The 57100-nt window shown below is 54.9% G+C and carries 55 protein-coding genes, 2 tRNA genes and 1 other RNA gene (2 of these 58 cut by a window edge); 34 read left to right on the forward strand and 24 right to left on the reverse strand.

Annotation, left to right across the window (positions count from 1 at the left end):
* Positions 1–1081: the 3' portion of a hypothetical protein gene (locus tag AC3WS9_RS09655; RefSeq protein WP_492488021.1), read on the forward strand. The gene continues 95 nt to the left of window position 1, outside the view; 1081 of the gene's 1176 nt are visible here — the last part of the coding sequence; the start codon falls outside the window, past its left edge; its stop codon occupies positions 1079–1081.
* 53 nt (positions 1082–1134) lie between these two features.
* Here the strand turns inward: AC3WS9_RS09655 and AC3WS9_RS09660 are convergent, their stop codons facing one another.
* Positions 1135–1965 (reverse strand): EAL domain-containing protein, encoded by an 831-nt coding sequence (locus tag AC3WS9_RS09660; protein WP_492488023.1) that lies wholly within the window; start codon positions 1963–1965, stop codon positions 1135–1137.
* A gap of 321 nt (positions 1966–2286) precedes the next feature.
* Here AC3WS9_RS09660 and AC3WS9_RS09665 point away from each other — a divergent pair, with 321 nt between their 5' ends.
* Positions 2287–2649 carry a helix-turn-helix domain-containing protein gene (locus tag AC3WS9_RS09665; RefSeq protein WP_492488025.1) on the forward strand — a complete coding sequence of 121 codons (363 nt, stop codon included), beginning with the start codon at positions 2287–2289 and terminating at the stop codon, positions 2647–2649.
* An 83-nt stretch (positions 2650–2732) separates the two neighbouring features.
* Here AC3WS9_RS09665 and ychF read toward each other — a convergent pair whose 3' ends face one another.
* Both ychF and pth read right to left on the reverse strand, forming a co-directional pair.
* Entirely contained in the window at positions 2733–3824 is a 1092-nt protein-coding gene (gene ychF, locus AC3WS9_RS09670) for a redox-regulated ATPase YchF (RefSeq protein WP_100779904.1), read from the reverse strand.
* Positions 3825–3950: 126 nt separating this feature from the next.
* Positions 3951–4535: an aminoacyl-tRNA hydrolase gene (pth, locus tag AC3WS9_RS09675; RefSeq protein WP_100779905.1), complete on the reverse strand. Its 585-nt coding sequence runs from the start codon at positions 4533–4535 to the stop codon at positions 3951–3953.
* A gap of 271 nt (positions 4536–4806) precedes the next feature.
* On the opposite strand from pth, the gene ychH reads away from it, so the two are divergent.
* Positions 4807–5082 (forward strand): stress-induced protein YchH, encoded by a 276-nt coding sequence (gene ychH, locus AC3WS9_RS09680; RefSeq protein WP_095282282.1) that lies wholly within the window; start codon positions 4807–4809, stop codon positions 5080–5082.
* A 96-nt stretch (positions 5083–5178) separates the two neighbouring features.
* On the opposite strand, the gene dauA is transcribed toward ychH, so the two are convergent.
* The 4 genes from dauA to lolB form a co-directional block, all read right to left on the reverse strand.
* Complete coding sequence (gene dauA / locus AC3WS9_RS09685) at positions 5179–6858, reverse strand: C4-dicarboxylic acid transporter DauA (RefSeq protein WP_492488028.1); 1680 nt, start codon at positions 6856–6858, stop codon at positions 5179–5181.
* Between the two features lie 123 nt (positions 6859–6981).
* On the reverse strand, positions 6982–7929 hold the full coding sequence (prs, locus tag AC3WS9_RS09690) for a ribose-phosphate diphosphokinase (protein WP_003856663.1): 948 nt from the start codon (positions 7927–7929) through the stop codon (positions 6982–6984).
* Positions 7930–8054: 125 nt separating this feature from the next.
* On the reverse strand, positions 8055–8924 hold the full coding sequence (gene ispE / locus AC3WS9_RS09695) for a 4-(cytidine 5'-diphospho)-2-C-methyl-D-erythritol kinase (protein WP_492488032.1): 870 nt from the start codon (positions 8922–8924) through the stop codon (positions 8055–8057).
* Complete coding sequence (gene lolB, locus AC3WS9_RS09700) at positions 8921–9532, reverse strand: lipoprotein insertase outer membrane protein LolB (RefSeq protein ID WP_285146321.1); 612 nt, start codon at positions 9530–9532, stop codon at positions 8921–8923. Before lolB ends, ispE begins: the two co-directional genes overlap by 4 nt.
* Positions 9533–9742: 210 nt before the next feature.
* Between lolB and hemA the strand changes: the two genes are divergently transcribed.
* Genes hemA through kdsA form a run of 6 tightly spaced genes read left to right on the forward strand, consistent with a single transcriptional unit; the run spans position 9743 to position 15045 of the window.
* Positions 9743–10999, forward strand: a complete 1257-nt coding sequence (gene hemA / locus AC3WS9_RS09705) for a glutamyl-tRNA reductase (protein ID WP_107703423.1) — start codon at positions 9743–9745, stop codon at positions 10997–10999.
* Between the two features lie 41 nt (positions 11000–11040).
* Positions 11041–12123, forward strand: a complete 1083-nt coding sequence (gene prfA, locus AC3WS9_RS09710) for a peptide chain release factor 1 (RefSeq protein ID WP_282494523.1) — start codon at positions 11041–11043, stop codon at positions 12121–12123.
* On the forward strand, positions 12123–12953 hold the full coding sequence (gene prmC, locus AC3WS9_RS09715) for a peptide chain release factor N(5)-glutamine methyltransferase (RefSeq protein ID WP_492488034.1): 831 nt from the start codon (positions 12123–12125) through the stop codon (positions 12951–12953). Before prfA ends, prmC begins: the two co-directional genes overlap by 1 nt.
* Positions 12950–13342 (forward strand): invasion regulator SirB2, encoded by a 393-nt coding sequence (gene sirB2, locus AC3WS9_RS09720; protein ID WP_285148950.1) that lies wholly within the window; start codon positions 12950–12952, stop codon positions 13340–13342. Before prmC ends, sirB2 begins: the two co-directional genes overlap by 4 nt.
* A gap of 2 nt (positions 13343–13344) precedes the next feature.
* Positions 13345–14154 (forward strand): invasion regulator SirB1, encoded by an 810-nt coding sequence (sirB1, locus tag AC3WS9_RS09725; RefSeq protein ID WP_282494520.1) that lies wholly within the window; start codon positions 13345–13347, stop codon positions 14152–14154.
* 36 nt (positions 14155–14190) lie between these two features.
* On the forward strand, positions 14191–15045 hold the full coding sequence (gene kdsA, locus AC3WS9_RS09730; RefSeq protein ID WP_492488036.1) for a 3-deoxy-8-phosphooctulonate synthase: 855 nt from the start codon (positions 14191–14193) through the stop codon (positions 15043–15045).
* Between the two features lie 107 nt (positions 15046–15152).
* Here the strand turns inward: kdsA and chaA are convergent, their stop codons facing one another.
* Positions 15153–16253: a sodium-potassium/proton antiporter ChaA gene (gene chaA, locus AC3WS9_RS09735; protein WP_282494519.1), complete on the reverse strand. Its 1101-nt coding sequence runs from the start codon at positions 16251–16253 to the stop codon at positions 15153–15155.
* 270 nt (positions 16254–16523) lie between these two features.
* Between chaA and chaB the strand changes: the two genes are divergently transcribed.
* Complete coding sequence (chaB, locus tag AC3WS9_RS09740; RefSeq protein WP_282494518.1) at positions 16524–16754, forward strand: putative cation transport regulator ChaB; 231 nt, start codon at positions 16524–16526, stop codon at positions 16752–16754.
* Between the two features lie 178 nt (positions 16755–16932).
* Entirely contained in the window at positions 16933–17628 is a 696-nt protein-coding gene (locus AC3WS9_RS09745) for a gamma-glutamylcyclotransferase (protein WP_492490317.1), read from the forward strand.
* Positions 17629–17679: 51 nt separating this feature from the next.
* Here the strand turns inward: AC3WS9_RS09745 and AC3WS9_RS09750 are convergent, their stop codons facing one another.
* The 3 genes from AC3WS9_RS09750 to AC3WS9_RS09760 all read right to left on the reverse strand — a co-directional run bounded on the left by AC3WS9_RS09750 (position 17680) and on the right by AC3WS9_RS09760 (position 20379).
* Positions 17680–17922 (reverse strand): DUF1883 domain-containing protein, encoded by a 243-nt coding sequence (locus tag AC3WS9_RS09750; RefSeq protein ID WP_100779919.1) that lies wholly within the window; start codon positions 17920–17922, stop codon positions 17680–17682.
* A gap of 211 nt (positions 17923–18133) precedes the next feature.
* Entirely contained in the window at positions 18134–19918 is a 1785-nt protein-coding gene (locus tag AC3WS9_RS09755) for a methyl-accepting chemotaxis protein (protein WP_492488039.1), read from the reverse strand.
* A gap of 107 nt (positions 19919–20025) precedes the next feature.
* Positions 20026–20379, reverse strand: a complete 354-nt coding sequence (locus AC3WS9_RS09760; protein ID WP_282494516.1) for a DsrE/DsrF/TusD sulfur relay family protein — start codon at positions 20377–20379, stop codon at positions 20026–20028.
* A gap of 183 nt (positions 20380–20562) precedes the next feature.
* Between AC3WS9_RS09760 and AC3WS9_RS09765 the strand changes: the two genes are divergently transcribed.
* Entirely contained in the window at positions 20563–21969 is a 1407-nt protein-coding gene (locus AC3WS9_RS09765) for a YchO/YchP family invasin (protein WP_492488042.1), read from the forward strand.
* A gap of 2 nt (positions 21970–21971) precedes the next feature.
* Here the strand turns inward: AC3WS9_RS09765 and narL are convergent, their stop codons facing one another.
* The gene (gene narL, locus AC3WS9_RS09770) at positions 21972–22622 is read right to left on the reverse strand and encodes a two-component system response regulator NarL (RefSeq protein ID WP_282494514.1); all 651 of its coding nucleotides are present in this window, start codon (positions 22620–22622) and stop codon (positions 21972–21974) included.
* A complete protein-coding gene (gene narX / locus AC3WS9_RS09775; protein ID WP_285154155.1) occupies positions 22615–24411 on the reverse strand; it encodes a nitrate/nitrite two-component system sensor histidine kinase NarX in 1797 nt (598 codons plus the stop codon). The genes narL and narX overlap by 8 nt, the downstream gene beginning before the upstream one ends.
* 322 nt (positions 24412–24733) lie before the next feature.
* On the opposite strand from narX, the gene AC3WS9_RS09780 reads away from it, so the two are divergent.
* From AC3WS9_RS09780 to narI, 5 genes are all read left to right on the forward strand, one after another.
* On the forward strand, positions 24734–26131 hold the full coding sequence (locus AC3WS9_RS09780; RefSeq protein WP_285146331.1) for a NarK family nitrate/nitrite MFS transporter: 1398 nt from the start codon (positions 24734–24736) through the stop codon (positions 26129–26131).
* A gap of 382 nt (positions 26132–26513) precedes the next feature.
* A complete protein-coding gene (locus tag AC3WS9_RS09785) occupies positions 26514–30257 on the forward strand; it encodes a nitrate reductase subunit alpha (RefSeq protein ID WP_492488045.1) in 3744 nt (1247 codons plus the stop codon).
* A complete protein-coding gene (narH, locus tag AC3WS9_RS09790) occupies positions 30254–31789 on the forward strand; it encodes a nitrate reductase subunit beta (RefSeq protein ID WP_282494510.1) in 1536 nt (511 codons plus the stop codon). Before AC3WS9_RS09785 ends, narH begins: the two co-directional genes overlap by 4 nt.
* Positions 31786–32496: a nitrate reductase molybdenum cofactor assembly chaperone gene (narJ, locus tag AC3WS9_RS09795; protein WP_492488048.1), complete on the forward strand. Its 711-nt coding sequence runs from the start codon at positions 31786–31788 to the stop codon at positions 32494–32496. The genes narH and narJ overlap by 4 nt, the downstream gene beginning before the upstream one ends.
* Positions 32496–33173: a respiratory nitrate reductase subunit gamma gene (gene narI, locus AC3WS9_RS09800; protein ID WP_282494508.1), complete on the forward strand. Its 678-nt coding sequence runs from the start codon at positions 32496–32498 to the stop codon at positions 33171–33173. Before narJ ends, narI begins: the two co-directional genes overlap by 1 nt.
* 274 nt (positions 33174–33447) lie before the next feature.
* On the opposite strand, the gene AC3WS9_RS09805 is transcribed toward narI, so the two are convergent.
* From AC3WS9_RS09805 to AC3WS9_RS09825, 5 genes are all read right to left on the reverse strand, one after another.
* A non-coding RNA gene (locus AC3WS9_RS09805) (RtT sRNA) lies at positions 33448–33578 on the reverse strand.
* Between the two features lie 40 nt (positions 33579–33618).
* A tRNA-Tyr gene (locus AC3WS9_RS09810) sits at positions 33619–33703 on the reverse strand.
* Between the two features lie 27 nt (positions 33704–33730).
* A tRNA-Tyr gene (locus AC3WS9_RS09815) sits at positions 33731–33815 on the reverse strand.
* Positions 33816–33971: 156 nt separating this feature from the next.
* Positions 33972–34814, reverse strand: a complete 843-nt coding sequence (purU, locus tag AC3WS9_RS09820) for a formyltetrahydrofolate deformylase (RefSeq protein WP_282495368.1) — start codon at positions 34812–34814, stop codon at positions 33972–33974.
* A gap of 47 nt (positions 34815–34861) precedes the next feature.
* A complete protein-coding gene (locus AC3WS9_RS09825; RefSeq protein WP_324724399.1) occupies positions 34862–35320 on the reverse strand; it encodes a YchJ family protein in 459 nt (152 codons plus the stop codon).
* 114 nt (positions 35321–35434) lie between these two features.
* On the opposite strand from AC3WS9_RS09825, the gene rssA reads away from it, so the two are divergent.
* The 3 genes from rssA (at position 35435) to galU (ending at position 38548) form a co-directional block, all read left to right on the forward strand.
* Positions 35435–36337, forward strand: a complete 903-nt coding sequence (gene rssA / locus AC3WS9_RS09830; RefSeq protein ID WP_492488050.1) for a patatin-like phospholipase RssA — start codon at positions 35435–35437, stop codon at positions 36335–36337.
* A gap of 90 nt (positions 36338–36427) precedes the next feature.
* Positions 36428–37441 (forward strand): two-component system response regulator RssB, encoded by a 1014-nt coding sequence (gene rssB, locus AC3WS9_RS09835; protein ID WP_282495366.1) that lies wholly within the window; start codon positions 36428–36430, stop codon positions 37439–37441.
* 198 nt (positions 37442–37639) lie between these two features.
* The gene (galU, locus tag AC3WS9_RS09840; RefSeq protein ID WP_285146336.1) at positions 37640–38548 is read left to right on the forward strand and encodes a UTP--glucose-1-phosphate uridylyltransferase GalU; all 909 of its coding nucleotides are present in this window, start codon (positions 37640–37642) and stop codon (positions 38546–38548) included.
* Between the two features lie 198 nt (positions 38549–38746).
* Here the strand turns inward: galU and hns are convergent, their stop codons facing one another.
* Positions 38747–39160 carry a histone-like nucleoid-structuring protein H-NS gene (hns, locus tag AC3WS9_RS09845; protein WP_008502781.1) on the reverse strand — a complete coding sequence of 138 codons (414 nt, stop codon included), beginning with the start codon at positions 39158–39160 and terminating at the stop codon, positions 38747–38749.
* 550 nt (positions 39161–39710) lie between these two features.
* On the opposite strand from hns, the gene tdk reads away from it, so the two are divergent.
* Entirely contained in the window at positions 39711–40325 is a 615-nt protein-coding gene (tdk, locus tag AC3WS9_RS09850) for a thymidine kinase (RefSeq protein ID WP_282495364.1), read from the forward strand.
* Positions 40326–40390: 65 nt separating this feature from the next.
* Here tdk and adhE read toward each other — a convergent pair whose 3' ends face one another.
* Entirely contained in the window at positions 40391–43069 is a 2679-nt protein-coding gene (gene adhE / locus AC3WS9_RS09855) for a bifunctional acetaldehyde-CoA/alcohol dehydrogenase (RefSeq protein ID WP_285146337.1), read from the reverse strand.
* Positions 43070–43555: 486 nt separating this feature from the next.
* On the opposite strand from adhE, the gene AC3WS9_RS09860 reads away from it, so the two are divergent.
* From AC3WS9_RS09860 to AC3WS9_RS09890, 7 genes are all read left to right on the forward strand, one after another.
* A complete protein-coding gene (locus AC3WS9_RS09860; RefSeq protein ID WP_492488054.1) occupies positions 43556–44203 on the forward strand; it encodes a YchE family NAAT transporter in 648 nt (215 codons plus the stop codon).
* A 774-nt stretch (positions 44204–44977) separates the two neighbouring features.
* Complete coding sequence (gene oppA, locus AC3WS9_RS09865; RefSeq protein WP_282495361.1) at positions 44978–46612, forward strand: oligopeptide ABC transporter substrate-binding protein OppA; 1635 nt, start codon at positions 44978–44980, stop codon at positions 46610–46612.
* Between the two features lie 125 nt (positions 46613–46737).
* Complete coding sequence (gene oppB, locus AC3WS9_RS09870; RefSeq protein WP_282495360.1) at positions 46738–47658, forward strand: oligopeptide ABC transporter permease OppB; 921 nt, start codon at positions 46738–46740, stop codon at positions 47656–47658.
* Positions 47659–47672: 14 nt separating this feature from the next.
* On the forward strand, positions 47673–48581 hold the full coding sequence (gene oppC, locus AC3WS9_RS09875) for an oligopeptide ABC transporter permease OppC (protein ID WP_282495359.1): 909 nt from the start codon (positions 47673–47675) through the stop codon (positions 48579–48581).
* Between the two features lie 11 nt (positions 48582–48592).
* On the forward strand, positions 48593–49606 hold the full coding sequence (locus tag AC3WS9_RS09880) for an ABC transporter ATP-binding protein (RefSeq protein ID WP_285146340.1): 1014 nt from the start codon (positions 48593–48595) through the stop codon (positions 49604–49606).
* Positions 49603–50607, forward strand: coding sequence for a murein tripeptide/oligopeptide ABC transporter ATP binding protein OppF (oppF, locus tag AC3WS9_RS09885; RefSeq protein ID WP_282495357.1), 1005 nt, complete (start codon positions 49603–49605; stop codon positions 50605–50607). Before AC3WS9_RS09880 ends, oppF begins: the two co-directional genes overlap by 4 nt.
* Before the next feature lie 49 nt (positions 50608–50656).
* Positions 50657–51493 carry an ion transporter gene (locus tag AC3WS9_RS09890; protein ID WP_282495356.1) on the forward strand — a complete coding sequence of 279 codons (837 nt, stop codon included), beginning with the start codon at positions 50657–50659 and terminating at the stop codon, positions 51491–51493.
* Positions 51494–51523: 30 nt separating this feature from the next.
* Here AC3WS9_RS09890 and AC3WS9_RS09895 read toward each other — a convergent pair whose 3' ends face one another.
* Together AC3WS9_RS09895 and cls are read right to left on the reverse strand one after the other, a co-directional pair.
* A complete protein-coding gene (locus tag AC3WS9_RS09895) occupies positions 51524–51853 on the reverse strand; it encodes an HI1450 family dsDNA-mimic protein (protein WP_100779945.1) in 330 nt (109 codons plus the stop codon).
* 34 nt (positions 51854–51887) lie between these two features.
* The gene (cls, locus tag AC3WS9_RS09900) at positions 51888–53348 is read right to left on the reverse strand and encodes a cardiolipin synthase (RefSeq protein WP_282495355.1); all 1461 of its coding nucleotides are present in this window, start codon (positions 53346–53348) and stop codon (positions 51888–51890) included.
* A gap of 143 nt (positions 53349–53491) precedes the next feature.
* Here cls and AC3WS9_RS09905 point away from each other — a divergent pair, with 143 nt between their 5' ends.
* The 5 genes from AC3WS9_RS09905 to AC3WS9_RS09925 all read left to right on the forward strand — a co-directional run bounded on the left by AC3WS9_RS09905 (position 53492) and on the right by AC3WS9_RS09925 (position 55495).
* Positions 53492–53665 (forward strand): YciY family protein, encoded by a 174-nt coding sequence (locus AC3WS9_RS09905; RefSeq protein ID WP_087892605.1) that lies wholly within the window; start codon positions 53492–53494, stop codon positions 53663–53665.
* A gap of 121 nt (positions 53666–53786) precedes the next feature.
* Positions 53787–53906 (forward strand): KPN_01571 family protein, encoded by a 120-nt coding sequence (locus tag AC3WS9_RS09910; protein WP_282495354.1) that lies wholly within the window; start codon positions 53787–53789, stop codon positions 53904–53906.
* A gap of 24 nt (positions 53907–53930) precedes the next feature.
* Entirely contained in the window at positions 53931–54341 is a 411-nt protein-coding gene (locus AC3WS9_RS09915; RefSeq protein WP_492488058.1) for an Exc2 family lipoprotein, read from the forward strand.
* A gap of 66 nt (positions 54342–54407) precedes the next feature.
* On the forward strand, positions 54408–55043 hold the full coding sequence (gene leuE, locus AC3WS9_RS09920) for a leucine efflux protein LeuE (RefSeq protein WP_285146343.1): 636 nt from the start codon (positions 54408–54410) through the stop codon (positions 55041–55043).
* Between the two features lie 62 nt (positions 55044–55105).
* Positions 55106–55495 (forward strand): cell envelope integrity TolA C-terminal domain-containing protein, encoded by a 390-nt coding sequence (locus AC3WS9_RS09925; RefSeq protein ID WP_492488061.1) that lies wholly within the window; start codon positions 55106–55108, stop codon positions 55493–55495.
* A 53-nt stretch (positions 55496–55548) separates the two neighbouring features.
* On the opposite strand, the gene AC3WS9_RS09930 is transcribed toward AC3WS9_RS09925, so the two are convergent.
* Positions 55549–55845 carry a YciI family protein gene (locus tag AC3WS9_RS09930; RefSeq protein WP_095282239.1) on the reverse strand — a complete coding sequence of 99 codons (297 nt, stop codon included), beginning with the start codon at positions 55843–55845 and terminating at the stop codon, positions 55549–55551.
* A 221-nt stretch (positions 55846–56066) separates the two neighbouring features.
* Here AC3WS9_RS09930 and tonB point away from each other — a divergent pair, with 221 nt between their 5' ends.
* The gene (gene tonB / locus AC3WS9_RS09935; protein WP_492490318.1) at positions 56067–56792 is read left to right on the forward strand and encodes a TonB system transport protein TonB; all 726 of its coding nucleotides are present in this window, start codon (positions 56067–56069) and stop codon (positions 56790–56792) included.
* A 30-nt stretch (positions 56793–56822) separates the two neighbouring features.
* Here the strand turns inward: tonB and yciA are convergent, their stop codons facing one another.
* Positions 56823–57100, reverse strand: the 3' portion of a protein-coding gene (yciA, locus tag AC3WS9_RS09940; protein ID WP_282495339.1) for an acyl-CoA thioester hydrolase YciA. The gene runs 121 nt beyond the window's last position; only the last 278 of its 399 coding nucleotides appear in the window; its start codon lies beyond the right edge, outside the window — the gene reads right to left on this strand; its stop codon occupies positions 56823–56825.

The raw sequence follows: 57100 nt of genomic DNA on the forward strand, positions 1-57100 counted from the left end.
GGAGCTTCGCTCCGGTTATCAGGTGATCAGTGACGTGATGAATACCACCCTGCAATGGACCACCGGGGGCATCGTGCCCGGCAACAAGCCCGGCTGGTATTATTCGACCAACCTGGTGCCGTTCCTGGGCTACGGGCAGGTCGGCACGATTCTGGTTTCTGCGGCACCGCTCTCCACCGGCGAGTGCATCAACATGTATCCGATGGCGACGTACGACGGCTACCGGGGATATGAAATTGCTGCCGGGATCCTGGTGATCCCGTTCGGCACGATGTCAGGCCCGATGGTGGTCACGCCGGGGTCGATGAATCCGAGCACCAACGGCGGGACCTTTACACCGAACAGTAACCCTGGCCTGAACACTACCTCCTCGGCGTCATGGGATAAATTTGGCACCGGGAGCGGAAACTTGAGCACCCGCACCGACTGTCTGGGCGTGGGCACCACCTATACGGTCTCAACCGGCGTCGTGGAAATGAACACCGGCGGCGGCACCCAGGCGGCGATTGGGTATGGGGTGTACGTAAAACCGGGCGCGGCGAAAATGTCGACCAAAACCGTCTACGCCCAGGCATCGCGCGGATACCGCTGGAACGCCACGACCTCAACCTTTGAGCAGCGCACCTTTTCACTGACCTGGACTGGCGTCAGCTGCAACGTGAGCACACCTTCTTCTATCTCCTTCGGGGACGTTACCCCGTCGGATGTCGGAAAACCAGGCGGCATTCCCGTGAGCTCGCAGTTAGATGTTTCCTGCGTCAACCCGACGGGAACCTCACTCCCGGTCTCGTGGTCTGTGACGCCAAAATCTCAGGCGGGAGACAAAACCAGCGTGCCTCTGATGTCGGCCAACGGCGCAATTAATGGCGATGTGCGCGGCTTCCGCGGCACCACGGCGACGGCGGATGCCGGTTGCACGGACAAGAGTTCATCGGTGGCGATGGACGGTTCGAAAACCCCTTTACGCACCATTACCACGGAGACGTCCTGGTCGGATCCGCTGGTGTGGGTGCTGTGCCCGCGAGCCAGCGCAGATCCAGGGCTGGCAACAGCGGCAGTGGTGATTGATTTGAACTGGTGACCGATCGCTCTAAATTCAGGAACAGAGGCGTTTCCCGTGAGGGGACGCCTTTTTCATTGTGGGGACTGGGCAGCGAGGGTGAAAAAGGTCGCCATCGCAACCGGCTTCGAGAAGTAATATCCCTGGAGATGGGTGACACCCATTGCGATCAGTTTTTCCTTCTGTGCCGCCGTTTCGACACCTTCCGCAATGGTCATGCAGTGCATATCGTGCGCGAGGGCGATAATATTGCGCACGATAATTTCTTTTGTCACGTCGGAATCTATATCAGCGGTAAAGAGTTTATCGATCTTGATATAGCGTGGACGAAACTGCATCAGATAATGATAATTTGAATGCCCGGTGCCAAAATCATCTATCGAAATCATCACGCCGAGGGCTTCAAGTTGTTCACAGATACCCTGAGCCATAGAGGTATTATGGACAGGTTCCCGTTCTGTAATTTCCAGCCCTATATGTAAATCAGTATGTTGAGTTTTCTGTATAAAGGCGCGGCACTCTCTCAGGATCTCATTATTCTTAAAGTCCGCGGCGGAGACGTTAAAAAACAGCGTCATGTCGTGGAGGTGAATACTTTTACTCGCAATAATTTCTTCTGCCACGCGCTGAAAAGCGTACTGGGTAATACGCGTAATCAGACCATGTCGCTCAGCTAAAGGAATAAAACGCTCAGGTGAGATATTCCCCAGGTGGGGATGATGCCATCGCATCAGCACTTCGCCGCCGACTAGCTTGCCACTCTGCGCGTTGTAGATCGGCTGGACATAAGGAGTGAGCTCGTTTCTGGCTAACGCCTTGCGCAGCATCACCGGTAAAACGTCGCCGGAAGACGTCATGCTGGCAAAGGCCATAAACATCAGGGATAGTCGATTGCGAAGAAGCATGGGTAACTCAATTTATATTTGGATTAGCGTTATAAGGGATTTCTCCTTAATATTAAATAAACACTATGCGTATTGATGTGAATTTCAGATGCGGGCTACGCGTGTAAGAAAGCACCGACATAATAATCCTCTTTTGCTGATATTAGCGTAATTATATTTATGCAAAAATAGCATCCTACTGTGGGTGAGGGCGCTATGATGAGTTTGTCGCAGGTTATCATTTCAAATGATTGTTTTTTCACTCTCGCATTAAAAACCTTAATGCCGTCGAAATTGCTAAACGGTGCTTGTCTTATTGTTGATGTTAAATCAACGGGGCGCATGCAGGTGGAGCAATATGCCGCGCATAATAAAAAGATTTTTGCTTTTATCTGCAGCGATTTTGATTATTACGCGTTGTGTCATCTGGATAATGTGGTGTTTATCGACCGTAAAAGCGATATCAACGAAGTGCTGTTATGTCTTTCGACGAACCATTCGCACTTAAACTATCGCCTGAAAGTGAAACTGTCCAAAAATGAGGGCTATGTGCTTTCGTGTCTTCAGGAAGGTCTGGATACCCGCGAAATCGGCGAGCGTCTGGGCGTGGATATCAAGTCAGTCTATGCAAGCCGTTTGCGTCTGATGAACAAAATGCAGGTCGGAAACCGCATTGATTTGTACCAGAATATCGTGCGCCAGTGAGTCACGAAGCGATAAAAAAATCCACGCCGGGGCTTGGATTTTTAGTTTTCAGGGGGCATTAACCCCCTGTAGCAAGAAGCTATTTAGACGTTGAACAGGAAGTTCATCACGTCGCCATCTTTGACGATGTAGTCTTTGCCTTCCGCACGCATCTTACCGGCTTCTTTCGCGCCTTGTTCACCCTTGTAGGTGATGAAGTCTTCGAACGCGATAGTCTGCGCACGGATGAAGCCTTTTTCGAAATCGGTGTGGATTTTACCGGCGGCCTGCGGAGCGGTTGCGCCAACAGGGATGGTCCATGCGCGTACTTCTTTCACGCCAGCGGTGAAGTAAGTTTGCAGGTTCAGCAGCTCGTAGCCTGCGCGGATCACGCGGTTCAGACCCGGCTCTTCCAGGCCCAGCTCAGCCATGAACTCTTCGCGGTCGGCATCGTCGAGTTCGGCGATGTCAGACTCAACGGCAGCACAGACAGCAACAACCACAGAACCTTCGCCAGCAGCGATTTCGCGCACTTTGTCGAGGTACGGGTTGTTCTCAAAACCGTCTTCGTTGACGTTCGCGATGTACATGGTTGGCTTCAGGGTCAGGAAGCTCAGGTATTTGATCGCCGCTTTATCTTCTTCGGTCAGATCCAGCGCGCGCAGCATACCGGCGTTTTCCAGCTGTGGCAGACATTTTTCCAGGGCCGCGAGTTCCGCTTTCGCGTCTTTGTCGCCGCCTTTGGCGCGTTTCTGCACGCGGTGGATGGCGCGTTCGCAGGTGTCGAGGTCAGACAGAGCCAGCTCGGTGTTGATAACATCGATATCGTCAGCCGGATCGACTTTGTTATTCACGTGAATGATGTTGTCGTTTTCAAAACAACGCACCACGTGGCCGATAGCTTCGGTTTCACGGATGTTGGTCAGGAACTGGTTGCCCAGGCCTTCACCTTTAGATGCACCTTTCACCAGGCCCGCGATGTCCACGAATTCCATGGTCGTTGGCAGAATGCGCTGAGGTTTAACGATTTCGGCGAGCTGGTCCAGACGCGGATCTGGCATCGGCACGACGCCGGTGTTCGGCTCAATCGTACAGAACGGGAAGTTTGCTGCTTCGATACCCGCTTTGGTGAGCGCGTTAAACAGGGTGGATTTGCCCACGTTTGGCAGGCCCACGATACCGCATTTAAATCCCATCTTTAAATCACCTTAATATCTTGATATTCAACCCGTTAGCATTAACCGATTGAAGAAAAGTAAATAACTTTGCCTATTATACACGTAACCGCCGTCACGCGCGGTAAAAATGGCGTATCGCGCAGACTACTGCGCTTTAAAGGCGTGTAAACGGTTCGTCGCTTTGGTCAAACCCTCTTTCAGCCAGACCTCGGTACAGCGCGCCGCTTCGTCTACGGCGTCGTCGATGAGCTTCTGCTCGGAAGCGGGTGGTTTGCCCAGCACAAAGCCGACAACTTTGTTTTTATCGCCCGGATGGCCGATTCCCACGCGTAAACGGTGAAAGTTCGGGTTATTGCCGAGCTTGCTGATAATGTCTTTCAGACCATTATGGCCGCCGTGACCGCCGCCGAGTTTGAATTTGGCAACGCCCGGGGGCAGATCCAGCTCGTCGTGCGCGACCAGAATTTCGTCCGGATTGATGCGATAAAACGTCGCCATCGCCGCCACGGCTTTGCCGCTCAGGTTCATGAAAGTTGTTGGAACAAGCAGACGCACATCCGCTCCCGCCAGGTTGATACGCGAGGTATAGCCATAGAACTTGGGTTCTTCACGCAGGGGAGCACGTAACCGCTCGGCCAGCAGATCAACATACCAGGCTCCGGCGTTATGGCGGGTGGCCGCATATTCAGCGCCTGGGTTGGCAAGGCCGACAATCAGTTTAATCGTCACGTTTCAATTCCTAAAGGTTCCAGATTTGCCGCGTAGTTTACTGTTTGCCGCGCCGCTTGACAAAATTCTGCGTCAGGAAACGGGGGATTTGAATAATGACGCAGTTGAACCATTAGAATTTCAAGCGGTTCAGTCGCTTATTTGTAAACTTTTGTGGCAATCGTGCTCATTATTGTGATCATTCACGCAACTCATAAAAGACCCGTTGTCTATACTTTAAACACAAGGATTAGGGACATTTTCCCTGCAACCCAGGTTCCGGAGGTGGCATATGAAACGCAGAAACGCTTCACGACTCGGTAACGTGCTAATGGGATTGGGCCTGTTCGTGATGGTAGCAGGTGTGGGTTACTCTATTTTAAACCAGTTGCCGCAGCTTGACCTCCCACAATACTTCGCGCATGGCGCGGTTCTGAGCATCTTTTTAGGTGCGGTACTGTGGCTGGCGGGGGCTCGCGTGAGTGGTCATGAGCAGGTCAGCGACCGATACTGGTGGGTGCGTCATTACGATAAGCGCTGCCGTCGCGATCAGCATAAACATAGCTAACTCAGTGTTTATTGCCGGGTGGCGGCTTCGCCTTACCCGGCCTACAAAATTTACATAACGAATGTGACAACGGCTCCCTAGGGAGCCGTTGTTGTATCAGAGATCTGCTAACGCCGCTTCGCGATTCGGGTAGAACGCCAGGCGGCCTGGAATCGGCTGTACACCTGCGCGGGCCATGGTGCGCAAAGGCTGGAACTCCAGATTACTTACCCGCAGCTCGCAGCCTTCCGGCAGACGATTCACAAAGCGCTGGAAGGCATCCAGACCGCCCGCGTCCAGCACCGGCACCGCATCCCATTTCAGCACCACAATTCGTTTTCCGGCGATTCGCGATTCCAGATCGCTGAACAAACCTTCTGCCGCCGCGAAGAACAGCGGGCCGATGACGCGTAAAACCAGCACGTCGTCCGGGACCTCAACATTTACCGGCGCGAGGCGCGTCATCTGCGCGATGCGGCGCATAAACAGCAGCGATGCCAGCACAATCCCGACGCTGATAGCGATCACCATGTCAAACAGCACCGTCAGCGACATACAGATCAGCATCACGATGATGTCGTCTTTTGGCGCGCGGCGCAGCAGGTGCACCACTTTGTGCGCCTCGCTCATGTTCCACGCCACCATCAGCAGCAGGGCGGCCATCGCCGAGAGCGGCAGCCATGAGAGCAACGGAGCGAGGGCCAGCAGGGCGAGGATCACCAGCAGGGAGTGGATCACCGCAGACACCGGCGATGTCGCCCCGGCGCGGACGTTGGCTGCGGAACGCGCAATGGCCGCCGTGGCGGTAATGCCGCCAAAGAATGGCGCGATGATATTCCCCAGCCCCTGACCGACCAGCTCGCTGTTGGCTTTGTGCTTGGTGCCGGTCATGCCGTCGAGCACCACCGCGCAGAGCAGCGATTCAATCGCGCCGAGCATCGCCATGGAAAACGCGGCAGGAAGCAGGGCGCGCAGGGAGTCCCAGCTCAGGGTGAAGTCTGAGCCGGGCAGGTTCCACGGCAGTACCAGCTGCGGCAGAAGCTGCGGAATACCGTTGCCCTGCGAACCGTCCGCCAGAATATAGTGGAACTGGGAGCCGATGGTGGCGACGTGACCGCCAAGCAGATTCACCACCCCCATCACCGCGCAGCCCAGCAGCAGCGCAGGAAGATGCCCCGGCAGGCGGATGCCCAGCCGTGGCCAGAGAATTAAGGTTCCGAGCGTCACGACACCGATCGCCGCATCGCCCAGATTGGCCGTCGGCAGGGCCATAAACAGCGCGCCGACCTTTTGCAGATAGTGTTCAGGAACGTGCGCGAGCTGCAAACCAAGAAAATCCTTGATCTGCATGGTCCCGATGGTAATGCCGATCCCGGAAGTGAAGCCGAGCGTCACGGAAAGCGGAATGTACTCGATCAATCGGCCAAAGCGCGCCAGACCGAACAGGATCAGAAATACCCCGGACATGAGCGTCGCGACCAGCAAACCCGCCAGGCCAAACTGCTGGGAAACCGGGTAGAGGATCACCACAAAGGCTGCGGTCGGGCCGGAGACGCTAAAGCGCGACCCGCCGGTCAGGGCGATGACAATCCCGGCGACTGCCGAGGTATAAAGTCCGTACTGTGGTGCCACACCGCTGCCAATCGCCAGCGCCATCGCCAGCGGAATGGCAATAATCCCGACGGTGATCCCGGCGATAACATCACGCAGAAAACGTGACGAGGTGTATTTTTCTTTCCAGCAGGCGTCGATGAGGGCGCGAAAGGGCAGAACATGTGAGGAGGTTAAATTTTTCACAATTCTCGTTATCCGTGAGCACATCATCTGTCATGTGAATGGCAGGTGAAGGAGGTATTAATCATACAAATAAAGAATAAAGACAAAAAAACCCGCCGCAGCGGGTTTTTGGGCCGTGTTCGATTAGTGTTCGAACATCGCAGAGATGGATTCTTCGTTGCTGATACGACGAATCGCTTCGGCCAGCATGCCTGACAGAGTCAGCGTACGGACGTTTGGCAGCGCTTTGATCTCATCGCTCAATGGAATGGTATCGCACACCACGACTTCGTCGATGACGGAGTTACGCAGGTTGTTGACAGCATTGCCAGAGAAAATCGGGTGAGTTGCGTAAGCAAACACACGCTTAGCACCACGTTCTTTCAGCGCTTCAGCGGCTTTGCACAGCGTGCCGCCGGTGTCGATCATGTCATCAACCAGCACGCAGTCACGGCCAGCGACGTCACCGATGATGTGCATCACCTGAGAAACGTTAGCGCGCGGACGGCGTTTGTCGATGATAGCCATGTCGGTATCGTTCAGCAGTTTGGCAATCGCACGAGCACGAACCACGCCGCCGATGTCCGGAGAAACCACGATTGGGTTGTCCAGGTTCAGCTGCAGCATGTCTTCGAGCAGGATTGGGCTGCCGAATACGTTATCAACCGGGACGTCGAAGAAGCCCTGGATCTGCTCTGCGTGCAGGTCAACGGTCAGAACGCGGTCTACGCCTACGCTTGACAGGAAGTCAGCAACAACTTTAGCGGTAATCGGTACACGCGCTGAACGGACGCGACGGTCCTGGCGAGCATAGCCGAAGTAAGGAATAACAGCCGTGATACGGCCTGCGGAAGCACGGCGCAGGGCATCGACCATAACAACCAGTTCCATCAGGTTGTCGTTAGTTGGAGCACAGGTGGACTGGATGATGAAAATATCACCACCGCGTACATTTTCGTTAATTTGTACGCTGACTTCGCCGTCGCTAAAGCGACCTACAGCGGCGTCGCCGAGGGAAGTGTACAGGCGGTTGGCAATACGTTGTGCTAGTTCCGGGGTGGCGTTACCAGCAAAAAGCTTCATATCAGGCACGAGAAGAACCTCAGGCATGCGTCCAATGGTGGATAACATTCGCCACAAACTGTGCGGGCCAGGCGAACGCTATCCAGGCGGTGTATTAAAGAGCGCGATGCAACGTCTGGAACAGGGTGACGTTGTCACCGAAACTCAGTCTGCGCCAGAATGGCCTGCTGTAGCGGGGAAGTGTTCATCCCTCGCGCCACAAAACCATGCAGCCATTCCGGGGCTTGCTCTAGCACCTGACGAGCGGCGGATTCGGTGTCAAATTCAGCAAAAACACAGGATCCTGTGCCAGTCAGGCGCGACGGGGCGTATTCTAACAGCCAGGAAAGCACCGCATCAACCTCGCGAAAACGTTTTCTTGCGATAACCTCGCAATCGTTGCTGAATTCACATTTTAATAACGTTTCTATTGACCGCACGGGAGTGTCCCGTGGCAGCAATGGATCTTTGAAAATCACCGGGGTCGGAATGCTCACACCGGGATGGGCAACCAGGTACCATTTCTCCGGCGGATCGACCGGGGTAAGGACTTCGCCAACGCCCTCGGCAAACGCCGCGTGACCGCGCACAAACACCGGCACATCCGCCCCGAGCGTCAATCCTAAAGTGGCCAGTTCATCCGGAGTTAACCCGCAGCCCCAGAGATGGTTCAGTGCCACCAGTATAGTCGCTGCATTGGAAGACCCCCCACCCAGACCGCCGCCCATCGGCAGGCGTTTCTCGATGCTGATATCAGCCCCGCTTCCCGCAGGCAAACGATCGGAGGCCGCCGCCGCGTTCATCAGCAGCCGCGCGGCGCGCACGATCAGGTTATCTTCATGGGCAACGCCGTCGACGGGCGTCAGCAGGCGAATCTGCCCGTCGCGGCGCGGCTCAATCGAGATCGTGTCGCCATAATCGACAAACTGAAACAGCGTCTGCAGCAGATGATAGCCGTCAGCGCGTTGCCCGGTGATGTACAAAAACAGGTTCAGCTTCGCCGGAGAGGGCCATTGGCTCATCATTTAACGATCCAGTTATCCATTTTGAGCTTAATACGCTGGCTGCCTTCCGTCAGTTCCATGTTGGCTGGCAATGAGGGTTTAGTCGCGCTGTCGTAGCCGCCGTACACCACTTTCCAGGTTTTGCCGTTCTGGGTGTAGTTTAGTTCGCTCAGGCGGTACTGGTCGTCAAGTGTGTAATCCGTGGCGTCGCCCGGCAGGCCGAGGATCCACTGACGCAAACTGTTGAGCGGAATAGGCATGCCGGTCAGTTTGCCGATCATCTCTTCGGCGTCCGTTGCGGTGTAGTGCTGGCCTTTGTTATCGGTGATCTGCGCGGTGCCCGGCTGAGCGTTCAGCTCAAGTTCGGTGCTGCCGAGTGGGTTCAGGAGCAGCAGGCGATAGCGATCCTGGCCGGTCTGCTGCCAGAAGAAGCGGGCGTAGACTTTTTGCTGATCGGACAGATAAGCGAACGCGCCGCGCGTCTGATACTGACTTAAATTTCGCACTTCTTGCTGGTGCTGACGCCACTGCGGGGAGTCAGGACTTTTGCCGGGGCCCTTGGGCGGGGTAATCGAGCAGGCGGTAAGTACCAGTGCCGCCAGCGGTAACAAGCGAATCAATCGGGCCATAGTCGTGACAAATCCTTGAGATGCGTTGCAGTTATAACCCTTAATGCTAGCGCCGGGCGGTGGCAGCGTCTACGTTCATATTGTCTTAAATCATGAAATTAGCCTGGACGGCCTATTACTCCGAAAGGGGGCGCTCTCTTTTATTGATCTCGCGCATCCTGTATGATGCGACCTGCTAACCTTATTAACGCTGGTACTACTCCCGCTCACATGACCCTTTTAGCACTCGGTATCAACCACAAAACAGCCCCGGTTTCGCTGCGAGAACGCGTGACGTTTTCGCCGGATACGCTCGACCAGGCGCTGGATAGCCTGCTTGCCCAGCCGATGGTGCAGGGTGGGGTGGTGCTTTCTACCTGTAACCGTACCGAACTCTATTTGAGCGTTGAAGAGCAAGACAACCTGCATGAAGCCCTCATTCGCTGGTTGTGCGACTACCATAATCTGAACGAAGAAGAGCTGCGCAATAGCCTGTATTGGCATCATGATAATGATGCGGTCAGCCATCTGATGCGCGTCGCCAGCGGCCTTGATTCGCTGGTGCTTGGCGAGCCGCAGATCCTCGGGCAGGTCAAAAAGGCCTTCGCCGATTCCCAGAAAGGTCATCTGAAAGCCAGCGAGCTGGAACGCATGTTCCAGAAATCCTTCTCCGTCGCAAAGCGTGTGCGAACCGAAACCGACATTGGTGCCAGTGCGGTTTCTGTTGCCTTCGCCGCCTGTACGCTGGCGCGTCAAATCTTTGAGTCGCTCTCAACGGTCACCGTGCTGCTCGTCGGCGCGGGAGAAACCATTGAGCTGGTGGCGCGTCATCTGCGCGAACACAAGGTCAAGCAGATGATCATCGCCAACCGGACCCGCGAACGCGCGCAGGTGCTGGCTGATGAAGTGGGCGCAGAAGTCATCGCCCTCAGCGACATCGATGAACGCCTGAAAGACGCGGACATCATTATCAGTTCTACCGCCAGCCCGCTGCCGATTATTGGCAAAGGGATGGTGGAGCGTGCGCTGAAATCGCGCCGCAATCAGCCAATGCTGCTGGTGGATATCGCCGTCCCGCGTGACGTCGAACCGGAAGTGGGCAAGCTGGCGAACGCCTATTTGTACAGCGTGGACGATCTGCAAAGCATCATTTCCCATAACCTCGCCCAGCGTAAAGCGGCGGCGGTGCAGGCCGAAACGATTGTCGAGCAGGAATCCAGCGAATTTATGGCCTGGCTGCGCGCGCAAAGCGCCAGCGAGACGATTCGCGAATACCGCGGTCAGGCGGAACAGGTACGTGACGATCTGACAGCCAAAGCGATGGCTGCCCTCGAGCAGGGCGGCGATCCGCAGGTTATTATGCAGGACCTGGCGTGGAAACTGACCAACCGGTTAATCCATGCTCCAACCAAATCACTTCAACAGGCAGCCCGTGACGGGGATGATGAACGCCTGACCATTCTGCGCAACAGCCTCGGGCTGGAATAGCGCCACACACCCATTTTCTATTACAAGGTGCATTTACGCCTATGAAGCCCTCTATCGTCGCCAAACTGGAAGCGTTGCACGAGCGCCATGAAGAAGTTCAGGCCTTGCTCGGTGATGCTGCCACTATTGCTGACCAGGATCGTTTTCGCGCCCTGTCGCGCGAGTATGCGCAGTTAAGTGATGTTGCGCGCTGCTTTACGCAATGGCAGCAGGTTCAGGAAGATATTGAAACCGCGCAGATGATGCTCGACGACCCGGAAATGCGCGAAATGGCGCAGGAAGAGTTGCAGGACGCCAAAGCGCGTGCGGAAGAGATGGAGCAGGAGCTCCAGGTGCTTCTGCTGCCAAAAGATCCGGACGACGAGCGTAACGCGTTTGTCGAAGTCCGCGCGGGCACCGGCGGTGACGAAGCCGCGCTGTTTGCGGGCGATCTGTTCCGCATGTACAGCCGTTATGCGGAATCCCGCCGCTGGCGCGTCGAAATCATGAGCGCCAACGAAGGCGAGCACGGTGGTTATAAAGAAGTGATCGCCAAAATCAGCGGCGATGGCGTCTACGGTCGTCTGAAATTTGAGTCTGGCGGTCACCGCGTACAGCGCGTTCCGGCGACGGAATCTCAGGGGCGTATTCATACCTCAGCCTGTACTGTAGCGGTGATGCCTGAGCTGCCGGAAGCCGAACTGCCGGATATTAACCCGAGCGATCTGCGCATCGATACCTTCCGCTCTTCGGGCGCGGGCGGTCAGCATGTTAACACCACCGACTCCGCGATCCGTATTACCCACTTGCCGACCGGCATTGTGGTGGAGTGTCAGGACGAACGTTCTCAGCACAAAAACAAAGCCAAAGCGCTGTCGGTGCTGGGCTCGCGTATTCGCGCCGCCGAAGTGGCGAAACGTCAGCAGGCCGAAGCGTCAACGCGTCGTAACCTGCTTGGCAGCGGCGATCGCAGCGATCGTAACCGCACCTACAACTTCCCGCAGGGGCGCGTGACCGACCACCGTATCAACCTGACGATTTACCGTCTGGATGAAACGATGGAAGGCAAACTCGACTCCCTGATCGAGCCGATCGTGCAGGAATACCAGGCCGATCAGCTGGCAGCCCTGGCTGAGCAGGACTAATGGATTTTCAGGCCTGGTTACGTGCCGCCGTGAGCGAGCTTTCCGAAAGCGAAAGCCCGCGTCGCGACGCCGAAATCTTGCTGGAGCATGTCACCGGCAAAGCGCGGACCTATATTCTGGCGTTTGGCGAAACGTTGCTGACCGCCGAACAGGAATCGCAGCTTGCCGAACTGCTGGCCCGCCGTAAAAACGGTGAACCGGTGGCGCACCTGACCGGCGAACGGGAGTTCTGGTCGCTACCGCTGTATGTCTCCGCGGCCACGCTGATCCCGCGCCCGGACACAGAGTGTCTGGTCGAGCAGGCGCTGGCGCGTCTGCCTGAAAGTGCCTGTCGCATTCTGGATTTAGGCACCGGCACCGGCGCGATTGCGCTGGCCCTGGCGAGCGAACGTCCGGATTGTCAGGTGACGGCGGTTGACGTGATGCCGGACGCGGTCGCGCTGGCACAGCGTAACCTTGCGCGCCTGGGGTTCAGCAACGTTCAGATCCTGCAGAGCAGCTGGTTTAGCGCAATCGCCAGCCAGCAGTTTGATATGATCGTCACCAATCCGCCGTACATTGACGAGCAAGATCCGCATCTGTCGCAGGGCGATGTGCGCTTCGAGCCGCTCACCGCCCTGGTCGCCGCTAACGAAGGGCTGGCTGACATCGAACACATTATTACCACCGCGCGTGACCATCTGGTTTCCGGCGGCTGGCTGCTGCTGGAGCACGGCTGGACGCAGGGAGAGGCCGTGCGAGCGCTGTTCAGCGCGGCGGGCTACGACGCGGTCGAAACCTGTCGTGACTACGGCGGTAACGATCGCCTGACGCTCGGGAAAATGCCATGAGCGCGTTCAGCGTGTTGATTACGCTGCATATCGCCGCGGTGGTGCTGACCATCAGCTTTTTCGTGGTGCGCTACTGGTGGCGTTACAGCAATAACCCGCTGATTGACGCCCGCTGGGTGCGCATTGCGCCGCACGGCATCGACACGGTGTTGTTCCTTTCTGGCCTGGGTCTGATGTGGCTTACCGGCTATCTGCCATTTACTGATAAAGGCACATGGCTGACTGAAAAGCTGTTTGGCGTTATCATCTACATCGTTTTGGGTTTTATCGCGCTTGGACGTCGTCGTCCGCGCAGCCAGCAGGTTGGGTTTATCGCCTTCCTGCTGGGGCTGGTGGTGCTGTACATCATCATTAAACTCGCCACCACAAGAATACCGTTACTGGGGTAAGTATGAGGTCCTTAGCCGATTTCGAATTTAATAAAGTACCGCTTTGCGATGGAATGGTCCTGATCTCTGAGATGATCCGCGACGATTTCACCTCACAGTGGGTCTACGATGAGCTGGAAAATCTGGCAAGCCTGGCGCGTGAAGAGATCAGCGAAGCGCGTCCGCAGGACTGGCAGCTGGAGAAGCTTATCGAGCTGTTCTACGGCGAATGGGGCTTTTGCGACACGCGCGGCGTGTATCGTCTTTCCGACGCCCTGTGGCTGGATCAGGTTCTGAAAAACCGTCAGGGCAGCGCTGTTGCTCTGGGGGCTGTTTTGCTGTGGGTCGCTAACCGGCTGGATATTCCGCTGGTGCCGGTCATCTTCCCGACGCAGATGATTCTGCGCGCGGAGTGGCTGGACGGCGAAATGTGGCTGATCAATCCGTTTAACGGCGACACGCTGGACGAGCATACGCTGGACGTCTGGCTGAAGGGCAATATCAGCCCGGTGGCAGAGCTGTTTAACGAAGATCTCGACGAAGCGGACAACGCCGAAGTGGTGCGTAAGCTGCTGGATACGCTGAAATCCGCGCTGATGGAAGAGCGGCAGATGGAGCTGGCCCTGCGTGCGAGCGAAGTGCTGCTGCAGTTCAATCCGGAAGATCCGTATGAAATCCGCGACCGTGGCCTTATCTACGCGCAGCTGGAGTGTGAGCACGTTGCGCTGAATGATCTGAACTACTTCGTTGAGCAGTGCCCGGAAGATCCGATAAGCGAAATGATTCGCGCGCAGATCAACTCGATCGCGCACAAACAAATTACACTGCATTAATCATAATTCCGATTCACACCTGAATAAGGCGATCCTATGAAACAAAAAGTGGTTAGCATTGGTGATATCAACGTGGCAAACGACCTGCCGTTCGTGCTGTTTGGTGGCATGAACGTTCTGGAATCCCGCGACCTTGCCATGCGTATCTGCGAGCACTACGTGACCGTGACCCAGAAGCTGGGCATCCCGTACGTGTTTAAAGCCTCTTTTGACAAAGCCAACCGCTCCTCCATCAACTCTTACCGCGGCCCGGGCCTGGAAGAGGGGATGAAGATTTTCCAGGAGCTGAAACAGACGTTTGGCGTGAAAGTGATCACCGACGTGCATGAAGCCTCTCAGGCGCAGCCTGTCGCTGACGTGGTGGATGTGATTCAGCTTCCGGCTTTCCTCGCGCGTCAGACCGACCTGGTTGAAGCGATGGCGAAAACCGGCGCAGTGATCAACGTGAAGAAACCTCAGTTCGTGAGCCCTAGCCAGATGGGTAACATCGTCGATAAATTTATCGAAGGCGGCAACGACCAGATCATCCTGTGTGACCGTGGTGCGAACTTCGGTTACGACAACCTGGTGGTCGACATGCTGGGCTTCAGCGTGATGAAGAAAGTGTCTAACAACTCGCCGGTGATCTTCGACGTGACGCACGCCCTGCAGTGCCGCGACCCGTTTGGCGCCGCTTCCAGCGGTCGTCGTGGTCAGGTAACTGAGCTGGCGCGTGCCGGTATGGCGACTGGCCTGGCCGGTCTGTTCATCGAAGCGCACCCGGATCCAGCCAACGCCAAATGCGACGGCCCATCCGCCCTGCCGCTGGATAAGCTCGAGCCGTTCCTGAAACAGATCAAAGCGATTGACGATCTGGTGAAGAGCTTCGACGAGCTGGATACCAGCAACTAATAAAAAAACCCGCTTCGGCGGGTTTTTTTATGCCCGACGGCGCGGGCCTACGGGCATGATTGATTTTGTAGGCCGGGTAAGGCGAAGCCGCCACCCGGCAATCAACATCAGGCGAAAATCGTCATCAGATACGCGATAAACAGCGCCAGATGCGCAGAACCATTCAGCACGTTGGTGCGTCCGGTCGAGAACGAAATCTGACACAGCAGCAGCGACGCGACCATCACAATCATCTCTGGCGCACCCAGCGCAAAGTGCAGGTCATTCCCGGTCATAAAGGCAATCAGCGTCACGACCGGAACGGTCAATGAAATCGTCGCCAGAACCGAACCGAAGAACAGGTTCATCGCGCGCTGCACCTGGTTATTCAGCACCGCTTTCAGCGCCCCTAAGCCTTCCGGAGAGAGGATCAGCAACGCCACCAGGAAGCCGGTGAAGGCCACAGGTGCGTTCAGCTCTGTCAGCAAGGTCTCCAGCGGATTGGCGTTCATCTTGGTGACGGCGATAACCGCAATCAGATGCACGATCAGCCAAACCGTGTGCCACATGCTGCTGTGCGCCGACGGCTTACCGTGGTGCGGGTCATCGTCATCGCCGTCGTCTTCATGCTCGTACACGAACAAGCTCTGGTGCGTTTTGGTCTGAATCAGCAGGAACACGCCATACATCGCGGCGGAAATCAGGGCAACCAGCAGCGCCTGACCGGTAGTGAAGTTAGCACCCGGCAGTGCCATCGGGAAGACGAGAACAATAATTGCCAGCGGGAAGAGGGCAATCAGATACTGTTTAATACCAAACAGGTTCATATATTGGGTGGCGAATTTGCCCCCGCCCAATAACAGCGAGAAGCCCACCAGACCGCCGGTGACAATCATGATGATCGAGTACAGCGTATCGCGCATTAGCGTCGGTGCCGCGTCGCCGGTCGCCATCAGTGCGGAAATCAGGCTGACTTCGAGAATAACAACGGAAAGACTTAAAATCAGAGAGCCATAGGGTTCACCCAGGCGGTGAGCCAGAACATCGGCGTGGCGTACGACGCTAAATGCGCTGGATAAAATACCAATAAGAGCAAGAATGTTAATTCCAACGACCACTGGCAGTGACTGACTACTTCCCCAGAAGAGCAGCACAGCCAGTGCCACAAGCGGGAAAATAAGCGACGTCTCCTTGTGGCGGGTCTTAACCGCCTCATGCGTTGTTGTCATGTGATACTCCGTCAATGCAGGTGTTTGTAATTATAGAATGAAAATGCAGGCCATTAAACTAACAGAAAACAGATAATTTCCAGTGATGTTTTACTTAATTTTACGTCACGGCGGCGATTTTTCTCAAAGTGCCTGTAAAAGCGTTTTTAATCTAAATACATACTAAATAACAGTAGATTAAGTTAATTCAATTCACACAATTGTCATTTTGACTGGCGGTGATAACTCTCGTCGGCCACACTTACCTTTTTGACTCAAAAGAGGTGAGTGATGCCCTACAAATCAAAAAGCGACCTGCCTGAAAGCGTCCAGCACGTGCTGCCATCACATGCGCAGGAGATCTACAAAGAGGCGTTTAACAGCGCCTGGGAACAATATAAGGATAAAGAGGATCGTCGCGATGACGCCAGCCGCGAAGAGACGGCCCATCGCGTCGCCTGGGCGGCGGTAAAACATGATTATGAAAAAGGAGAGGACGATAAATGGCATAAAAAGAAATAGTCGCCTTATGATTAGCCACCTCTGTTTTGACTTTTCCGGCTGTTGAACTTTCGTTGTATTGCAACTGGCCTGTGAATTGCTTATCGTTTGTTGACTGCTGTCAAAATGAGCAGAAAACGAAAATGCCGGGAAGGCGAACAAGATGTCGCAAGGAAGCATGCAGTGGCGGAGGTGGAAAGTGTTAACGCGTGATTTCTTAATGAAGGCAGATTGTAAGACGGCATTTGGTGCTATTGAGGAATCGCTTCTCTGGTCGGCTGAACAACGTGCAGCGTCGCTCGCCGCGACAATTGCCTGTCGTCCGGATGAAGGCCCGGTATGGATATTTGGTTATGGTTCGCTGATGTGGAATCCCGCGCTGGAATATGTGGAATCCGCAACGGGTACGCTCCCTGGCTGGCATCGCGCATTCTGTCTGCGCCTGACCGCCGGACGCGGCAGTGCCTGTCAGCCGGGCCGAATGCTTGCACTGAAAGAGGGCGGGCGCACCACCGGTGTTGCATATCGTCTGCCGGACGAGACCCTCGAAGAAGAGCTCTCGCTGCTGTGGAAGCGCGAGATGATTACCGGCTGCTATATGCCGAGCTGGTGCAAGCTGGAGCTCGACGACGGTCGCACCGTCAATGCGCTGGTGTTTATCATGGACCCGCGCCATCCCCTGTATGAATCCGATACCCGAACGCAGGTCATCGCTCCGCTGATTGCTTCGGCCAGCGGGCCGCTGGGGACTAACGCTCAGTATCTGTTCTCACTCGATCAGGAGCTGTCGCGTTTAGGAATGCAGGATGATTGCCTGAACGAGCTGGTGGCCCGAGTGAAAGCATTAATTGAAGGGGATTCCCGCGAAGCGTCATTGCGTCCGGGTTTTGCCTGATAAAAAATGCCGGGTGGCGGCTGCGCCTTACCCGGCCTACAAAAGCGGATTTCAGGCAGCGACGTAGCTGACCGAATGCTCCAGCGACTGGCTGTGGCTGTCGATCAACACATCCCAGGTGCCGGTGTAAGGCACGGTTAACCACGCATTGTCTTTGTTCTGCACGCTGAGAATATCCGCCTGCGACGACTTCTGCGCTTTCGCGCTCATCAGATGAATATGGCAGCGCTCAGAGCAGCGCACGACGACCGTATCTCCGCCAAACAGTTTCAAACTTGTTTTTACCAGTGCCATTTTTTACCCCGTTGTCCCGAAAACGCGCTCCCTGCGGTTAATCCTGAGCGTGATGTTGTTCACAATTCACTCATGGCATAACACCAAAGGGGAAGGGTGGAGATGCTGATTTTGATCAAAAAATGGCATAACGTTTAAACAAAAATGACAAAATGCCTGAAAGGGTTCAGCTGGCGCGTATTTGACCAGGCCAATACGCGCCACACTAAAATTATATGCGGAAATGTCCCGCCGTTTCAGCAAGGTCGCCCGCCTGGCTCTGCAGGGCGCTCGCCGCGGCGGCGGATTCCACCACCAGTTCGGCGTTCTGCTGCACCATCCGGTCGAGATGGGTCACGGCGTGGTTGATCTCGTGGATGCCTTTCATCTGCTCGCTGGTGGCGATGGTGATTTCACGCATAATTCCCGACACGCTGCCGATGGTCGAGCGGATCTCGTCCATGCTTTCCCCGGCCAGATGCACGTAGCGCGAACCGGTCGCCACGCTGTGGGCGGTCGAGTCGATCAGCGTTTTGATCTCTTTCGCCGCCTGCGCGCTGCGACTCGCCAGACTACGCACTTCCCCGGCCACCACCGCAAATCCGCGACCCTGCTCGCCCGCACGTGCGGCTTCCACCGCCGCGTTCAGCGCCAGGATGTTGGTCTGGAAGGCAATCCCGTCGATCACGCTGGTGATATCACCGATTTTGGCCGACGCCACTTCGATAGACTGCATGGTGGTGATGGCCTGAGAGACCACTTCGCCGCCGCGCGAGGCCGCCGCTGAAGCTTTGCTCGCCTGGTCGTTGGCTTCCGCCGCTGATTCGGTGGACTGGGTGACGGAGGCGGTGATCTGCTCCACCGCGCTGGCAGTTTCGCGCAGGCTGGAGGACGCCTGCTCGGTACGGCCCGACAGATCCTGGTTGCCTGCGGCTATTTCGCGCGCCGCGTTTTTCACCGAAGAGCTCGCGTCGCGCAGCTGCACCATTACCGTGGAGAGTTTGTCGCTGAAGGCGTTAAAGGCCTGAGCGATTTCCGCTACTTCGTCCTGGCCGTTGTCCGGCAGACGCTGGGAAAGGTCGTTCGTGCCGTTGGCAATCGAGTGCATTGCGTCGCGAATATTGGACAGGCGTTTCAGCAGACGGGCGATCACGAAGTGGACAATCGCGCCGCTGAGCAGAACCAGGATCACCAGCGACAGGGCAGAGGCTTTCAGCAGGGCGCGCATCCCGGAGGTGGCATCGTTACTGTCGAGGGCCACGACCAACAGCCAGTGCGTTCCCGCCACCGGTGTGGCGATGAAGGTTTTCTCCAGACCGCCCAGCGTGCCGTCGATTTCCTGGCCCTGTTTCAGAGCATTGATATCGACACCGCCGATCGCCTCATTGAAGGGTTTCAGGGTCAGGGCCGGATCGTTGGCGGCGATTACCGTCCCGTCGCTGTCGATCAGCAAACCGCTGCTGGCAGGCGTCGGATGAATGCCGCGTACGTTTGCCACCACGCTGTCCATCGCCACATCCCCGGCCACGACTGCTTTCAGCGTGCCGTTCTCTTTTACCGGCACGGCGAAGGTCACCACCAGTTTACCGGTGCCTGCATCGACATACGGCGCGGTAACGACCGGCGCATCGGCGCTGACCACCTGCTGATACCACGGGCGCACGGTCGGGTCGTAATCCGCCGGAACGCCGGCCGGATCGGAGAATTTCGCCGTTTTGCTGGCATACCCGACGTAGACGTTAGTAAAACCACCGGCCTGCGCCAGCTGTTTAAACACCGGAACCGGGTCATCATTCAGCGCCACGGACTGCGCGGAGCTGATCACGGTCAGCTTGCTGTTCACCCAGTCGGCGATGGCGAGGTTATGGCTGGCGCTGGTGCTGGCCAGAATATCGCGCTGCGACTGCTGGTTATCCTTGCGTGTGACCTGGAAATTAATGACGGTATTAAGAAGAAGAGCGACGACCAGACAGCCTGTCGTCGCGGCGATGATACGGGCACGAATTGACTTTAACATTCACTGTGTACCTGCTGAGTTGACTTAAGTAGCCTATCGGCAACCCGGCGAGGAACTTGATGGTGCAACCGCGTCCATAAGTAAAAAATATGTAAGCGAGTTTATTATTAAAAAGTTAATACTTTATCGGCGGACAGGGTCCACTGGGCCAGTTCCACCAGAGTGCCGATCTCCACGCCCTCAATCAGCGGCAGGGCGGTGATACCGCGCCCGTCGGTGCAGGTTTTACATAGTTTCACCGGGACATTCTGGGCGGTGAGGATCTCCAGCATCTGCTGAATGTTATAGCCCTCGGCGGGTTTTTGCCCTTTCAGCCCGGCGGTGACGGCATCCGACATCAAGAAGAGACGCAGATCCAGCTCGCCCTCCTGATCGCGCAGGGCAATGGCCAGGCGCAGGCTGTTAAACAGGGATTCACTTCCGTAGGCCGCACCGTTTGCGACAATCACAATTTTTTGCATGTTCACTCCTGTAGATAGCAAGGCACGGATAATGCCGGTGGCCTATGCTACCGCGCTCCCGGGGGAAAAGACAAAGTGGCTTCGGGTTATTCCTGAAATTGCCCTTAAGGCTGCAAAAACTTCCAGAACGCGTTAAGGTTAGCACTGTAATTACCTGCGATCTGGATCACAGTTACGACATTCATGATGGCTTCACCACACATTCGCTCGCTGCTTTTCCTCCTCCTTATCCCGGCCGGAGCCGTTTTGGCTGCCTCGGGTTCTTTTGAACAGCAGGCTAAAAACCCTTTTGATAACAATGGCGATGGTCTGCCGGATCTCGGCTTAGCCAAACCGACAGGCGAAAGCGAAAAACATCTGGCGGAGATGGCGAAAGCCTTCGGTGAAGCGAGCATGACCGATAACGGCCTGACGACCGGGGAGCAGGCGCGTCAGTTTGCCTTTGGCAAGGTGCGCGATGCCGTCAGCGGAGAGGTGAACCAGCAGATCGAGTCCTGGCTGTCGCCCTGGGGTAACGCTAGCGTCGATCTGCTGGTGGACGACAACGGAAAATTTAACGGCAGCAGCGGGCGGTGGTTTATTCCCTGGCAGGACAACAACCGCTATCTGAGCTGGAGTCAGGTGGGTCTGACGCAGCAAACCGACGGACTGGTGAGTAACGCCGGCGTTGGTCAGCGCTGGGTGGCCGGGAAATGGCTGCTGGGCTACAACACCTTCTACGACAATCTGCTGGATGAGAATTTACAGCGAGCCGGGCTGGGCGCCGAAGCCTGGGGTGAGAACCTGCGCCTGTCGGCCAACTACTATCAGCCGTTCGCCAGCTGGCGCGAGAGCTCCGACGTGCAGGAGCAGCGCATGGCGCGCGGGTACGACGTCACCGCCAAAGCCTGGCTGCCGTACTTTCATCATCTGAATACCAGCGTCAGCTTTGAGCAATATTTCGGTGAAAATGTCGATCTGTTCCACAGCGGCACGGGGTATCGCAACCCGATGGCGGTCAATCTTGGGCTGGACTATACGCCGGTGCCGCTCCTGACCTTCTCGGCGGCGCACAAGCAGGGTGAGAGCGGCGTCAGCCAGAATAACCTCGGCATGAAACTCAACTATCGCTTTGGCGTGCCGCTGAAAAAACAGCTCTCGGCGGATGAGGTCGCGGCCACGCGTTCCCTGCGCGGGAGTCGCTATGACTCGCCGGACCGCACCAGTCTGCCGGTGATGGAGTTCCGCCAGCGTAAGACGCTGTCAGTTTATCTCGCCACGCCGCCGTGGGATTTGCATCCGGGTGACACGGTCAATCTGAAACTGCAGATCCGCAGTACTCACGGAATACGCGCGCTGCACTGGCAGGGCGATACGCAGGCGTTAAGTCTGACGTCGCCACCGCGGGCGAACAGCAGTGATGGCTGGAGCGTGATCCTCCCGGCATGGGATGCAAACGAAGGGGCGACGAACCGCTGGCGGCTGTCGGTGGTGGTCGAAGATGAAGACGGGCAGCGTGTCTCTTCCAATGAGATCACGCTCTCTCTGTCGCCACCGCTGATGGCAGTGCCGGATGACGATCCAAGATGGAAACTGCTGCCGGACGAGTGAAACTAGAAAATGCGCTCCTGATGGACCCACACTGCCGCTTCGACGCGGGATTTGAGCTTCATTTTCTTGAGCATATGTTTGACGTGAACTTTCACCGTGCTTTCGGTGATATCCAGACGGCGGGCGATCATTTTGTTCGGTAGCCCCTGGGCAATCAGCTTCAGGATGTCACGCTCGCGCGGAGTCAGCTGAGTTACATCGCGATCTGACGTGGCGCGGTTGGCGCGCAGACTGGCGGCGAGTACCGGCGTTAAGGCTTCGCTCAGGACCATTTCACCTGCGGCGGCCTGTTGCAGGGCTTTCAGCAGATCTTCCGGTTCCATATCTTTGAGCAGATACCCGTCTGCGCCGCGTTTCAGCGCGGTCACCACGTCTTCTTCATGGTTGGACACGCTAAACACCACGATGCGCCCGGAGAGGGATTTTTCGCGCAGCTTATCCAGAGTTTCCAGGCCGTTCATGCCCGGCATATTGAGATCGAGCAGGATCAAATCAGGATCGAGTGACTCGGCAAGTTCAATACCCTGTTCGCCGTTGCTGGCCTCGCCGACAACGGTAATGTCTGCCGCCATGCTGACAAGTTGTCTTACGCCGGTGCGCAGCATCGGATGATCGTCGATTAACAGGATGGTTGCCGGTTCCTGATTAGTCATGGTTTTCTCCTTGAGAAGTGATGAGAGGCTTTTCGGGGATAAAGGTCACTACGACTTCAGTGCCGCCAGACTCTCCCCGGCGAACCTGGCAATCCCCACGCAGACTTTGCGCGCGGTCTCGCATAATAATTAAACCATAGTGGTTGGTACGTTCAGCGTTTTCCGGCACGCCGCAGCCGTTATCCTGGACCGTGAGACGCACCTGATTATCGTGATGCGTCACGGCCACCGTGACTGCCGTTGCGTCGGCGTGCTTGAGCGCATTGCTCAGGGCTTCGCGGGCAATTTGCAGCAGGTGAATCGCCTGATGGGAGGGGACAAAACGCGGCGGGAGCTGGTAATCCAGCTTCACCGGGAACCCCAGTCGGGCGCTAAATTCGTGGCAGCTTGATTCTAATGCCGGGCGTAAACCCGGCTCGGTGAGCTGCAGACGGAAGGTGGTCAGCAGTTCGCGCAGCTGCACCCAGGAGGTGTTGAGCTCGTTGCGGATCTGGCTCAACAGCTGTTTGCTGGTGGCGGGCAGGGCGTCGTCCTGCATCTGCAGACAGCTGACCTGCATTTTGATACAGGAGAGCGACTGGGCGATCGAGTCATGCAGTTCGCGGGCGATGGTCGCGCGCTCTTCCATGACGATCAACTGCTGCTGTTTTTCCTGATGGCGGTCCAGCGCCAGGGTCGCGGTGAGCTGCTCCACCAGAGTATCGACCAGCTGCTGCTGATCGTGGCTCAGGTGGCGACCGGTCGGCAGGGTTGCCAGCAAAATCCCGTACTGGGTGTGGCTGTCCGTGAGACGCCATTTCAGGGTCGTACCGCTGCTGGCGAGTGTGGGCAGCCCGCGCGGACACAGGTGACAGCCTTTATCGTCGCAGGTCATGTCGGACTGGCAGGTGAACTCCTGATGGTTCTCTTCGTCTTCGACGTCGTAGACGCGCAGTTCAATATCGTGCAGCAGGGTCAGATTTTGCAGGCCGTTCAGCACCGGCGACAGGCGCTCGCAGAGCGGAACCTGAGAGTGCAGACGGCGGTTGGCCTGCCATAAGAAGGAGAGAATTTCGTTCTTTTGCTCAAGACCGGCGGTTTTTTCCTGTACCCGTTTTTCCAGTACCGCGTAGCTCTCGGCCAGCTCGCCGGACATATCATTCAGGGCCTGGCCGAGCATTGCCATTTCGTTGCGCCCGCTGATGTGCGCCCGCTGGGTAAAATCACGCTGAGTGACGGCGCGGGCCACGGCCAGCAGCTGCTTCCAGGGATGCAGCAGGCGCGCGCGCAGCCAGACGATAGTGAACACCAGCAGCAGGGCCATAAACACCGCCATTGCACCGTGGACCATCACCACGCGCTCAATGCGCATTTCGGTGGAGGAGTCGAAAGAGGAGACGAGGGTATCAATGCGGGCGACGAAACTGGCGACATCACCGGCAACGGTGTCGGGGCTGTGCGCCTGCTGCAGGCCCGGTTTCAGCTGGCTGTGCCAGTAGCCTTGCAGGGCGTTAAGCTGTTGGGTTTGTCCATCGCGCTGGGCGGCAATTTCCAGTTCGGGGCTGAATGCGGTACGCTCCATCTCATCCAGCAAGGCCTGGTCTTTCGACGTCAACGGAACGGCAGCCAGCAGGCGATAACTCTGCATACGCAGGGAACCTGCCTCGTTAATGGCATGAGCGCTACCCTGTACGCCCTGCACCAGCCAGCCAGAGATCGCCATACCAGTCACACCAATGGCGGTGGACAGCAACACGATGAGGGCCAACTGATTAACCAGCGTCAGTGGAGAGAAGAGTCGTTTTAACATGGGCTTGCCGGGCTCCTGATTTTGCCTGCCTCCAGGAATGGCGCTATTTTCCTGCATACCCTGGAGTATACCCATACCAACAAAGGATTACTCCTAAATTGCCACGGGAGTAATGGGCAGGGGGAGGCGAGAAGTGCAAAACGTCAGCCCCGTTAAAAAACCACACCTTTTTTGCCGAATTTTACCTAAAGCATCTACTCACTTAGGGTCATGGCGTTTTTTTGAGCGTCAAACCGTCAACTTTTCCTTTGATTTATATCAACTTACCGCTCGCTTAAAACCCTAATGTTTGCAGCATCAATATTGATAATCAGAGGTGTCTATGAGTCACTCATCCGCCCCGGAAAGGGCAACCGGTGCTGTTATAACAGAATGGCATCCGGAAGATCCTGAGTTCTGGAAACAGCGTGGCCAGCGTGTTGCAAGTCGTAATCTGTGGATTTCTGTTCCGTGTTTGTTGTTAGCATTCTGCGTGTGGATGCTGTTTAGTGCTGTGGCGGTAAACCTGCCGAAAGTCGGCTTTACCTTTACTACCGATCAGCTGTTTATGCTGACTGCGCTTCCGGCACTTTCCGGCGCGCTGCTCCGTGTTCCTTACGCCTTCATGGTTCCGCTGTTTGGCGGTCGTCGCTGGACGGCATTCAGCACCGGCATCATGATCATCCCTTGCGTCTGGCTGGGCTTTGCGGTGCAGGACACCTCAACGCCGTTCAGCGTGTTCGTGATTATCGCGCTGCTGTGCGGCTTTGCCGGGGCTAACTTTGCTTCCAGCATGGCGAACATCAGCTTCTTCTTCCCGAAAGCCAAACAGGGCGGCGCGCTGGGTATCAACGGCGGTCTGGGCAATATGGGCGTGAGCGTGATGCAGTTGATCGCGCCGCTGGCGATCTCCATGTCTATCTTCGCCGTCTTCGGCGGAACGGGCGTGGAACAGGCCGACGGCTCTAAACTGTTCCTCGAAAACGCCTCCTGGATCTGGGTACCGTTCCTGGTGGTATTCACCCTGGCAGCCTGGTTCTTCATGAACGATCTGTCAGCGTCTAAAGCCTCCCTGAGCGAGCAGCTGCCGGTTCTGAAACGCGCGCACCTGTGGATCATGGCCCTGCTGTATCTGGCAACCTTCGGCTCGTTTATCGGCTTCTCCGCCGGTTTCGCGATGCTGTCGAAAACCCAGTTCCCGGACGTGCAGATCCTGCATTTTGCCTTCTTCGGTCCGTTTATCGGCGCCCTGGCACGCTCTACCGGCGGGATGATTTCCGACCGTCTGGGCGGAACCCGCGTGACGCTGGTGAACTTTGTGCTGATGGCGTTCTTCTGCGCACTGCTGTTCCTGACCCTGCCGACCAACGGTGTGGGCGGTAACTTCACCGCGTTCTTCGCCGTGTTCATGGGCCTGTTCCTGACGGCCGGTCTGGGTAGTGCTTCTACCTTCCAGATGATCTCGGTGATCTTCCGTAAGCTGACCACCGACCGTGTGAAAGCGCAGGGCGGCAGCGAAGAGCAGGCGATGCGTGAAGCGGCGACAGACACTGCGGCAGCGCTGGGCTTCATCTCTGCCATCGGTGCTATCGGCGGCTTCTTTATTCCGAAATCATTTGGTATCTCCCTCGAGCTGACCGGCTCCCCGGCGGGTGCCATGAAAGTATTCCTCGTCTTCTATATCGCCTGCGTGTTTATCACCTGGCTGGTATACGGCCGTAATACTAAGAAAAACAAGTAAGTTTGATTATCCGTTCGCGCGGCCACTGTGCCGCGCATTTTTTTATCTCGCACTTAGTTACAACATACTTATTACTGGCTCAGGATGAGCCCGCGGGAAACGCTGTGATCGCCATCGCTTTGCAGCGGCGTCTACCCCTTAATACCTAAGATGTTAAAAACAGCCGTACCCTATCTGGGATAACAATAAAATATATATAAAAAACAAATAGTTAAAAAATAACTTTTTCTACCGCTTTGGTGGTATTTGCTCTAATACCCCGCGCAACAGAGCCCGCCCGCCTTGATCGTTATCAATTCCGACCATCTTTCATAGCGTTACCTTCGCTGCAAATCAGCAATGTCGATTTAGAGAGCCACAGGCTCCACACAGGAGATACCCGATGAGCAAATTTTTGGACCGGTTTCGCTACTTCAAGCAGAAGGGCGAAACCTTTGCCGATGGGCACGGTCAGGTTCTGGAAACCAACCGGGACTGGGAAGATGGATACCGTCAGCGTTGGCAGCACGATAAAGTCGTTCGTTCTACACACGGTGTAAACTGCACCGGTTCTTGCAGCTGGAAGATCTTCGTCAAGAATGGTCTGGTCACCTGGGAAATGCAGCAGACCGACTATCCGCGTACCCGCCCGGATATGCCGAACCACGAACCGCGCGGCTGTCCGCGTGGCGCGAGCTACTCCTGGTATCTGTACAGCGCCAACCGCCTGAAATACCCGCTGATGCGCAAACGCCTGATGAAAATGTGGCGCGAAGCGAAAGTGCAGCATAGCGATCCGGTTGATGCCTGGGCCTCCATTATTGAAGACGCAGACAAAGCGAAAAGCTTCAAGCAGGCGCGCGGGCGCGGCGGTTTTGTCCGTTCATCCTGGCAGGAAGTGAATGAGCTGATTGCGGCGTCTAACGTCTACACCGTCAAAACCTACGGCCCGGACCGCGTGGCAGGCTTCTCGCCGATCCCGGCGATGTCGATGGTCTCCTACGCGTCCGGCGCGCGCTACCTGTCCCTCATCGGCGGCACCTGTCTGAGCTTCTACGACTGGTACTGTGACTTACCGCCAGCGTCTCCGCAGACCTGGGGCGAGCAGACCGACGTTCCTGAATCCGCTGACTGGTACAACTCCAGCTATATCATCGCCTGGGGCTCTAACGTACCGCAGACCCGTACCCCGGACGCCCACTTCTTCACCGAAGTGCGTTACAAAGGCACCAAAACCGTTGCCGTGACCCCGGACTACGCCGAAATCGCCAAGCTGTGCGATCTGTGGCTGGCACCGAAGCAGGGTACCGATGCCGCGATGGCGCTGGCGATGGGCCACGTCATGCTGCGCGAATTCCACCTGGATAAACCAAGCCAGTACTTCACCGACTACGTGCGTCGCTACACCGATATGCCAATGCTGGTGATGCTCGAAGAGCGCGACGGCTACTACGCTGCCGGTCGTATGCTGCGTGCGGCGGATCTGGTGGATGCGCTGGGCCAGGAAAACAACCCGGAATGGAAAACCGTCGCCTGCACTAAAGACGGCGATATGGTGGCGCCGAACGGCTCTATCGGTTTCCGCTGGGGTGAAAAAGGCAAGTGGAACCTCGAGCAACGCGACGGCACCACCGGCGAAGAGGCCGAGCTGCGTCTCAGTATGCTGGGCAGCCAGGATGAGATCGCGGAAGTCGGTTTCCCGTACTTCGGCGGCGAAGGTTCTGAACACTTCAAGAAAGTGGAGCTGGAAAATATCCTGCTGCACAAACTGCCGGTCAAACGTCTGCAACTGGCCGACGGCTCTACCGCACTGGTGACCACCGTTTACGATCTGACGATGGCCAACTACGGTCTGGAGCGCGGTCTGAACGACGAAAACTGCGCCACCAGCTACGACGATATCAAAGCTTACACCCCGGCGTGGGCAGAGCAGGTGACCGGTGTGCCACGCGCGCAAATCACCCGTATCGCTCGTGAATTTGCCGAGAACGCCGATAAAACCCACGGTCGTTCGATGATCATCGTCGGCGCGGGTCTGAACCACTGGTATCACCTCGATATGAACTATCGTGGTCTTATCAACATGCTGGTGTTCTGCGGTTGTATCGGCCAGAGCGGCGGCGGTTGGGCGCACTATGTGGGCCAGGAAAAACTGCGTCCGCAGACCGGCTGGCAGCCGCTGGCGTTTGGCCTTGACTGGCAGCGTCCGGCGCGTCACATGAACAGCACCTCCTATTTCTACAATCACTCCAGCCAGTGGCGCTATGAAACCGTCACCGCGCAGGAACTGCTCTCGCCGATGGCGGATAAATCCCGCTACAGCGGACATCTGATCGACTTCAACGTCCGTGCAGAGCGCATGGGCTGGCTGCCATCTGCGCCACAGCTGGGGACCAACCCGCTGCGCATCGCGGAAGCGGCGAAACAAGCGGGTATGTCACCGGTCGATTACACCGTGAAATCCCTGAAGGATGGCTCGATTCGCTTTGCGGCGGAAAACCCTGAAAACGGCAAAAACCACCCGCGTAACCTGTTCATCTGGCGTTCGAACCTGCTCGGCTCGTCCGGTAAAGGCCACGAATACATGCTCAAGTACCTGCTGGGTACTGACCACGGTATTCAGGGCAAAGACCTGGGTAAACAGGGCGGCGTGAAGCCAGAAGAAGTTGAGTGGAAAGATAACGGTCTCGACGGGAAACTGGATCTGGTCGTCACCCTGGACTTCCGTCTCTCCAGCACCTGTCTGTACTCCGACATCGTGCTGCCGACGGCGACCTGGTACGAAAAGGACGACATGAATACTTCGGATATGCATCCGTTTATTCACCCGCTGTCTGCCGCCGTTGACCCGGCGTGGGATTCCAAAAGCGACTGGGAAATCTACAAAGGCATCGCCAAGAAATTCTCCGAAGTGTGCGTGGGCCATCTCGGCGTAGAAACCGACGTGGTGACCCTGCCAATCCAGCACGACTCCGCTGCCGAACTGGCGCAGCCGCTCGACGTGAAGGACTGGAAAAAAGGCGAGTGTGACCTGATTCCTGGCGTCACTGCGCCACACATCATTCCGGTGGAACGCGATTACCCGGCGACTTACGAGCGCTTTACCTCTATCGGCCCATTGATGGAGAAAATCGGTAACGGCGGGAAAGGTATCGCCTGGAACACCCAGAGCGAAATGGATCTTCTGCGTAAGCTCAATTACACCAAAGCAGACGGCCCGGCCAAAGGCCAGCCGATGCTGAACACGGCGATTGATGCGGCAGAGATGATCCTCACCCTGGCACCGGAAACCAACGGTCAGGTGGCCGTCAAAGCCTGGGCGGCGCTCAGCGAATTCACCGGTCGCGACCACACGCATCTGGCGCTGAACAAAGAAGACGAGAAAATTCGCTTCCGCGATATTCAGGCTCAGCCGCGCAAAATTATCTCCAGCCCGACCTGGTCTGGTCTGGAAGATGAACATGTGTCTTACAACGCGGGTTATACCAACGTTCACGAGCTGATCCCATGGCGCACCCTGACCGGTCGTCAGTCCCTGTATCAGGATCACCAGTGGATGCGTGATTTCGGGGAAAGCCTGCTGGTCTACCGTCCGCCAATCGACACCCGCTCGGTGAAAGAGGTGATGGGCGAGAAGTCTAACGGTAACCCGGAAAAAGCACTGAACTTCCTGACGCCGCACCAGAAGTGGGGGATTCACTCCACCTACAGCGACAACCTGCTGATGCTGACCTTAGGTCGCGGTGGGCCAATCGTCTGGATGAGCGAAGTGGATGCCAAAGATCTGGGGATCGTGGATAACGACTGGATCGAAGTGTTCAACAGCAATGGTGCCCTGACGGCGCGTGCGGTTGTCAGCCAGCGTGTGCCAGCCGGGATGACCATGATGTACCACGCCCAGGAGCGTATCGTGAACCTGCCGGGTTCCGAAGTCACCCAGCAGCGCGGCGGTATCCATAACTCGGTCACGCGTATCACGCCGAAACCGACTCATATGATCGGCGGCTATGCGCAACTGGCATACAGCTTTAACTACTACGGTACGGTCGGCTCTAACCGCGATGAGTTCGTGGTGGTGCGTAAGATGAAGAATATTGACTGGTTAGATGGCGAAGGTAATGACCAGGTACAGGAGAGCGTAAAATGAAAATTCGTTCACAAGTCGGCATGGTGCTGAATCTGGATAAGTGCATCGGCTGTCATACCTGCTCAGTCACCTGTAAAAATGTCTGGACCAGCCGCGAAGGTACGGAATACGCGTGGTTCAACAACGTCGAAACCAAACCGGGCACCGGCTTCCCTACCGACTGGGAAAACCAGGAAAAATGGAAGGGTGGTTGGATCCGTAAGATCAACGGCAAACTGGTTCCGCGCATGGGTAACAAAGCGCTGCTGCTGGGGAAAATCTTCGCTAACCCGCATCTGCCGGGCATCGATGATTACTACGAACCGTTTGATTTTGACTACCAGAACCTGCACAACGCGCCGGAAGGGAAACATCAGCCGATTGCACGTCCGCGCTCGCTGATCACCGGCCAGCGTATGGACAAAATCAGCAAAGGCCCGAACTGGGAAGACGATCTCGGCGGTGAGTTCGATAAACTGTCGAAAGATCAGAACTTCGAAAACATGCAGAAGGCGATGTACGGCCAGTTCGAAAACACCTTCATGATGTACCTGCCGCGTCTGTGCGAACACTGCCTGAACCCGGCGTGTGTCGCGACCTGTCCGAGCGGAGCCATCTACAAGCGTGAAGAAGATGGCATCGTGCTGATCGATCAGGACAAGTGCCGCGGCTGGCGTATGTGCATCACCGGCTGCCCGTACAAAAAGATCTACTTCAACTGGAAGAGCGGCAAGTCCGAGAAGTGCATCTTCTGTTATCCGCGTATTGAAGCGGGGATGCCGACCGTCTGTTCCGAGAGCTGCGTAGGCCGTATTCGTTACCTCGGCGTGCTGCTGTATGACGCAGATGCGATTGAGACCGCAGCGAGCACCGAGAACGAGAAAGATCTCTATCAGCGTCAGCTGGACGTGTTCCTCGATCCGAACGATCCGAAAGTGATTGAGCAGGCGCTGAAAGACGGTATTCCGCAGAGCGTAATCGACTCCGCGCAGCAGTCGCCGGTCTACAAAATGGCGATGGACTGGAAGCTGGCTCTGCCACTGCATCCGGAATATCGCACGCTGCCGATGGTCTGGTACGTGCCGCCGCTGTCTCCAATTCAGTCCGCCGCCGATGCGGGTGAGCTGGGCAGCAACGGGATCCTGCCGGACGTGGAAAGCCTGCGTATCCCGGTTCAGTACCTGGCAAACCTGCTGACCGCAGGGGATACCCAGCCGGTGCTGCTGGCCCTGAAACGTATGCTGGCGATGCGTCACTTCAAACGTGCAGAAACCGTTGATGGCGTGATCGACACCAGCGCGCTGGAAGAGGTCGGCCTGAGCGAAGCGCAGGCCCAGGAGATGTACCGTTACCTGGCGATTGCGAACTACGAAGATCGTTTCGTGGTGCCAAGCAGCCACCGCGAACAGGCGCGCGACGCCTTCCCGGAGAAAAGCGGTTGTGGCTTTACCTTCGGCGACGGTTGCCACGGTTCAGACAGCAAATTCAACCTGTTCAACAGCCGTCGCATTGATGCGATGGATGTGACCAGCAAAACGGAGCCGCACCAATGATTGAACTCGTCATTGTTTCGCGTCTGCTCGAGTACCCTGATGCTGCCCTGTGGCAGCATCAGCAGGAACTCTTTGATGCACTCGCGTCATCGGAAAATCTGGATAAAGAAGACGCGCAGGCGTTAGGCGTTTTCCTGCGTGATTTACTCACTCAGGATCAGCTGGATGCGCAGTCTGACTACAGCCAGCTGTTTGACCGCGGCCGTGCCACCTCGCTGCTGCTGTTCGAACACGTTCACGGTGAATCCCGCGATCGTGGTCAGGCGATGGTTGACCTGATGGCGCAGTACGAAGCGCATGGCTTGCAATTAGACAGCCGCGAGCTGCCGGATCATCTGCCGCTGTATCTGGAATATCTGGCGCAGCTGCCGCGCGAAGAGGCGCTGGGCGGTCTGCAGGATATCGCCCCGATTCTGGCGTTGCTGAGCGCGCGTCTGAAACAGCGTGAAAGCCGCTATGCGGTGCTGTTCGAACTGCTGGTGAAACTGGCGAACGCGGCGGTAGATAGCGACAAAGTGGCGGAAAAAATCGCCGACGAAGCGCGCGATGATACCCCGCAGGCGCTGGATGCGGTCTGGGAAGAAGAGCAGGTGAAGTTCTTTGCTAACCAGAATTGCGGCGAGTCGGAAATCTCTGCTCACCAGCGTCGTTTTGCCGGAGCTGTCGCCCCGCAATATTTGAATATCTCTAACGGAGGACAGCAATAATGCACTTCCTGAATATGTTCTTCTTTGATATCTATCCGTACATTGCGGGTACCGTGTTCCTGGTAGGCAGCTGGCTGCGTTACGACTACGGCCAGTACACCTGGCGTGCGGGCTCCAGCCAGATGCTGGACCGCAAAGGGATGAACCTGGCGTCGAACCTGTTCCACATCGGGATTCTGGGTGTGATCGCCGGTCATGCCTTCGGGATGCTGACGCCACACTGGATGTATGAAGCCTGGCTGCCGCTGGAAGTGAAACAGAAGATGGCGATGTTTGGCGGCGGTGCCGCGGGCGTGATGTGCCTGGTGGGTGGTTTGCTGCTGCTGAAACGCCGTCTGTTCAGCCCGCGTATTCGTGCGACGACAACGGCGGCGGATATTCTGGTGATGGCGGTGCTGGTTATCCAGTGCGCGCTGGGTCTGGCGACGATTCCTTTCTCTGCCCAACATATGGACGGCAGCGAGATGATGAAACTGGTCGGCTGGGCGCAGTCCGTGGTGACGTTCCACGGTGGGGCGTCTGAGCATCTGGACGGCGTAGCCTTTATCTTCCGCATGCATCTGGTGCTGGGTATGACGCTGTTCGTCCTGTTCCCGTTTTCGCGCCTGGTGCATATCTGGAGCGTACCGGTTGAGTACCTGACACGTAAGTACCAGATTGTGCGCGCACGTCGCTGATCGATGGATGTGAATAAACAAGACCCTGCTTCGGCAGGGTTTTTTTTCGCCTTTTTGCCGGGTGGCGGCTTCGCCTTACCCGGCCTACGGGTTCGCGGATCGGTATTACAACCCCGGGGGACGGTGCGCCGAAACGAGATGTAAACCTGGAACGAGCGGGCTTTTGCCGGGTTCGTGGTACGCTTTTGTAGCCCCGGTAAGCGCAGCGCCACCGGGGAAAAACAGGTGTGCGAAAGCCGATAAAAAAAGGTTTTTTGGGATTTAATTCAAGAAATGGTGGCGGGGGAAGGATTACTCAGCGCGTTGCGCTTCGCCCTTCGGGTCGTTGCCTGCGGCAACGCTTTCTCGCTTCGCTCGAATCGAACCTTGGTCGAAGCTTCTCATCCTTCCCCATAGGGAATATGAAATATCGTGCGAACAGGAATGTTGGATTTAATCTGAGAAATGGTGGCGGGGGAAGGATTCGAACCTTCGAAGTCGATGACGGCAGATTTACAGTCTGCTCCCTTTGGCCGCTCGGGAACCCCGCCAGGGGTATGATGCTTTGAGCGTTGAGATGGTGGTGGGGGAAGGATTCGAACCTTCGAAGTCGATGACGGCAGATTTACAGTCTGCTCCCTTTGGCCGCTCGGGAACCCCACCACGGGGTAATGCGTTTACTGGCCTGCTTCCTGCTGGAAGCGGGGCGCATCATATCAAATGACGCGCCCCTGTAAAGCATTCCTTAGAGGAAAACGAATCGTTTGTCTGCTTTTTGCCCGTAAAGGCGCAAAGCTAATCAATTCATTTCACAAAGGATTAAAGAATAATCGTTCTGTTGCCGTAGACAAACACGCGCTGGGCCAGCACCTGATACAGCGCGCGGCTCAGTACGTTCTTCTCCACGTCACGACCGGCACGCATCATATCTTCTGCGGTATAGGTGTGATCGACATGAATCACGTCCTGCATGATGATTGGACCTTCGTCCAGGTTATCGTTCACGTAGTGGGCGGTCGCACCGACAATCTTCACGCCGCGCTCGTACGCCTGATGGTACGGACGCGCGCCAATGAAGGCGGGCAGGAACGAGTGGTGAATGTTGATGATCTTATTCGGGAAGCGGGAGACAAACGACGGCGTCAGCACGCGCATGTATTTCGCCAGCACCACGTAGTCAGGATTGTGCGCTTCAATAGCCTGCGCCATCAGATCGTCGTGCTCTTCGCGGGTATGTCCCTCGTGGCTCACCAGTTCGAACGGAATATCAAAACGCTCGACCAGCGTGCGCAGGGTATCGTGGTTGCCGATGACCGCAGCAATTTCAACGTCCAGGCCGCCGTAATTGGCTTTCATCAACAGATCGCCCAGACAGTGCGCTTCTTTAGTCACCAGAATCACCACGCGGCGGCGACCGGCAGGAGTCAGCTCGCGAATGGAGTTTTCAGGCAATGCGCCGTCGAGGTCAGCCAGCAGGGTATTGTCGTTGAAAATGCCTTCCAGCTCGGTACGCATAAAGAAGCGGCCCGTGCGATGATCCACGAACTCGTTGTTCTGCACGATGTTCAGTTCATGCTTGTAGCAAATGTTGGTGATACGGGCGATCAAACCCTTCTGGTCAGGACAAATGGTACGCAGTATTTTGCGTTGGAGTGATTGCATCGCGAGGAAATCCTGTTGAGTGTTTGCTTGTTATTTGTGGTCAGGCGTTATTGCCCGCAACACTTTTTAAATTTTTTACCTGAACCGCAGGGGCAGGGGTCATTACGACCAAACTGCGGACGAGTACCATCAATATAGTACCACTGTCCGCCCTCCAGTAAGAACCGGGAGCGTTCGATGATGGCACCCGGTTTGTTCTGCTCGGTAAAACGGGCGACAAAACTGACAAAACCTTCATTGGGGGTACTGCCGGGCGCAACCTCGAACTGCGTCAGGCCGAGCCACTGCGTATTGGCAAATCCGGCCTCAATCTCCTGACGAAAGTCAGCGGCATGGCAGGACGGATGCCAGGTTTTAATCAGGTAGTCTGCGTCTTTGATCACAAAAGCAGAATACCGGGATCGCATAAGGTGTGACGGATCTGGTGCAACCTGGTTGCCGGAAAGATATCGCTGGCAACATAGGCTATACTCCAGAGCGCTACCACAGGGACAGAGTTGAGACACCATTCTCTTCCTGAAATAAAAAAGTCATGGCGTATAAACGCCGGGTAGCACTATGTTAACTGAGCGGTAGCGATGACGCTACGTTGGTAATCCAGGGGAAGTTAAACAGGACTAATGAGAAAGGTAAAAATTGGTCTGGCGCTGGGATCAGGTGCAGCCCGGGGCTGGTCGCACATTGGCGTGATTAACGCGTTAAAACGACTGGGTGTCGAAGTTGATCTTGTTGCAGGATGTTCTATTGGTTCGCTGGTAGGGGCCGCCTACGCGTGCGGTAAAATGCCGGAGCTCGAAACCTGGGTACGATCCTTTAGCTACTGGGACGTCCTGCGCCTGATGGATCTCTCCTGGCAACGCGGTGGACTGCTGCGCGGTGAACGCGTGTTTAATCAGTTCCGCCAAATCATGCCCTCCGATGATTTCAATCTTTGCCAGATGCCGTTCGGCGCCGTGGCAACCAATCTCAGTACCGGCAGGGAAATCTGGTTCACCGAAGGTGATATCCACCTTGCCGTGCGCGCGTCCTGTAGTATGCCGGGTCTGATGGCGCCGGTTCCCCACAATGGCTACTGGCTGGTGGATGGCGGCGTGGTCAATCCTGTGCCGATTTCGCTGACTCGCGCGATGGGGGCTGATATCGTGATTGCGGTGGATTTGCAGCACGACGCCCATCTGATGCAGCAAGATTTAATGCCGGTGAATCTCCATAACGATGAGCCAGAAAGCGAAAAACTCGCCTGGCATGAACGCCTGCGCGAACGGTTAGGGCGTGCGGCGACGCGACGTTCGGTCACCGCGCCGACGGCGATGGAGATCATGACCACCTCTATTCAGGTGCTGGAGAATCGCCTGAAGCGAAATCGAATGGCGGGCGATCCTCCGGATATTCTTATACAGCCATTCTGTCCGCAAATATCAACGCTCGACTTCCATCGCGCTGAAGCGGCCATTGCCGCCGGCGCACTGGCGGTTGAGAAAAAAATGGACGAACTGTTACCTTTGGTGCGCGCGTCAGCGTGAGCACCCTTTTTGACGACTTCAGCAAAATCTGACAGGCGGTAGGTCCAATAGCATGCCACTATTGATTTATCGTCTGCCAGAGGAGAGACCATGACACAGCCATTGGCCGGAAAACAGATTCTGATAGTTGAAGACGAGCCCGTTTTCCGTTCGCTACTGGATTCGTGGTTAAGTTCGCTGGGAGCAACGACCTTGCTCGCCGTTGACGGTGTGGATGCCCTGGAACAGATGACGGCCATCACACCCGATCTGATGATCTGTGATATCGCGATGCCACGCATGAACGGCCTAAAACTCATCGAGCATTTGCGGAACGAGGGTGACCAGACGCCGATTCTGGTGATCTCCGCGACGGAGAACATGGCCGATATCGCCAAAGCGCTGCGTCTTGGCGTTCAGGACGTTCTGTTAAAGCCGGTAAAAGATCTTAATCGCCTGCGTGAAACGGTGTTCGCCTGCCTTTACCCGAATATGTTTAATTCCCGCGTCGAGGAAGAGGAGCGCCTTTTCCAGGACTGGGATGCGCTGGTCAGTAATCCACACGCCGCCGCCAAGCTTTTACAGGAGCTTCAGCCGCCGGTTCAGCAAAATATATCCCATTGCAGAATTAACTACCGACAACTGGTTGCCGCAGACCAGCCCGGCCTGGTGCTCGATATTGCGCCATTATCAGATGTTGATTTAGCGTTTTATTGTCTGGATGTGACGCGAGCAGGTGATAACGGCGTATTAGCAGCATTATTATTGCGGGCATTATTTAACGGTTTGTTACAGGAACAGCTTTCTCATCAGGGTCAGCGGCTTCCTGAATTGGGGGCACTGCTTAAACAAGTTAACCAGCTTTTCCGCCAGGCCAATTTACCGGGACAGTTTCCGCTGTTAGTGGGTTATTACCATAGTGAATTAAAAAACCTCATCCTGGTCTCTGCGGGTCTAAACGCCACGCTGAATACCGGAGAGCATCATATTCAGGTCAGTAACGGCGTTCCACTGGGGACGTTAGGTACGACTTATCTTAACCAAATAAGCCACCGCTGCACGTCATGGCAGTGTCAAATTTGGGGAGCCGGTGGGCGTTTGCGCTTAATGTTGTCCACGGAATAGGCAATTGAGTTTTATTCGTCAGATAGCTTTACCTTCGTTTTACCGGCAGTGCTACTATCACTGCCAGTTTGATACGTATTTATCCTAATTGATCGGTAACGCGCCCTTTTCAGACCCGGTTTGCAGAGTGAGGCTGATATACTCGACGCGTTATTCATTGCAAAAAAGTTCAAAACTTGAACAGTTCAGGAGATTTCAATGGCTGCCCTAAATTCGAAAGTCACAAAGGCCGTTATCCCGGTAGCGGGATTAGGAACCAGGATGCTACCGGCTACAAAGGCAATTCCGAAAGAAATGCTGCCTTTGGTTGATAAGCCATTAATCCAGTATGTCGTCAATGAATGTATTGCCGCGGGCATTACTGAAATTGTGCTGGTGACTCATTCGTCCAAAAACTCGATCGAAAACCATTTCGATACCAGTTTTGAACTTGAAGCCATGCTGGAAAAACGCGTAAAACGCCAGCTGCTGGAAGAGGTTCAGTCTATCTGCCCACCGCATGTCACCATCATGCAGGTGCGTCAGGGGCTGGCTAAGGGCCTCGGACACGCAGTGCTGTGCGCACATCCGGTCGTGGGCGACGAGCCTGTGGCGGTTATCCTGCCGGACGTGATTCTGGATGAGTTCGAATCAGACCTCTCTCAGGACAACCTCGCTGACATGATTCGTCGCTTCGACGAAACCGGCAGCAGCCAGATCATGGTTGAGCCTGTTGAAGACGTTACCGCGTACGGCGTGGTGGACTGCAAAGGCGTGGAGCTGAAACCAGGCGAAAGCGTGCCGATGGTTGGCGTGGTTGAGAAGCCGAAAGCCGACGTCGCCCCGTCTAACCTCGCGGTAGTGGGTCGTTATGTGCTGAGCGCAGAGATTTGGCCGCTGCTGGCGAAAACCCCTCCAGGCGCGGGTGACGAAATCCAGCTGACCGATGGCATTGATATGCTGATCGAGAAAGAGACCGTTGAAGCCTACCACATGAAAGGCAAGAGCCATGACTGCGGTAATAAGCTCGGTTATATGCAGGCTTTCGTTGAATATGGTATTCGCCATAACTCACTGGGCGAAGAATTTAAAGCCTGGCTGAAAGAGACCATGGGTATTAAAAACTAATCTACCCATTCTGTGCGATGAACCGGTGTGAGTTATGCTCCACCGGTTTTTTTATGCCTGATGAACGGCAAAGTAAGGGATGTAAAGAAGTATACATTCGTGCATGTGGCTATATGACGGGGTGTAAGAAGATGTCTCGGGGCAAATTACAGGCATAAAAAATCCCGTATAAACGGGATTTTTCTGAAGGCGAGGGGATTAATCCTTGATCAGGAAATCATCCAGCTGTTTGCCTTGCTCGTCCATGGCTTTCTTGATTACCGCTGGGGTGCGGCCCTGGCCAGTCCAGGTTTTAGTTTCGCCGTTCTCGTCTACGTAGCTATATTTAGCCGGGCGAGCAGCGCGTTTTGCTTTAGTACCGGTTTTAGCGGCAGCCATGCTGTTCAGTAATTCGTTTGGATCGATACCATCAGCAATCAGCATTTCACGATATTGCTGCAGTTTACGCGTACGTTCTTCGATTTCAGCAGCAGCGGCGCTTTCTTCTTCACGACGTTCGTTTACAACAACTTCTAATTTTTCCAGCATTTCTTCCAGAGTTTCGAGGGTGCATTCTCTTGCTTGCGCACGAAGAGTACGGATGTTGTTCAGAATTTTAAGTGCTTCGCTCATTGTAGTAATCTCAAACTTATATTGGGGGTGGTTTGTTGTCCTAATAATAGAGTGATAATTTGAGATGTGCAATAGGTGAGAATGTAAGGAATTCAAAAAATACTTAATATCCAGCGCTATTATTAATGACGCTAACTTAAATTTGATTACCTGTCAGGCCGATTTGATATCCTCGCTAATCACATAAATTGAGTGCCCGCGTGTTTACTTTTGTGACAAATCTCTAACCGCTTATAGTTACCTCGGATAAATATCAACCTTTTGTATTACTCGTCGCCAGAGACCAGGGCGCACGGATAGTTAATAAATACTGAATTTTAACGGTATTGATTCCACTATAAAAAATCAGGATTTGCTTAAGCTAAAGTCACCAGGATTTATAGCAGGGTGGTGCGTTTACTCTCTGTTTTAGCGCGTTATTTTAGCTTCATGTCTGAAATCTGACTTTACCTCTTGCACCGACTCTGTGCGTGGTGTCGCTGAGTCCGGAGCAAAATATGGTACAATCAATCATCGGGAATATTACACATTGATTAGGGTTTAACGACCAATGGCACAACTTTATTTCTACTATTCCGCAATGAATGCAGGGAAGTCCACCGCGCTACTGCAGTCTGCTTATAATTACCAGGAAAGGGGCATGCGCTCCATGGTCTACACCGCCGAGATCGACGATCGCTTTGGTGCCGGGAAGGTCAGCTCACGTATCGGCCTGTCGTCGCCTGCGACGCTGTTTAATACCCAGACAGACCTGTACGAAGAGATCCGCGCTGAACACGCTCAAAAGCCGGTACACTGCGTTCTGGTGGACGAAAGCCAGTTCCTCACGCGTGAGCAGGTGCATGCGCTGTCAGAAGTGGTCGATCAGCTGGATATTCCCGTGCTGTGCTATGGCCTGCGTACTGATTTCCGCGGCGAGCTGTTTATTGGCAGTCAGTATTTACTGGCATGGTCAGATAAGCTGGTGGAGCTGAAAACCATCTGTTTCTGCGGACGTAAAGCGAGCATGGTGCTGCGTCTTGATCAGGAGGGGAAACCCTACGCTGAGGGCGAGCAGGTGGTGATTGGCGGCAACGAGCGTTATATCTCCGTGTGCCGTAAACATTATAAAGAGGCGCTGGTGGTCGGGTCGTTGACGGCGTTACAGGAACAGTCCCGGCGCTAATTATCCTCAGATCATCAGACATAAAAAAACCCGCTACAAGAGCGGGTTTTTTATTTGGCTAGCAATTAAGCGTTTTTCTTCACTTTCTTGTCAGCTTTAACAACCGGTGCTTCAGCTTTCACTGCAACAGAGTTGTCTTCGTGGAACTCACGGCCGTAGTAAGTATCCAGCAGAATCTGTTTCAGTTCGGAGATCAGTGGGTAGCGCGGGTTCGCACCAGTACACTGGTCATCGAAGGCATCTTCAGACAGCTTGTCAACGTGTGCCAGGAAGTCAGCTTCCTGAACGCCCGCTTCACGGATTGACTTAGGAATGCCCAGTTCAGCTTTGATGCTGTCCAGCCATGCCAGCAGTTTCTCGATCTTCGCAGCGGTACGGTCACCGGCAGCGCTCAGACCCAGGTGGTCTGCGATTTCAGCGTAGCGACGACGAGCCATTGGGCGGTCGTACTGGCTGAATGCAGTCTGCTTGGTTGGGTTGTCATTCGCGTTGTAGCGGATAACGTTGGAGATCAGCAGGGCGTTCGCCAGACCGTGAGGAATGTGGAACTGAGAGCCCAGCTTGTGCGCCATGGAGTGACACACACCGAGGAAGGCGTTAGCAAACGCGATACCTGCGATGGTGGCAGCATTGTGCACACGCTCACGAGCAACCGGGTTTTTAGAGCCTTCGTTGTAAGACGCTGGCAGGTTTTCTTTCAGCAGTTTCAGAGCCTGCAGAGCCTGACCGTCAGAGAACTCAGAAGCCAGTACGGAAACGTAAGCTTCCAGGGCGTGAGTCACTGCATCCAGACCACCGAACGCACAGAGTGATTTCGGCATATCCATCACCAGGTTGGCATCAACGATAGCCATATCTGGAGTCAGCGCGTAGTCAGCCAGTGGGTATTTCTGGCCAGTCGCGTCGTCGGTCACAACCGCAAACGGAGTCACTTCAGAACCGGTACCGGAAGTGGTGGTGACGGCGATCATTTTCGCTTTCACGCCCATTTTCGGGAACTTGTAGATACGTTTACGGATGTCCATAAAGCGCAGCGCCAGTTCTTCGAAGTGAGTTTCTGGATGTTCGTACATGACCCACATGATTTTTGCGGCATCCATTGGGGAACCGCCGCCCAGCGCGATGATCACGTCTGGTTTGAAGGAGTTCGCCAGCTCAGCACCTTTACGTACAACGCTCAGGGTTGGGTCAGCTTCAACTTCGAAGAACACTTCAGTTTCAACGCCAGCTGCTTTCAGAACAGAGGTGATCTGGTCTGCATAGCCGTTGTTGAACAGGAAACGGTCGGTCACGATGAGCGCACGTTTGTGGCCATCAGTAATCACTTCATCCAGCGCGATTGGCAGAGAGCCACGGCGGAAGTAGATAGATTTCGGAAGTTTATGCCACAACATGTTTTCAGCTCGCTTAGCAACGGTTTTCTTGTTGATCAGGTGCTTAGGACCAACGTTTTCAGAGATGGAGTTACCACCCCATGAACCACAACCCAGAGTCAGGGAAGGCGCGAGTTTGAAGTTGTACAGGTCACCGATACCACCCTGAGAAGCCGGGGTGTTAATCAGAATACGTGCGGTCTTCATTTTGTCGCCGAAGAATTTCACGCGTTCTGGCTGGTTGTCCTGGTCGGTGTACAGGCAAGAGGTATGACCGATACCGCCCATTTCCACCAGTTTTTCTGCTTTGCTGACGGCGTCATCAAAGTCTTTCGCACGGTACATCGCCAGAGTAGGGGACAGTTTTTCGTGTGCGAATGGCTCGCTTTCGTCAACGACTTTCACTTCACCAATCAGGATCTTAGTGGTAGCCGGAACAGTGAAGCCTGCCAGTTCAGCAATTTTGTATGCTGGCTGACCAACGATGGCTGCGTTCAGTGCGCCATTTTTCAGGATGATGTCCTGAACGGCTTTCAGCTCTTTACCCTGCAGCATGTAGCCGCCGTGGCTGGCGAAACGTTCGCGAACCGCGTCATACGCTGAGTCAACCACAACAACAGACTGCTCAGAAGCACAGATTACGCCGTTATCGAAGGTTTTAGACATCAGAACAGAAGCAACAGCACGCTTGATATCCGCGGTTTCGTCGATAACAACAGGGGTGTTACCTGCGCCAACGCCGATTGCTGGTTTACCAGAGCTGTATGCAGCTTTAACCATGCCTGGGCCACCGGTTGCCAGAATCATGTTGATATCCGGGTGGTGCATCAGTGCGTTAGACAGTTCAACAGACGGTTGGTCAATCCAGCCGATCAGATCTTTAGGCGCACCCGCGGCGATGGCTGCCTGCAGTACGATATCAGCGGCTTTGTTCGTCGCATCTTTAGCACGTGGGTGTGGGGAGAAGATGATTGCGTTACGGGTCTTCAGGCTAATCAGAGATTTGAAGATCGCGGTTGAAGTTGGGTTCGTGGTTGGAACGATACCGCAAATGATGCCGATAGGTTCTGCGATGGTGATGGTACCGAAGGTGTGGTCTTCGTCCAGCACGCCACAGGTTTTCTCATCTTTATAGGCGTTGTAGATATACTCAGAAGCAAAGTGGTTTTTGATCACTTTATCTTCAACGATACCCATACCGGATTCGGCAACGGCCATTTTAGCGAGAGGGATTCGAGCATCTGCAGCAGCCAGAGCGGCGGCGCGGAAGATTTTATCAACCTGTTCTTGGGTGAAATTGGCATATTCACGCTGGGCTTTTTTCACGCGCTCGACGAGTGCGTTCAGTTCAGCGATATTAGTAACAGCCATAATGCTCTCCTGATAATGTTTAAACTCTTTTAGTAAACCAGCGCTCGATACGACAACATTATAGACGAGGTGCCAGTACTTGCTTAACACACAGTAAAACAAAGGTTTAGTGTTGTTTACTGTTAACGCTTTGCACTAACTTACTAAAAGAGCCTGACTTTAGCATCATCCCTTTTTGATTCTTTCACTCCCTCTTGGTGTCACCCAGATTACTCACTTCTGAGTACGAAAAACATGATCTACATCAATTTACACCGAAGCTGATACCTTTCAGCACGGGTATTTCGCACGTTTATGGCAAGTGTTAAATAATTACAAAAGTAATGGAACCGAAAGTCGCATTGATTATACATATACTTAACACATGAAAATCATAGCGTTTTGGCGCAGATTTCTGGTGAACTATGCTGATAAAAGGCGTATCTTCAGCGCGGTTTTTATCCATTTATTCTGTCGTCTGGGCCATGCTGATTTGCGGAGCTAACTGTGACCCCATTGCTCTTTGATTTTTCTACTTATTTTAAGTTTTTTATCGGTTTGTTCGCGCTGGTTAACCCGATCGGGATCATTCCGGTCTTCATTAGTATGACCAGTTATCAGACGGCGGTTGCCAGAAACAAGACCAACCTGACGGCAAATATGTCAGTGGCCATCATTCTGCTGACCTCTCTTTTCCTCGGTGATTCGATTCTGCAGATCTTTGGCATCTCAATCGATTCCTTCCGTATAGCGGGCGGTATCCTGGTGGTGACCATTGCGATGTCGATGATCAGCGGAAAGCTCGGCGAGGATAAACAGAACAAGCAGGAGAAATCGGAAACCGCGGTGCGTGAGAGCATCGGTGTGGTTCCGCTGGCGTTGCCGTTGATGGCAGGGCCGGGGGCCATCAGTTCGACCATCGTGTGGGGCACGCGCTACCACAACTGGGTCCATCTGGTCGGTTTCTCGGTGGCGATCGCGCTGTTTGCCCTCTGCTGTTGGGGCGTGTTCCGCATTGCGCCGTGGCTGGTACGTTTGCTGGGGCAGACCGGGATTAACGTCATCACCCGTATTATGGGCCTGCTGCTTATGGCGCTCGGTATCGAATTTATTGTGACCGGGCTGAAAAGTATTTTCCCTGGGTTACTAAATTAATCATTTCATTTGAAAGAGCGGAGCCAGTGGCTCCGTTTTTTTTGCGTGAATATCAGCAAATCATATAAATAAAGTTGAAAACTTCACAAGACATAATAAATTCTGCTAATAAAACAGTTTTCTTACATTTCAGTAACTTAGTTTTTCAGTGTCTGTTGACCTGCACATAAACCGCGCAAACACTCTGTTATTTTACTCACACGATACTCTGGGGCTTGCTGTGGGATAACTGAAATGATATTAGTAATTTCAACATTCCCTTAGACGAATGTGCTAAATAATAATCAATTGTTAAATTTTTGTGTAAAACTCAGTTGATGCAGGCATAGCCCATCAACTGACGAGAGGAAACTCTCTATCACATTGAATACCAGGTAGTTTCTCTACCTTTGATGTGTGGCAGGACGCCCTTCAGAAAAACGGGACTCCCCGTAAAAGAGAATTGCTTAACAAATTTGCAAAATGTATTGGCGCGAAATTAAGCCATTTGGTACTTTCCGGCCTTATATTTTGCCAACGAACTCTTCCAGATGAGAATGATTTTCAAAAAATAACGCTCATCTTAAAAAAACACCACACGTCTCAGAACAGGGGAGGCGTGTTAAGAATCGACGCAAGGTGGCCAGACGAGCCACCAGTAATAAGTACAGTCGGTGATAGCAAGAAGTAAACGACCTGACAGCAGCTCAACTCCTGCGTTGTTCAGGACCCCTTAGGGGAAATAAACAGGCTGGCATTAAAACCAGTAATTATAATGAGTGGAGTATCAACACAATGTCCATCATCACAAAAAAAAGTCTGATCGCCGCAGGAATTTTCACTGCGCTGATCGCAGGTAATATGGCAATGGCTGCTGATGTACCTGCAGGTGTCACACTGTCAGAAAAGCAAACCATGATCCGCAACAACGGCGCTGAGCCGCAGTCTCTGGATCCGAACAAAATCGAAGGCGTTCCGGAAGCCAACATCAGCCGCGACCTGTTCGAAGGCCTGCTGATTACCTCCACAAAAGACGGTCACCCAATTCCTGGCGTGGCTGAATCCTGGGATAACAAAGACTTTAAAGTCTGGACATTCCACCTGCGTAAAGACGCAAAATGGTCCAACGGTGAACCTGTCACCGCACAAGATTTCGTATATAGCTGGCAGCGTCTGGTCGATCCAAACACCGCATCCCCGTACGCCAGCTATCCGCAGTACGGTCACATCCTGAACGTTGATGAAATCATCGACGGCAAAAAGAAACCTTCTGAGCTGGGCGTGAAAGCCGTTGACGACCACACCCTGGAAGTGACCCTGAGCGAACCTGTTCCGTATTTCTACAAACTGCTGGTTAACCCGGCCATGTCCCCGGTAAACAAAGCCGCCATCGAAAAATTCGGTGAGAAGTGGACTCAGCCCGCGAACATCGTGACTAACGGTGCCTACAAGCTGAAAGACTGGGTGGTTAACGAACGTATCGTGATGGAGCGTAATACCAATTACTGGGATAACGCCAAAACCGTCGTAGATCAGATTACCTACTTGCCGATCTCGTCTGAAGTCACCGACGTCAACCGCTACCGCAGCGGTGAGATCGACATGACCTATAACAACCTGCCGATCGAACTGTTCCAGAAACTGAAAAAAGAGATCCCGACCGAAGTTCACGTCGACCCGTATCTGTGTACTTACTACTACGAAATCAACAACCAGAAAGCGCCATTCAATGACGCTCGCGTCCGTACCGCGCTGAAACTGGGTCTGGATCGCGACATCATCGTCAACAAAGTGAAAGCGCAGGGCGATCTGCCGGCGTTTGGCTACACCCCGCCATACACTGACGGTGCAAAACTGACCAAACCAGAGTGGTTCTCCTGGACTCAGGAAAAACGTAACGAAGAAGCGAAAAAACTGCTGGCTGAAGCAGGCTACACTGCGGATAAACCACTGACGTTTAACCTGCTGTACAACACCTCCGATCTGCACAAAAAACTGGCTATCGCCGCCTCCTCCATCTGGAAGAAAAACCTGGGTGTGGACGTGAAGCTGGTGAACCAGGAGTGGAAAACCTTCCTGGATACCCGTCATCAGGGCAACTATGACGTGGCGCGTGCGGGCTGGTGTGCGGACTACAACGAACCGACTTCCTTCCTGAACACCATGCTGTCTGACAGCTCCATGAACACCGCGCACTACAAGAGCCCGGCCTTTGACGCGATCATGAAAGATACGCTGAAAGTGACCGACGAAGCGCAGCGCACCGCCCTGTACGACAAAGCGGAACAGCAGCTCGGTCAGGACTCTGCGATTGTACCGGTTTACTACTACGTGAACGCGCGTCTGGTGAAACCATGGGTTGGCGGTTATACCGGCAAAGACCCGATGGATAACATCTACACCAAAGATCTGTACATCATTAAGCATTAATGGCAAACCGTGGGGCAAAGCAATTTGCCCCACCGTGTCTTAATTCATCGCACAATATACACGGCATCGTTTGGGATTGACTGAACGAGCAAGTGTAAAAAGGCACACGCCAGAAGGTACGGGCAATGTTGAAATTTATCCTACGTCGCTGTCTTGAAGCGATACCGACGCTCTTTATTCTTATTACCATTTCATTCTTCATGATGCGACTCGCGCCGGGTAGTCCGTTTACCAGCGAGCGCGCACTGCCGCCAGAAGTCATGGCGAACATCGAAGCCAAATACCATTTAAACGATCCTATCTCCACGCAGTACTTCAATTATCTGAAGCAGCTGGCGCAGGGGGATTTCGGTCCGTCGTTTAAATATAAAGACTATTCCGTCAACGACCTGGTGGCCTCAAGCTTCCCTGTTTCGGCGAAATTGGGCGCGGCGGCATTTATTCTTGCCGTTGTCCTCGGAGTCACCGCAGGCGTCATCGCCGCGCTGAAACAAAATACCCGATGGGACTACACGGTGATGGGGATCGCCATGACGGGGGTGGTTATCCCGAGCTTCGTCGTGGCGCCATTGCTGGTGATGATATTTGCCATCACGCTGAAGTGGCTGCCCGGAGGCGGCTGGAACGGCGGGGCGCTGAAATTCATGATTTTGCCGATGGTGGCGCTTTCTCTGGCTTATATCGCCAGCATCGCGCGTATCACCCGAGGCTCGATGATTGAAGTGCTCCACTCCAACTTCATCCGCACCGCGCGGGCGAAAGGCCTGCCGATGCATCGCATCGTGCTCCGTCATGCGTTAAAACCTGCGCTGCTGCCAGTGCTCTCCTATATGGGCCCGGCGTTCGTTGGGATCATCACGGGTTCCATGGTCATCGAGACCATTTACGGCCTGCCGGGTATCGGCCAGCTGTTCGTGAATGGCGCGCTGAACCGTGACTACTCGCTGGTGCTCAGTCTGACGATCCTGGTCGGTGCACTGACAATCCTGTTTAACGCCGTTGTCGATGTGCTGTATGCCGTTATCGACCCGAAAATTCGCTACTAGCGCCGGAGCACGCCATGATGTTGAGTAAGAAAAACAGCGAGGCGCTGGAAAACTTCAGTGAGAAACTCGAAGTCGAAGGGCGCAGCCTGTGGCAAGACGCCCGCCGTCGCTTTATGCATAACCGCGCGGCGGTCGCCAGCCTGGTGGTGTTGATCTTCATCGCCTTGTTCGTAACCCTGGCACCGATGCTGTCTCAGTTTACCTATTTCGATACGGACTGGGGCATGATGTCCAGTGCGCCTGATATGGTGTCCGGCCACTACTTCGGCACCGACTCCTCAGGCCGCGACCTGCTGGTGCGAGTGGCTATCGGTGGTCGTATCTCCCTGATGGTCGGTATCGCTGCCGCGCTGGTGGCGGTGATCGTCGGCACGCTTTATGGCTCCCTTTCCGGCTATCTCGGCGGCAAAGTGGATTCCGTGATGATGCGTCTGCTGGAAATCCTGAACTCCTTCCCGTTCATGTTCTTCGTGATCCTGCTGGTGACCTTCTTTGGGCAAAACATCCTGCTGATCTTCGTAGCTATCGGGATGGTCTCCTGGCTGGATATGGCGCGTATCGTGCGCGGCCAGACCCTGAGCCTGAAGCGCAAAGAATTCATTGAAGCGGCACAGGTGGGTGGCGTTTCCGTCAGTGGGATTGTGGTGCGCCACATTGTCCCGAACGTGCTGGGTGTGGTGGTGGTGTATGCCTCACTGCTGGTGCCAAGCATGATCCTGTTTGAATCCTTCCTGAGCTTCCTCGGTCTGGGTACCCAGGAGCCGCTGAGTAGCTGGGGCGCATTGTTAAGCGACGGCGCAAACTCCATGGAAGTCTCTCCGTGGCTGCTGCTGTTCCCGGCTGGTTTCCTGGTGGTAACCCTGTTCTGTTTCAACTTTATCGGCGATGGCCTGCGTGATGCCCTCGACCCGAAAGACCGCTAAGGAGTGCCGCGATGACTATTATTGAAACGGCAACTGCGCCACAGGCGCAACAGCAGCAAAACGTGCTGCTGGATGTCAAAGACTTGCGCGTCACCTTCAAAACGCCTGACGGTGACGTCACGGCGGTGAACGACCTGAACTTCGATCTGCGCGCGGGCGAAACCCTCGGTATCGTGGGCGAATCCGGTTCCGGTAAATCGCAAACCGCGTTTGCGCTGATGGGCCTGCTGGCGCCAAACGGGCGCATCGGCGGAACCGCAGCCTTCAACGGTAAAAACATCCTTAACCTGCCTGAGCACGAGCTGAACAAGCTGCGCGCCGAGCAGATCTCGATGATTTTCCAGGACCCGATGACCTCGCTGAACCCGTACATGCGTGTCGGCGAACAGCTGATGGAAGTCCTGATGCTGCACAAGGGCATGAACAAAGCCGAAGCCTTTGAAGAGTCAGTCAGAATGCTGGACGCGGTGAAAATGCCCGAAGCGCGTAAGCGCATGCGCATGTTCCCGCACGAGTTCTCCGGTGGGATGCGTCAGCGCGTGATGATCGCCATGGCGCTGCTGTGCCGGCCAAAACTGCTGATCGCCGATGAGCCAACCACCGCGCTGGACGTAACCGTCCAGGCACAGATCATGACCCTGCTGAACGAGCTGAAGCGTGAGTTCAACACCGCCATCATCATGATTACCCACGACCTCGGCGTCGTCGCCGGGATCTGCGATAAAGTGCTGGTGATGTATGCCGGGCGTACCATGGAGTACGGCAGGGCGCGCGATGTGTTCTACCATCCGGCGCACCCGTACTCTATCGGCCTGCTGAATGCAGTTCCGCGTCTGGATGCCGAAGGCGAATCGCTGCTGACCATTCCGGGTAACCCGCCGAACCTGCTGCGTCTGCCGAAAGGCTGCCCGTTCCAGCCTCGCTGCCAGTACGCCATGGAGATCTGTAACAGCGCTCCGCCGCTGGAAGAGTTTGCACCAGGCCGCCTGCGCGCCTGCTTTAAGCCGCATGAGGAGCTGGTATGAACGCCATCGACGAAAAAAGAAATGTCCTGCTCGAGATCGCTGACTTAAAAGTGCATTTCGACATTAAAGACGGCAAACAGTGGTTCTGGCAGCCGTCGAAGACCCTGAAAGCGGTTGATGGCGTCACGCTGCGTCTGTACGAAGGGGAAACCCTTGGCGTGGTGGGTGAGTCTGGCTGCGGTAAGTCGACCTTCGCGCGCGCCATTATCGGCCTCGTCAAAGCGACGGACGGGAAGGTGGCCTGGCTGGGCAAAGATCTGCTGGGGATGAAACAGGACGAGTGGCGCGCCGTGCGCAGCGACATCCAGATGATTTTCCAGGATCCGCTGGCGTCCCTAAACCCGCGTATGAACATCGGGGATATCATTGCCGAGCCGCTGCGCACCTATCACCCGAAGATGCCGCGTCAGGAAGTGCGTGACCGCGTCAAAGCGATGATGATGAAAGTGGGCCTGCTGCCGAACCTCATCAACCGTTATCCGCATGAGTTCTCCGGCGGTCAGTGTCAGCGTATCGGGATTGCCCGCGCGCTGATTCTGGAACCGAAGCTGATTATTTGTGACGAACCGGTCTCTGCGCTCGACGTGTCGATCCAGGCGCAGGTGGTGAACCTGCTGCAAAAACTGCAGCGTGAGATGGGGCTGTCGCTGATCTTCATCGCCCACGACCTGGCGGTGGTGAAGCACATCTCCGACCGCGTGCTGGTGATGTATCTCGGCCATGCCGTGGAGCTGGGCACCTACGATGAGGTGTACCACAACCCGCTGCACCCGTACACGAAAGCACTGATGTCCGCGGTGCCGGTCCCTGACCCGGATCTGGAAAAAAATAAAGTTATCCAGCTTCTGGAAGGGGAACTGCCGTCGCCGATCAATCCGCCGTCAGGCTGCGTGTTCCGCACGCGTTGCCCAATGGCGGGGCCGGAATGTGCGCAAACCCGGCCCGTTCTGGAAGGAAGTTTCCGCCATGCGGTTTCCTGCCTGAAAGTAGACCCGTTATAATCGCAAGGGCTGACATGATGTCAGCCCTTCTTCTTTTTGCGAGGTCAACGTGTCGATTTCTGTTTCTTCCGTACGCCGTAAGACTTATCGCCTGCTATTCGATCCCAACACCCGCTCCGGGCGTCGCTTCGAAGGATTGTGCGGCCTGTTTGCGCTTCTCAGCGTACTTATCATCTTTGTGGAATCCGGTCTGGGGACGCAGTATCACCTGACGTTCGACGAATGGCACCTGTTCGTCTGGCTGGAACTCTTTGTCACCGTCGTCTTTACCCTGGAATATTTCCTGCGCCTGTTCAGCTGGGCGAATCCGGCGAAATATGTTTTTAGCTTCTGGGGGCTGATTGATTTAGCGACCATTCTGCCGCTGTACGTGATGTGGCTGTGGCCGGAGATCAGTATCAATTACGTGTTTGCGTGGCGAGCGATGCGTGCCATCCGTGTGCTTCGCGTCCTGAAACTCCTGCGTTTTATGCCGTCGTTGCGCGTCTTCTGGAAAGCCATTTACAGCGCCCGCCATCAGCTGATTTTGTTTTATTCGTTTATCGCAATTGTGATGGTGGTCTTTGGTTCGCTGATGTACTTAATCGAAGGGCCGACATACGGTTTTACCACGCTGAATGCGTCGGTCTACTGGGCGATTGTGACGGTGACCACCGTGGGATATGGGGATATTACGCCTCACACGCCGCTCGGTAGAATTGTGGCATCGGTGCTGATCTTGATTGGCTACTCGGTGATTGCGATCCCGACCGGGTTAATCACCACCCATATGAGCGCGGCGTTTCAGAATCGTCAGCAGCAGCGGAAATGCCCGAGATGCCAGCAGGCGAGCCATGAGCACAGCGCGCGGTTTTGTAATCGCTGCGGGAGTGAACTTCCGGACTAAATAAAAAAGGCTGCGATTGCAGCCTTTTTGTCATTCGCGCCAGAGAATGTGGCACAGCTTGTGATCTTTTTCCCGGCACAGCAGCACGCGGGCGAAAATATCGTTAATCTCGCCGCCGTCGGTATCGGCCAGACCAATCACCACTTCAGCGAAGAAGTCCGGGTTGAGGTCGAAATCGACATGCTCGGCCCAGTCTTCGGACGGGTCAAACAGCTCGGCGCCGCCGCGCTCTTCAAACTGCAGATTGAAGAGGATCACGTCTGCGGGATCGAGATTGTCCATCGCCAGTTCGAGAAAAATATCGTAGGCCTGCTCAAGGGTTTCGTCTTCAGTCAGGCGATTGTTCAGATCCATTTCCATGATGATTACCTGTTAAAACATCGTTGGGCACGTTTTACAGCAACGGACTAAAGAAGTAAAACAGTCGTTCGGTGATCCTTTGCCACAGCGGACGTTTCATCCACAAGTGCGCATCCAGCAGGCGCGAGCGGGAGATATAATCGTCCTGCACCGCCGCCAGATCGCCACCAAAACCGGCGTCATCAATCACCAGCGTAATTTCAAAGTTCAGCCACAGGCTGCGCATATCCAGATTCACGGTGCCGACCAGGCTTAGTTCGCCGTCGACCAGCACGCTCTTGGTATGCAGCAGACCGCCTTCAAACTGATAAATTTTGACGCCAGCCGCCAGCAGTTCACTGAAGAAGGCGCGACTCGCCCAGCCCACCAGCACCGAATCGTTTTTACGCGGCATGATAATACTGACGTCCACACCGCGCTGGGCGGCGGTGCAGATCGCGTGCAGCAGATCGTCGCTCGGGACGAAGTAGGGCGTGGTCATGATCAAATATTCACGCGCGGAATAGGCCGCCGTCAGCAGCGCCTGGTGAATCAGATCCTCCGGGAAGCCGGGACCGGAGGCGATGGTGTGAATGGTATGGCCGCTCTCCTGTTCAAACGGCATGATATTGGCGTCCGGCGGTGGCGGCAGAATGCGTTTTCCGGTTTCGATTTCCCAGTCGCAGGAGTAGACAATGCCCATCGCCGTGGCGACCGGGCCTTCCATACGGGCCATTAAATCGACCCACTGGCCAACGCCGGAATCCTGTTTGAAGAAGCGCGGATCGACCATGTTCATGCTGCCGGTATAGGCGATGTAGTTGTCGATCATGATCATCTTGCGGTGCTGGCGTAAATCCATACGGCGCAGGAACACACGCAGCAGATTGACCTTCAGGGCTTCGACGACTTCAATGCCCGCATTGCGCATCATGGTCGCCCAGGGGCTGCGGAAGAAGGCCACGCTCCCGGCGGAGTCGAGCATCAGTCGGCAGTGAATGCCCCGGCGCGACGCCGCCATCAGGGATTCAGCCACCTGATCGGCCATGCCGCCGGGTTGCCAGATATAGAAAACCATCTCGATATTATGACGGGCGAGCTGGATGTCGCGGATCAGCGCCTGCATGACGTCATCGGAGGTGGTCAGGAGCTGCAACTGATTGCCTTTGACGCCGCCAATCCCCTGACGGCGCTCGCAAAGCTTGAACAGCGATGTCGCGACGCTGCTGTTCTCCTGGGCAAAAATATGTTTGCAGGATTTCAGATCGTTCAGCCATTTCGCCGTCGACGGCCACATGGCGCGCGCGCGTTCGGCGCGGCGTTTCCCCAGATGCAATTCGCCAAACGAGAGATAGGCGATAATCCCCACCAGCGGCAGGATGTAGATGATCAAAAGCCAGGCCATGGCAGAGGGGACGGCCCGGCGCTTCATCAGGATGCGAAGCGTCACACCTGCGATCAGCAGCCAGTATCCCAGAATGACCAGCCAACTCACCACGGTGTAGAAGGTTGTCATAGTATAAAAATCCTTTTGAAAGCGTATTGTTATGAGTGTACGCATCAGAATTGATCTGGCAAATAAAAAGGACCGCTAAAAGCGCTGGTTTACCGCAGTCAGGGGTTTATAATGGCGCCTCTGTTAAGGAAAGAGTTGTAGACATGAAGCGCAGCAGAACAGAAGTAGGGCGCTGGCGTATGTTGCGACAGATGAGTCGTCGTAAAGCCCGCTGGCTTGAGGCTCAATCCCGCCGCAATATGCGTATCCACGCCATCAGAAAATGTGGACTCAGTCACCACCGTAACGCGCTGGTTTTTGCCGTTCGCGATCTCTGAGCCTCCTGCAGGCACCGATACCGGTGCCTGATGTTTTCCTCATAACTATCAGATTTTGCAGTATCCTTCGCCCCCGGTTCTTCAGATATAATCCGCACAAACAATATGTTGAATAAATACTATGAATCCGTTCCTGTGGGTATTGGTTGTGCTTTTTGCGCTGGATGCGCTCAGGGAAAGTTTAGGGCTGTCATCATTTGCGGCGCTGGTGGAATATGCCTCTGCGTGGATGATGCAGTGAAAACGGCAAAAGGAAATAAAAGGGATGAACGGAAAAGTTATTGCGGCCCTAATTGGCATCGCGGTACTCAGCGGATGTGCCAGTAGCAAAACAGCCCCTGAAAGGCATGCTTATTACTTTGTGTCGCACAGTTCTAATTTTGTCGGCGGCAATTTTACCAGCAACACGCAGCAAAACTATCGCCTGAATGTGCCGCAGTTCCGCGAACTCTACGAGCAGGGCAAAACCGATCGTAAAGCGGGACGCACCGCCGGTGAGGCCAGTCAGTATGCGCAGAGTATCCGCGACCAGCTGAAAAAAAGCGTCAAAACCGATCACAGCTTTAACGGTAACGCGAACGATAAATGGTCATCCGATATGGAGATGAAGGACGCGATATTGTTCGGTAATGAACTCGCCGCGTCTTATCTTGACGGATATAACGGCGTACAATAGCCAACATGTAAACCCTGAGAATGCCGCTTTACTGCGGCATTCTTATTTTTTAAAAAGGAGCGGGTGGTGTTTGCGGAGTTTGGTGTACTTAATTTCTGGACCTATGTTGTGGGCGCTTTCTTTATTGTGCTGGTCCCCGGTCCTAATACGTTATTCGTCTTAAAAACCGGCATCGGCCACGGGGTGAAAAAGGGCTATCTCGCCGCCTCGGGCGTGTTTATCGGTGATGCGGTATTGATGTTCCTCGCGTGGGCCGGTGTCGCTGCGCTGATCCAGACTACGCCGGTGCTGTTCAACATCGTGCGTTACCTCGGCGCGTTGTACCTGCTGTGGCTGGGCGGAAAAATGCTCTGGTCAGTGATGACGCATAAAGCAGGTGCGCAAGCGGGGGGTACTGAACCTGCCAGCATGATCATGAAGCGCTCGCTTGTGCTGAGCCTGACCAATCCCAAAGCGATTCTGTTCTACGTCTCTTTCTTCGTGCAGTTCATCGATGTCAGCGCCAAAAATACCGGCACCTCCTTCCTGATCCTCGCGACCACCCTTGAGTTGATTAGCTTCATGTACATGAGCTTCCTGATCTTCTCCGGCGCGTTTGTCACCCGCTACCTGAAAACCAAAAAGAAACTGGCGAAGCTGGGGAATGGTTTGATTGGGCTGTTGTTTGTGGGGTTTGCGGCAAGACTGGCTTCTTTGCATTGAAAACAATTCGCCCACCAAACGCGAGAGCATTCGCTTTTGGTGGGCGATAGAGGGAGTGAAAAATGAAAAGGATTTTAACGCTGGCCGTTCTTGTAGGCCTGATCAGCGGCTGTGCACCCCTACATCCGTCCGGATGCCATAAAACCACGGCAACGGGGAATTGCAGTTCTGGCCGCTGGGATGACAAGGATGAATGGGGCGCCCAGGCGCGTGCGATCAGAGATGCCATCAATGCCGAGCTTGCCGATCCGCAAAGCTGGAAAGGAAAGACATGCAGATTGCACATCCAGTTTGCGCAGGACGGCACGGCATCAAATATCACGACAAGCGAGGGTAATAAAGCCTATTGCGAAGCGTTAAAAGCCGCAGCCCAGAAAGCCAAATTCCCGGCCTTTACCAATCCCGAGGTGTATCGGGATTTTCAAAGGGCTGGGTTTGGGATGAGGGGGTAATCGAACGTGTTCAAGCATTTAAAAAGGCTCCTGTGGGAGCCTTTCCCATCAAATCAAAAAACCTTCTTAAACGGCCTCACCGTCACCTTCTCATAAACCCCCGCCGCCACATACGGGTCAGCTTCGGCCCAGGACTGCGCGGTTTCCAGTGATTCAAACTCTGCAATCACCGTGGAACCGCTAAAACCTGCGGCACCCGGATCGTTGCTGTCGACGGCGGGCATTGGGCCTGCGGTCAGTAATTTTCCTTCGTCATGTAAGAGTTGTAGACGCGCGAGATGGGCAGGGCGCACGGAAAGTCGTTTTTCCAGAGAATCGGCAACATCTTCAGCGTAGATCACGTAAAGCACGGCGGAGCTCCTTAGCCATAAAAAGTGTCAATAACGTTATGTGAAAGCATCGATGACTGCAATGTAAAGATAACGACCTTGTTAAAACCTTATCAAAGATGCGCCTTTTTTGGCCTCGCGAGCAGTTAAATCGCGAGAAGATGGAGTGTCTTATTGAATATGATTGCTATTTGCATTTAAAATCAGGGCCTGGTTTTTTAACTGAAACGATTATGACTTCGATGACCCTGGATTTACCTCGCCGCTTTCCCTGGCCAACGCTGCTGTCCGTTGTGATTCACGGTGCTGTCGTGGCGGGGCTGCTCTACACTTCGGTACATCAGGTTATCCAAATGCCAGCGCCTGCGCAGCCGATTTCCGTAACCATGGTCTCACCAGCAGACCTGGAGCCGCAGGTGGTTCCGCCTCCGCCAGAGCCGGTTGTTGAGCCGGAGCCAGAACCCGAACCTGAGGTTGTACCGGAGCCGCCGAAAGAAGCGCCCGTGGTGATCCACAAGCCAGAGCCAAAACCTAAGCCGAAGCCAAAACCGAAGCCGGTGAAAAAAGTCGAAGAGCGTCCGAAGCGTGAAGAGCGTCCGGTCGAACCGCGCGCGGTGCAGTCGACGCAAAACACCGCCCCGGCAAAACCGGTGATGAACAATTCGCCGACCACGATGAAGCCGGTGGTGACTGCCCCGTCAGGCCCGCGCGCCGTGAGCCGCAATCAGCCGCAATATCCTCCGCGTGCGCAGGCGCTGCGTATAGAAGGTCGTGTGCGTGTGAAATTTGACGTGACGGCGGATGGGCGCGTGGATAATGTCGAGGTGCTTTCGGCGCAACCGGCAAACATGTTCGAACGCGATGTGAAAGCCGCGATGCGCAAATGGCGCTACGAGCCGGGCAAACCGGGCAATGGGCTCATCGTGAACATTGTTTTCCGCCTGAACGGCGGGACGCAGATAGAATAAATAACGAAGCCTCCGAATGGAGGCTTTTTTTTATACCTGCGGCAACGGGCGAGGTTTGCCCTGATTGTCCACCGCGACGTAGATAAACAGCGCCTCGGTTGCCTTGTAGCGCTGTCCAATCGGCTCGGAAGAGACCTTCTTCACCCAGACTTCAATATTGATCGAAATCGACGTGTTGCCGCGCTTCACGCAGCGCGCGTAGCAGCAAACCACATCACCCACCGCGACCGGACGTAAAAACGTCATCCCGTCGACTCTGACCGTCACCACGCGGCCATGGGCAATCTCTTTGGCGAGGATCGCGCCGC

The organism is Lelliottia sp. EB106-05-01-XG201 (assembly GCF_058791735.1).

Excerpts from the sequence above, each read along its gene's own strand:
- AC3WS9_RS09660 (WP_492488023.1), bottom strand. The coding sequence starts at position 1,965 with ATGCTTCTTCGCAATCGACTATCCCTGATGTTTATGGCCTTTGCCAGC.
- AC3WS9_RS09665 (WP_492488025.1), top strand. The coding sequence starts at position 2,287 with ATGCAGGTGGAGCAATATGCCGCGCATAATAAAAAGATTTTTGCTTTT.
- ychF (WP_100779904.1), bottom strand. The coding sequence starts at position 3,824 with ATGGGATTTAAATGCGGTATCGTGGGCCTGCCAAACGTGGGCAAATCC.
- ychH (WP_095282282.1), top strand. The coding sequence starts at position 4,807 with ATGAAACGCAGAAACGCTTCACGACTCGGTAACGTGCTAATGGGATTG.
- ispE (WP_492488032.1), bottom strand. The coding sequence starts at position 8,924 with ATGATGAGCCAATGGCCCTCTCCGGCGAAGCTGAACCTGTTTTTGTAC.
- lolB (WP_285146321.1), bottom strand. The coding sequence starts at position 9,532 with ATGGCCCGATTGATTCGCTTGTTACCGCTGGCGGCACTGGTACTTACC.
- hemA (WP_107703423.1), top strand. The coding sequence starts at position 9,743 with ATGACCCTTTTAGCACTCGGTATCAACCACAAAACAGCCCCGGTTTCG.
- prfA (WP_282494523.1), top strand. The coding sequence starts at position 11,041 with ATGAAGCCCTCTATCGTCGCCAAACTGGAAGCGTTGCACGAGCGCCAT.
- prmC (WP_492488034.1), top strand. The coding sequence starts at position 12,123 with ATGGATTTTCAGGCCTGGTTACGTGCCGCCGTGAGCGAGCTTTCCGAA.
- sirB2 (WP_285148950.1), top strand. The coding sequence starts at position 12,950 with ATGAGCGCGTTCAGCGTGTTGATTACGCTGCATATCGCCGCGGTGGTG.
- sirB1 (WP_282494520.1), top strand. The coding sequence starts at position 13,345 with ATGAGGTCCTTAGCCGATTTCGAATTTAATAAAGTACCGCTTTGCGAT.
- kdsA (WP_492488036.1), top strand. The coding sequence starts at position 14,191 with ATGAAACAAAAAGTGGTTAGCATTGGTGATATCAACGTGGCAAACGAC.
- chaA (WP_282494519.1), bottom strand. The coding sequence starts at position 16,253 with ATGACAACAACGCATGAGGCGGTTAAGACCCGCCACAAGGAGACGTCG.
- chaB (WP_282494518.1), top strand. The coding sequence starts at position 16,524 with ATGCCCTACAAATCAAAAAGCGACCTGCCTGAAAGCGTCCAGCACGTG.
- AC3WS9_RS09750 (WP_100779919.1), bottom strand. The coding sequence starts at position 17,922 with ATGGCACTGGTAAAAACAAGTTTGAAACTGTTTGGCGGAGATACGGTC.
- AC3WS9_RS09755 (WP_492488039.1), bottom strand. The coding sequence starts at position 19,918 with ATGTTAAAGTCAATTCGTGCCCGTATCATCGCCGCGACGACAGGCTGT.
- AC3WS9_RS09760 (WP_282494516.1), bottom strand. The coding sequence starts at position 20,379 with ATGCAAAAAATTGTGATTGTCGCAAACGGTGCGGCCTACGGAAGTGAA.
- AC3WS9_RS09765 (WP_492488042.1), top strand. The coding sequence starts at position 20,563 with ATGATGGCTTCACCACACATTCGCTCGCTGCTTTTCCTCCTCCTTATC.
- narL (WP_282494514.1), bottom strand. The coding sequence starts at position 22,622 with ATGACTAATCAGGAACCGGCAACCATCCTGTTAATCGACGATCATCCG.
- narX (WP_285154155.1), bottom strand. The coding sequence starts at position 24,411 with ATGTTAAAACGACTCTTCTCTCCACTGACGCTGGTTAATCAGTTGGCC.
- AC3WS9_RS09780 (WP_285146331.1), top strand. The coding sequence starts at position 24,734 with ATGAGTCACTCATCCGCCCCGGAAAGGGCAACCGGTGCTGTTATAACA.
- AC3WS9_RS09785 (WP_492488045.1), top strand. The coding sequence starts at position 26,514 with ATGAGCAAATTTTTGGACCGGTTTCGCTACTTCAAGCAGAAGGGCGAA.
- narH (WP_282494510.1), top strand. The coding sequence starts at position 30,254 with ATGAAAATTCGTTCACAAGTCGGCATGGTGCTGAATCTGGATAAGTGC.
- narJ (WP_492488048.1), top strand. The coding sequence starts at position 31,786 with ATGATTGAACTCGTCATTGTTTCGCGTCTGCTCGAGTACCCTGATGCT.
- narI (WP_282494508.1), top strand. The coding sequence starts at position 32,496 with ATGCACTTCCTGAATATGTTCTTCTTTGATATCTATCCGTACATTGCG.
- purU (WP_282495368.1), bottom strand. The coding sequence starts at position 34,814 with ATGCAATCACTCCAACGCAAAATACTGCGTACCATTTGTCCTGACCAG.
- rssA (WP_492488050.1), top strand. The coding sequence starts at position 35,435 with ATGAGAAAGGTAAAAATTGGTCTGGCGCTGGGATCAGGTGCAGCCCGG.
- rssB (WP_282495366.1), top strand. The coding sequence starts at position 36,428 with ATGACACAGCCATTGGCCGGAAAACAGATTCTGATAGTTGAAGACGAG.
- galU (WP_285146336.1), top strand. The coding sequence starts at position 37,640 with ATGGCTGCCCTAAATTCGAAAGTCACAAAGGCCGTTATCCCGGTAGCG.
- hns (WP_008502781.1), bottom strand. The coding sequence starts at position 39,160 with ATGAGCGAAGCACTTAAAATTCTGAACAACATCCGTACTCTTCGTGCG.
- tdk (WP_282495364.1), top strand. The coding sequence starts at position 39,711 with ATGGCACAACTTTATTTCTACTATTCCGCAATGAATGCAGGGAAGTCC.
- adhE (WP_285146337.1), bottom strand. The coding sequence starts at position 43,069 with ATGGCTGTTACTAATATCGCTGAACTGAACGCACTCGTCGAGCGCGTG.
- oppA (WP_282495361.1), top strand. The coding sequence starts at position 44,978 with ATGTCCATCATCACAAAAAAAAGTCTGATCGCCGCAGGAATTTTCACT.
- oppB (WP_282495360.1), top strand. The coding sequence starts at position 46,738 with ATGTTGAAATTTATCCTACGTCGCTGTCTTGAAGCGATACCGACGCTC.
- oppC (WP_282495359.1), top strand. The coding sequence starts at position 47,673 with ATGATGTTGAGTAAGAAAAACAGCGAGGCGCTGGAAAACTTCAGTGAG.
- AC3WS9_RS09880 (WP_285146340.1), top strand. The coding sequence starts at position 48,593 with ATGACTATTATTGAAACGGCAACTGCGCCACAGGCGCAACAGCAGCAA.
- oppF (WP_282495357.1), top strand. The coding sequence starts at position 49,603 with ATGAACGCCATCGACGAAAAAAGAAATGTCCTGCTCGAGATCGCTGAC.
- AC3WS9_RS09895 (WP_100779945.1), bottom strand. The coding sequence starts at position 51,853 with ATGGAAATGGATCTGAACAATCGCCTGACTGAAGACGAAACCCTTGAG.
- cls (WP_282495355.1), bottom strand. The coding sequence starts at position 53,348 with ATGACAACCTTCTACACCGTGGTGAGTTGGCTGGTCATTCTGGGATAC.
- AC3WS9_RS09905 (WP_087892605.1), top strand. The coding sequence starts at position 53,492 with ATGAAGCGCAGCAGAACAGAAGTAGGGCGCTGGCGTATGTTGCGACAG.
- AC3WS9_RS09910 (WP_282495354.1), top strand. The coding sequence starts at position 53,787 with ATGAATCCGTTCCTGTGGGTATTGGTTGTGCTTTTTGCGCTGGATGCG.
- AC3WS9_RS09915 (WP_492488058.1), top strand. The coding sequence starts at position 53,931 with ATGAACGGAAAAGTTATTGCGGCCCTAATTGGCATCGCGGTACTCAGC.
- AC3WS9_RS09925 (WP_492488061.1), top strand. The coding sequence starts at position 55,106 with ATGAAAAGGATTTTAACGCTGGCCGTTCTTGTAGGCCTGATCAGCGGC.
- tonB (WP_492490318.1), top strand. The coding sequence starts at position 56,067 with ATGACCCTGGATTTACCTCGCCGCTTTCCCTGGCCAACGCTGCTGTCC.